General features: G+C 73.5%; 40 protein-coding genes. 29 read left to right on the top strand and 11 right to left on the bottom strand.

Going from position 1 to position 41,396, the window contains the following annotated elements:
- The 5 genes from ACFYV1_RS33430 to ACFYV1_RS33410 all read left to right on the top strand — a co-directional run.
- On the top strand, positions 1-186 hold a 186-nt coding region (locus ACFYV1_RS33430; protein ID WP_389399415.1), incomplete at its 5' end, for a carboxyl transferase domain-containing protein.
- A gap of 1,131 nt (positions 187-1,317) precedes the next feature.
- Positions 1,318-2,583 carry a beta-ketoacyl-[acyl-carrier-protein] synthase family protein gene (locus ACFYV1_RS33425; protein ID WP_389399414.1) on the top strand — a complete coding sequence of 422 codons (1,266 nt, stop codon included), beginning with the start codon at positions 1,318-1,320 and terminating at the stop codon, positions 2,581-2,583.
- A complete protein-coding gene (locus ACFYV1_RS33420; protein ID WP_389399413.1) occupies positions 2,580-3,965 on the top strand; it encodes a ketosynthase chain-length factor in 1,386 nt (461 codons plus the stop codon). Before ACFYV1_RS33425 ends, ACFYV1_RS33420 begins: the two co-directional genes overlap by 4 nt.
- 28 nt (positions 3,966-3,993) lie before the next feature.
- The gene (locus ACFYV1_RS33415) at positions 3,994-4,257 is read left to right on the top strand and encodes an acyl carrier protein (protein WP_389399412.1); all 264 of its coding nucleotides are present in this window, start codon (positions 3,994-3,996) and stop codon (positions 4,255-4,257) included.
- Positions 4,258-4,969: 712 nt separating this feature from the next.
- Entirely contained in the window at positions 4,970-6,643 is a 1,674-nt protein-coding gene (locus tag ACFYV1_RS33410) for an FAD-binding oxidoreductase (RefSeq protein ID WP_389399411.1), read from the top strand.
- Positions 6,644-6,806: 163 nt separating this feature from the next.
- Here ACFYV1_RS33410 and ACFYV1_RS33405 read toward each other — a convergent pair whose 3' ends face one another.
- Positions 6,807-7,247: a DUF6059 family protein gene (locus ACFYV1_RS33405; protein WP_389399410.1), complete on the bottom strand. Its 441-nt coding sequence runs from the start codon at positions 7,245-7,247 to the stop codon at positions 6,807-6,809.
- A gap of 202 nt (positions 7,248-7,449) precedes the next feature.
- On the opposite strand from ACFYV1_RS33405, the gene ACFYV1_RS33400 reads away from it, so the two are divergent.
- The gene (locus tag ACFYV1_RS33400; protein ID WP_389399409.1) at positions 7,450-8,397 is read left to right on the top strand and encodes an MBL fold metallo-hydrolase; all 948 of its coding nucleotides are present in this window, start codon (positions 7,450-7,452) and stop codon (positions 8,395-8,397) included.
- A 69-nt stretch (positions 8,398-8,466) separates the two neighbouring features.
- Here ACFYV1_RS33400 and ACFYV1_RS33395 read toward each other — a convergent pair whose 3' ends face one another.
- The 3 genes from ACFYV1_RS33395 to ACFYV1_RS33385 form a co-directional block, all read right to left on the bottom strand.
- Entirely contained in the window at positions 8,467-8,922 is a 456-nt protein-coding gene (locus ACFYV1_RS33395) for a nuclear transport factor 2 family protein (protein WP_389399408.1), read from the bottom strand.
- A gap of 216 nt (positions 8,923-9,138) precedes the next feature.
- Positions 9,139-9,921, bottom strand: a complete 783-nt coding sequence (locus tag ACFYV1_RS33390) for an SDR family NAD(P)-dependent oxidoreductase (protein ID WP_389399416.1) — start codon at positions 9,919-9,921, stop codon at positions 9,139-9,141.
- A gap of 271 nt (positions 9,922-10,192) precedes the next feature.
- Entirely contained in the window at positions 10,193-10,486 is a 294-nt protein-coding gene (locus ACFYV1_RS33385) for an antibiotic biosynthesis monooxygenase family protein (RefSeq protein ID WP_389399407.1), read from the bottom strand.
- Between the two features lie 248 nt (positions 10,487-10,734).
- On the opposite strand from ACFYV1_RS33385, the gene ACFYV1_RS33380 reads away from it, so the two are divergent.
- From ACFYV1_RS33380 to ACFYV1_RS33320, 13 genes are all read left to right on the top strand, one after another.
- Positions 10,735-11,757, top strand: coding sequence for an ATP-binding cassette domain-containing protein (locus ACFYV1_RS33380; RefSeq protein ID WP_389399406.1), 1,023 nt, complete (start codon positions 10,735-10,737; stop codon positions 11,755-11,757).
- Positions 11,754-12,608: an ABC transporter permease gene (locus tag ACFYV1_RS33375; RefSeq protein ID WP_389399405.1), complete on the top strand. Its 855-nt coding sequence runs from the start codon at positions 11,754-11,756 to the stop codon at positions 12,606-12,608. The genes ACFYV1_RS33380 and ACFYV1_RS33375 overlap by 4 nt, the downstream gene beginning before the upstream one ends.
- A 126-nt stretch (positions 12,609-12,734) precedes the next feature.
- Positions 12,735-15,623, top strand: coding sequence for a DEAD/DEAH box helicase (locus ACFYV1_RS33370; protein WP_389399404.1), 2,889 nt, complete (start codon positions 12,735-12,737; stop codon positions 15,621-15,623).
- Positions 15,623-16,939 (top strand): hypothetical protein, encoded by a 1,317-nt coding sequence (locus tag ACFYV1_RS33365; protein ID WP_389399403.1) that lies wholly within the window; start codon positions 15,623-15,625, stop codon positions 16,937-16,939. The genes ACFYV1_RS33370 and ACFYV1_RS33365 overlap by 1 nt, the downstream gene beginning before the upstream one ends.
- Before the next feature lie 561 nt (positions 16,940-17,500).
- On the top strand, positions 17,501-19,018 hold the full coding sequence (locus ACFYV1_RS33360) for an AMP-binding protein (RefSeq protein WP_389399402.1): 1,518 nt from the start codon (positions 17,501-17,503) through the stop codon (positions 19,016-19,018).
- A 1-nt stretch (position 19,019) separates the two neighbouring features.
- A complete protein-coding gene (locus ACFYV1_RS33355) occupies positions 19,020-19,307 on the top strand; it encodes an acyl carrier protein (RefSeq protein WP_389399401.1) in 288 nt (95 codons plus the stop codon).
- Between the two features lie 2 nt (positions 19,308-19,309).
- Positions 19,310-20,350 carry an anthranilate phosphoribosyltransferase gene (locus tag ACFYV1_RS33350; RefSeq protein ID WP_389399400.1) on the top strand — a complete coding sequence of 347 codons (1,041 nt, stop codon included), beginning with the start codon at positions 19,310-19,312 and terminating at the stop codon, positions 20,348-20,350.
- Positions 20,343-21,236 carry a tryptophan synthase subunit alpha gene (gene trpA / locus ACFYV1_RS33345; RefSeq protein WP_389399399.1) on the top strand — a complete coding sequence of 298 codons (894 nt, stop codon included), beginning with the start codon at positions 20,343-20,345 and terminating at the stop codon, positions 21,234-21,236. Before ACFYV1_RS33350 ends, trpA begins: the two co-directional genes overlap by 8 nt.
- A 218-nt stretch (positions 21,237-21,454) precedes the next feature.
- Positions 21,455-21,829: an ectoine synthase gene (locus ACFYV1_RS33340; protein ID WP_389399398.1), complete on the top strand. Its 375-nt coding sequence runs from the start codon at positions 21,455-21,457 to the stop codon at positions 21,827-21,829.
- Entirely contained in the window at positions 21,829-22,968 is a 1,140-nt protein-coding gene (locus ACFYV1_RS33335; protein WP_389399397.1) for an acyl-CoA dehydrogenase family protein, read from the top strand. Before ACFYV1_RS33340 ends, ACFYV1_RS33335 begins: the two co-directional genes overlap by 1 nt.
- Before the next feature lie 31 nt (positions 22,969-22,999).
- On the top strand, positions 23,000-23,689 hold the full coding sequence (locus ACFYV1_RS33330; protein WP_389399396.1) for a transglutaminase family protein: 690 nt from the start codon (positions 23,000-23,002) through the stop codon (positions 23,687-23,689).
- Positions 23,689-24,351 (top strand): N-(5'-phosphoribosyl)anthranilate isomerase, encoded by a 663-nt coding sequence (locus ACFYV1_RS33325; protein WP_389399395.1) that lies wholly within the window; start codon positions 23,689-23,691, stop codon positions 24,349-24,351. Before ACFYV1_RS33330 ends, ACFYV1_RS33325 begins: the two co-directional genes overlap by 1 nt.
- 355 nt (positions 24,352-24,706) lie before the next feature.
- The gene (locus tag ACFYV1_RS33320) at positions 24,707-25,471 is read left to right on the top strand and encodes a GNAT family N-acetyltransferase (RefSeq protein WP_389399394.1); all 765 of its coding nucleotides are present in this window, start codon (positions 24,707-24,709) and stop codon (positions 25,469-25,471) included.
- A 94-nt stretch (positions 25,472-25,565) separates the two neighbouring features.
- Here the strand turns inward: ACFYV1_RS33320 and ACFYV1_RS33315 are convergent, their stop codons facing one another.
- Together ACFYV1_RS33315 and ACFYV1_RS33310 are read right to left on the bottom strand one after the other, a co-directional pair.
- Positions 25,566-26,015, bottom strand: coding sequence for a hypothetical protein (locus ACFYV1_RS33315; RefSeq protein ID WP_389399393.1), 450 nt, complete (start codon positions 26,013-26,015; stop codon positions 25,566-25,568).
- Between the two features lie 228 nt (positions 26,016-26,243).
- The gene (locus tag ACFYV1_RS33310; protein WP_389399392.1) at positions 26,244-26,849 is read right to left on the bottom strand and encodes a DUF2269 domain-containing protein; all 606 of its coding nucleotides are present in this window, start codon (positions 26,847-26,849) and stop codon (positions 26,244-26,246) included.
- A 297-nt stretch (positions 26,850-27,146) separates the two neighbouring features.
- Between ACFYV1_RS33310 and ACFYV1_RS33305 the strand changes: the two genes are divergently transcribed.
- Genes ACFYV1_RS33305 through ACFYV1_RS33295 form a run of 3 tightly spaced genes read left to right on the top strand, consistent with a single transcriptional unit; the run spans position 27,147 to position 29,594 of the window.
- Positions 27,147-28,007 carry an NAD(P)H-binding protein gene (locus tag ACFYV1_RS33305; protein WP_389399391.1) on the top strand — a complete coding sequence of 287 codons (861 nt, stop codon included), beginning with the start codon at positions 27,147-27,149 and terminating at the stop codon, positions 28,005-28,007.
- Complete coding sequence (locus ACFYV1_RS33300) at positions 28,004-29,113, top strand: zinc-binding dehydrogenase (protein ID WP_389399390.1); 1,110 nt, start codon at positions 28,004-28,006, stop codon at positions 29,111-29,113. Before ACFYV1_RS33305 ends, ACFYV1_RS33300 begins: the two co-directional genes overlap by 4 nt.
- 22 nt (positions 29,114-29,135) lie before the next feature.
- Positions 29,136-29,594, top strand: a complete 459-nt coding sequence (locus ACFYV1_RS33295; protein WP_389399389.1) for an ester cyclase — start codon at positions 29,136-29,138, stop codon at positions 29,592-29,594.
- A 90-nt stretch (positions 29,595-29,684) separates the two neighbouring features.
- Here the strand turns inward: ACFYV1_RS33295 and ACFYV1_RS33290 are convergent, their stop codons facing one another.
- Genes ACFYV1_RS33290 through ACFYV1_RS33280 form a run of 3 tightly spaced genes read right to left on the bottom strand, consistent with a single transcriptional unit; the run spans position 29,685 to position 31,849 of the window.
- Positions 29,685-30,557: an NmrA/HSCARG family protein gene (locus ACFYV1_RS33290; protein ID WP_389399388.1), complete on the bottom strand. Its 873-nt coding sequence runs from the start codon at positions 30,555-30,557 to the stop codon at positions 29,685-29,687.
- Positions 30,554-31,411 carry an SDR family oxidoreductase gene (locus ACFYV1_RS33285; RefSeq protein WP_389399387.1) on the bottom strand — a complete coding sequence of 286 codons (858 nt, stop codon included), beginning with the start codon at positions 31,409-31,411 and terminating at the stop codon, positions 30,554-30,556. The genes ACFYV1_RS33290 and ACFYV1_RS33285 overlap by 4 nt, the downstream gene beginning before the upstream one ends.
- A 3-nt stretch (positions 31,412-31,414) precedes the next feature.
- A complete protein-coding gene (locus tag ACFYV1_RS33280; protein ID WP_389399386.1) occupies positions 31,415-31,849 on the bottom strand; it encodes a SnoaL/DnrD family polyketide biosynthesis methyl ester cyclase in 435 nt (144 codons plus the stop codon).
- Between the two features lie 190 nt (positions 31,850-32,039).
- Here ACFYV1_RS33280 and ACFYV1_RS33275 point away from each other — a divergent pair, with 190 nt between their 5' ends.
- Positions 32,040-32,906 (top strand): class I SAM-dependent methyltransferase, encoded by an 867-nt coding sequence (locus tag ACFYV1_RS33275; RefSeq protein ID WP_389399385.1) that lies wholly within the window; start codon positions 32,040-32,042, stop codon positions 32,904-32,906.
- An 88-nt stretch (positions 32,907-32,994) separates the two neighbouring features.
- On the opposite strand, the gene ACFYV1_RS33270 is transcribed toward ACFYV1_RS33275, so the two are convergent.
- Positions 32,995-33,750 carry an SDR family NAD(P)-dependent oxidoreductase gene (locus ACFYV1_RS33270; RefSeq protein WP_389399384.1) on the bottom strand — a complete coding sequence of 252 codons (756 nt, stop codon included), beginning with the start codon at positions 33,748-33,750 and terminating at the stop codon, positions 32,995-32,997.
- A gap of 7 nt (positions 33,751-33,757) precedes the next feature.
- Positions 33,758-34,834 carry a serine hydrolase domain-containing protein gene (locus ACFYV1_RS33265; protein WP_389399383.1) on the bottom strand — a complete coding sequence of 359 codons (1,077 nt, stop codon included), beginning with the start codon at positions 34,832-34,834 and terminating at the stop codon, positions 33,758-33,760.
- A 431-nt stretch (positions 34,835-35,265) separates the two neighbouring features.
- Here ACFYV1_RS33265 and ACFYV1_RS33260 point away from each other — a divergent pair, with 431 nt between their 5' ends.
- The 6 genes from ACFYV1_RS33260 to ACFYV1_RS33235 are packed head-to-tail and all read left to right on the top strand — an operon-like array spanning position 35,266 to position 41,069.
- Positions 35,266-36,882, top strand: a complete 1,617-nt coding sequence (locus ACFYV1_RS33260; protein ID WP_389399382.1) for a class I adenylate-forming enzyme family protein — start codon at positions 35,266-35,268, stop codon at positions 36,880-36,882.
- Between the two features lie 35 nt (positions 36,883-36,917).
- Positions 36,918-37,229, top strand: coding sequence for an antibiotic biosynthesis monooxygenase family protein (locus tag ACFYV1_RS33255; protein WP_389399381.1), 312 nt, complete (start codon positions 36,918-36,920; stop codon positions 37,227-37,229).
- A complete protein-coding gene (locus ACFYV1_RS33250) occupies positions 37,219-39,063 on the top strand; it encodes an FAD-dependent oxidoreductase (protein WP_389399380.1) in 1,845 nt (614 codons plus the stop codon). The genes ACFYV1_RS33255 and ACFYV1_RS33250 overlap by 11 nt, the downstream gene beginning before the upstream one ends.
- A complete protein-coding gene (gene fabG / locus ACFYV1_RS33245; protein WP_389399379.1) occupies positions 39,060-39,854 on the top strand; it encodes a 3-oxoacyl-ACP reductase FabG in 795 nt (264 codons plus the stop codon). Before ACFYV1_RS33250 ends, fabG begins: the two co-directional genes overlap by 4 nt.
- Before the next feature lie 13 nt (positions 39,855-39,867).
- The gene (locus ACFYV1_RS33240; protein ID WP_389399378.1) at positions 39,868-40,824 is read left to right on the top strand and encodes an aromatase/cyclase; all 957 of its coding nucleotides are present in this window, start codon (positions 39,868-39,870) and stop codon (positions 40,822-40,824) included.
- Between the two features lie 32 nt (positions 40,825-40,856).
- Positions 40,857-41,069, top strand: coding sequence for an acyl-CoA carboxylase subunit epsilon (locus ACFYV1_RS33235; protein WP_389399377.1), 213 nt, complete (start codon positions 40,857-40,859; stop codon positions 41,067-41,069).
- The last annotated feature ends 327 nt before the right edge of the window (positions 41,070-41,396 follow it).

Below are 41,396 nucleotides of genomic sequence, written 5' to 3'. Positions count from 1 at the left end.
CGCACCCGCATGGTCAAGGAGTACAAGGCCGAACTCATGCACCCCTACTACGCGGCCGAACGCGGACTCGTCGACGACGTCATCGACCCCGCACACACCCGCGAAGTCCTCATCACCTCCCTCGCCATGCTGCGCACCAAGCACGCCGACCTGCCCTCCCGCAAACACGGCAACCCCCCGCAGTGACCCCGCACCCGCACCGGAGCCCCACCACCACCACCGGCCACCGCCGGCGGTAAGCAGGAGAGCCGCACCGGCGGTCGGGAACACCGCCCCGGCGCGCGAGCAGGAACGCACCCCGCCCGCTCGCCCGCCCCCTGAACCACCGCCCCGGTGGAACAGAGCCCCGCTCACCACCACCGGCACCACCACCGGCACCGGCACGGGGGCCCGGGACCGATGTCCCGGATCCGCACGATCACACCGGCCCGAACAGCCCGGCAGGCACACTGCAGGCCAAGAAGCAGGCCCATCACACGACCGAGCCAGGCCCAACAGGGGCTGACGGGGCGTCAGCCGCAGCGGCGGGGGAACCCGCCTCGGCAGACACCGACACAGACACAGACACAGACACAGGCGCGGACGCAGACGCAGACGCAGGCACACGCGCGGACGCGGGACCCCAGGTGCTCGCCGACCGCACAGCCCGTGCAGGTCGTGCAGGTCGTGCAGGTCGTGCAGCTGGTGCGGGCCGGAGGCCCGCAGCGGTGGCAGTGGCGGCAGTGCCGGTGGGGGTGGTGGCGGGGGCGGCAGGGCAGGCCCTGGCGCGCGGAACGCCCCACCGAGGCGGGAAGACGGATGCCGGTGCCGGGCGACGCCCGCCGTGGCCCCGGGCGCGCCCGGCCGTCCCGGCGCGTGTGCCCCCGGCCCCGGCGGGTGCGCCCACCGGGGGTTCCGTGTGCGGCGTGAACGGACGCCACCCGTACGGGGTGCGCCCACCGGGGGTTCCGTGTGCGGCGTGAACGGGCTCTGCCCGTGCGGGGGTTGGCCGGTTCGAGCCGTTCTCCAGGCCTGTCGGCGAGGCTCGGTGCCCATGAACGGTTTTGTGCACACCACGGCCGGAGCGGTACCCGGCGCGGGCCGGGTACCGCTCCGGGCGCGGCCGGTGCCGGGCCGTTCACCGCGGCGGCCGCACCATCCGTGCCGCACGGCGCCCCCGCCCCCGGCCCTGACACCCGGACCGCACCGGAGGGCCCCGGCCCCGGCCCCGGCCTCGCGCACCCGCGGCCGGGCACGGGCCCGGCACGGCCCGCGGCCGGGCCCGTGCCGTGCGGTGTACCGAGCCCCTATCTGGAGGACAACTGTGAGGGACCACCGATGAGACGGGTCGTCATCACCGGCATAGGCGTTGTCGCCCCCGGCGGTGTGGGCACCCGGAATTTCTGGGACACGCTCACCGCGGGCCGTACCGCCACCGGGCGCATCACCCTGTTCGACGCCTCCGCCTACCGTTCCCGGATCGCGGCCCAGGCCGACTTCGATCCCGCCGCGCACGGTTTCACCCCCGAGCAGGCCGCCCGCCTCGACCGGGCCACCCAGTTCGCACTGGTCAGCGCCCGTGAAGCACTCGACGACAGCGGTCTCACGGGCATGCTGGACGCGGTGCGCACCGGCGTGACCCTGGGCAGCGCGGTGGGCTGCACGACCTCCCTCGACGAGCAGTACGCCGTCGTCAGCGAGCAGGGCTCCACCTGGGAGGTGGACCACACCCGGGCCGTGGCCCACCTGTTCGACTACTTCGTGCCCAGCTCGATGGCGGCCGAGGTGGCCCGTGCCGGCGGCGCGCAGGGACCGGTGTCGCTGGTGTCGACCGGCTGCACCTCCGGTCTGGACTCCATCGGCCACGCCGTCGACCTGATCCGTGAGGGCAGCGCCGACGTCATGTTCGCCGGCGCCACCGAGGCCCCCATCTCCCCGATCACCGTCGCCTGCTTCGACGCGATCAAGGCCACCAGCCCCCGCAACGACGACCCGGCGACCGCCTCACGGCCCTTCGACCGCACCCGCAACGGATTCGTACTGGGCGAGGGCGCCGCCGTGCTGATCCTGGAGGAGTTCGAACACGCCCGCCGCCGCGGCGCGCACCTCTACGCGGAGATCGCCGGGTTCGCCGGCCGCAGCAACGCCTACCACATGACCGGTCTGAGGACCGACGGCACGGAGATGGCCGAGGCGATCCGCGCCGCGCTGGACGAGGCACGGCTGGACCCCACCGCCGTCGACTACATCAACGCCCACGGCTCGGGCACCAAGCAGAACGACCGGCACGAGACCGCCGCGTTCAAACGCAGCCTCGGCCCGCACGCCGGCACCGTCGCCATCAGCTCCATCAAGTCGATGATCGGGCACTCCCTGGGCGCGATCGGCTCACTGGAGGTCGCCGCCAGCGCCCTGGCCATCGAACACAACACCGTCCCGCCGACAGCGAACCTGCACGAGGCGGACCCGGCCTGCGACCTCGACTACACCCCGCTCACCGCCCGCGAACAGCGCACCGACACCGTCCTGAGCGTCGGCAGCGGGTTCGGCGGCTTCCAGAGCGCCATCGTCCTGACCCGGCCGCGCCTTCAGGAGGCAGCATGACCACGGCACTGGCCCCCCGCCCCGCCACCCACCCCACCCCCACCCCCACTGCGACCGCGTGCCTCCCGGCAGGCGCCGCGGCGCCCCCGGCCCGCCGGCCCGCCGCCGCGACCGTCACCGGCATCGGGGTCATGGCACCCAACGGCCTGGACACCGAAGCCTGGTGGGCCGCCGTCCTCGCCGGCACCAGCGGCATCGGCCCCCTCACCCGCTTCGACGCCACCCGCTACCCCGTACGCATCGCCGGCGAGGTCGACGGCTTCGTCGACGCCGACCACCTGCCCAGCCGGCTCCTGCCCCAGACCGACCGGGTCACCCGCCTGTCCCTGGCCGCCGCCCGCCAGGCCCTCGACGACAGCGGCTGCGACCCGGCCACCGGCCCCGGCCACCGCGCCGGCGTCGTCACCGCCAGCTCCGCCGGCGGCTTCGAGTTCGGCCAGCGCGAACTGCAGGCCCTGTGGAGCAAAGGCGGCCAGCACGTCAGCGCCTACCAGTCCTTCGCCTGGTTCTACGCCGTCAACACCGGCCAGATCTCCATCCGGCACGGCCTGCGCGGCTCCAGCGGCGTCGTGGTCAGCGAACAGGCCGGCGGCCTCGACGCCCTCGCCCACGCCCGCCGGCAGATCCGCAAGGGCAGCCAGATCATGATCACCGGCGGGGTCGACTCCGCCCTGTGCCCGTGGGGATGGGCCGCCCACCTCGCCGGCGGCGACCTGAGCACCGCCAACGACCCGGCCCGCGCCTACCTGCCCTTCGACGCGGCCGCCCGCGGCCACGTCGTCGGCGAAGGAGGCGCCCTGTTCGTCCTCGAGGCCGCCCCCGACGCCCGCGCCCGCGGCGCCCGCTCCTACGGCACCTTCACCGGCTACGCCGCCACCTTCGACGCCGCCCCCGCAGCACCGGCCACCCCCCGCACGCCCGGCACACCCGGCACACCCGGCACGCCGGGCATGCCGGGCGCGACGGGGGAGTGCCGGCTGGCCGACGCCGCCCGACTGGCCCTGGCCGACGCGGGCCTGGAGACCGGCGACATCGACGTCGTCTTCGCCGACGCCGCCGGCACCCGCACCGCCGACGCGGCCGAAGCCGCCGCCCTGAGCGCCCTGTTCGGCCCCGGCGGCGTGCCGGTCACCGCCCCCAAGACGATGACCGGCCGCCTCCTCGCCGGCGGCGCCGCCCTCGACGTGGCCGCCGCCCTGCTCAGCCTGCGCGACCAGGTCGTCCCCCCGACCACAGGCACCCGCGACCTCGCCGACGACTGCCCGATCGACCTCGTCACCACCCCCCGCCCCGCCCGGCTGCGCCACGCGCTGGTCCTGGCCCGCGGCCGGGGCGGATTCAACTCCGCGGCCGTCCTCAGCCACGGCCCCGGACCGCACTGACCCCCCCCGCAGAAGAAGGAGACGCGTCATGGAACACCTGGAACTGAACGACCTGAAGACCCTGCTGCGCGAATGCGCCGGCATCGAGGAAGGCGTCGACCTCGACGGCGACGTCCTCGACGTCCCCTTCCTCGCCCTCGGCTACGACTCACTGGCCCTGCTGCAGATCACCGGCCGGATCGAACGCGACTGGAACATCACCCTCGACGAGGAAAGCCTCGACGAGGCGGAAACCCCCCGCGACTACCTCGCCCTGGTCAACCGCGCCCTGTCCGAACGGGCCGCGGTCTGACCCCTCCACCCGGCTGAGCAGGAACGAGCCTGCTCAGCCGCACGCCCCGAACAGCCCCCGGCACACCGGCTGCCGGCACAGGTGTTCCCCCGCGTACCCGAGTCCGGGACGACGGCACACCCCCACTGCGTGCCCGGGCCCGGGAGGCCACTTCCCCGCGCGAACCGGCGAGTCGGGTACGGCCGAAGGCGACGGGCAGGCCCTGAACCACCGCTCCGGTGAAGCAGAAATCCCGCCCCCTCCGGGACACCGCACCCGACGGCCCCGGAACACGCGATCACGAACAGCCGAACAGCCGAACAACCCGAACAGGTCGCAAGCCGGGAAACCGGCCACCACCCGATCGAGCCGAGCCGCCTCGTACGTCCTCCGCGGGAAGCAGCCCCCAACCCCCGCCCGACACCGGCACGCCCGCCCCCGGCCCGAGCTCCCGGCGCCGTCCACGGCGCGGGGCCGGGCCCCGAACAGACCGCCGCGGCCCGGCGGCCCGCCCCCAGACCGACCCCGGCGCACCCGGCGCACCCGGCACGGCGACGCCCACGAACAGACCGCCGCGGCCCGGCAGCCCGCCCCCGCAGCCCCCGCACCGAAACGCCCCTGCGCCCCGCACCACCCGCAGCCCCCGCACCACCCGCGTCACCCCCCGACTCACACCGGCACACCGATGTGTTCACCACCGTCTTCGACAACTCGAGAAAGGTGCACGGCCGACATGACCGCTCCCAGCCGCCGCCGTTTCGTCGCACGCACGCTCACCGCGGGCGCCGCCGCGTCCCTGACCACCGCCGGCCTCGCACCCGCCGCCCACCCCGCGCCCCGACCCGCCACCCCCGGCCCGGACACCGGCCACGGCACCGCCCCCGCCCCCGCGTCCGATCCGGTTCCCGCGCTGGTCACCCCCGACGACCCCCGCTACGCCGACCTGTCCCGGCGCGGCAGCAACAAACGCTTCACCGCCCACCCCGACGCCTTCTGCCTGCCCAACACCACCGCCGACGTCGTCCGCGCGGTCACCGACGCCGTGCACCGCCGCCGCCGTATCGCCGTCCGCAGCGGTGGCCACTGCTACGAGAACGTCGCCGGCGACCCGGCCGTCAAGCTCGTCATCGACCTCGCCGCCATGAACAACGTCACCTACGACCCCGCCCGCCGCGCCTTCATGGTCGAAGCCGGCGCCCAGCTCATCGACGTCTACAAACGCCTCTACTACGGCTGGGGCGTCACCCTGCCCGGCGGCGCCAGCGCCACCGTCGGCTTCGGCGGCCACATCACCGGCGGCGGATACGGCGCCCTCAGCCGCTCCTTCGGCCTCGCCAGCGACCACCTGTACGCGCTGGAGGTCGTCGTCGTCGACGCACACGGCCGCGCCCGCGCCGTCACCGCCACCCGCGAGGCCCGCGACCCGCACCGCGACCTGTGGTGGGCCCACACCGGAGGCGGCGGCGGCAACTTCGGCATCGTCACCCGCTACTGGTTCCGCTCACCGCACGCCCACGGCGACGACCCCGCCCACCTGCTGCCCCGCCCGCCCGCCAACATCCTCTCCAACGCCGTCATCTACCCCCGCGACGGCATGGACCAGGCATCCTTCGGCCGCCTGCTCCACAACCACGGCCGCTGGCACGAACACCACAGCCACCCCCGCTCCCCGTACACCGGCCTCTACAGCGGCCTGGTCCTGCCCGGCCGGCTCAAGGACAACGACCCCGGGCAGAGCGCCATCGTCTTCACCCACCTCGACGGCACCCTCCCCGCCGCCCGCGAACTCCTCGACCGCTACGTCACCGCACTGACCGACGGCGTCGCCACCACCCCCTACATCACCGACACCGCCGACGAACCCTGGCTGACCGCGACCGTCGCACTCGCCGAGTCCCAGGACACCGACCAGGGCCGCCACAAGATCAAGTCGGCGTATCTGCGGCGCGCCCTCACCCGCGCCCAGAGCGACGCCCTCTACACCCACCTCAACTCCACCGACCACCGCAACCAGAGCGCCTCGGTCTCCCTCCAGTCCTACGGCGGCCGCACCAACACCCCCGCCCCCGGCGCCACCGCCAGCGCCCACCGCGACTGCGTCCTCAACGCCATCTTCATGAACACCTGGCAGGACCCGGCCGCCGACGCCCAGAACATCGACTGGCTGCGCCGCACCTACCGCGACGTGTTCGCCACCACCGGCGGCGTGCCCGTCCCGGGCCGCGGCAGCGACGGCGCCTACATCAACTACCCCGACATCGACCTCGCCGACCCGGCCTGGAACACCTCCGGCGTCCCCTGGCACCACCTCTACTACAAGGACAACTACCCGCGCCTGCAGCGCATCAAGGCCACCTGGGACCCGCGCGACGTCTTCTCCCACACCCTGGCCATCCGCCCCGCCTGAACCCGCACCCAACGGCCCGCCCCCGCACCGAACGGCCCGCCCGCACCGAACGGCCCGCCCGCACCGACCGGCCCCGGCCCGGCGGCGCAGGCGGGCCGCCACGCCACCCACCGGCCCCACCGGCCCCCGCCCGGTGAACAGACCCGGCGCCCCCGGCGACCACTCACCCCACCCGCCCCCACCCCCACCCACGGCCCCGCCCACGGCCCTGGTCCAACTCCCGTTCCAGCGCCCGCTCCAGCGGGCTCAGCGGCACCTCGGCACACAGCCGCTCCGGATGACCCGCCACCGGCCCGCACAACCCCCCACCCACGCCCCCGCCCCCGTGCGCGTGTGCGTGTGTGCAGGGGGAGAGGGCTTCGCCGCCGGCGCCGGACGGGCCCCAACTCCCGTGCACGGCCGCGTGTTCGGCCCGGGCACGCTCACACGCCCCCGCCAGATACAGCGACCCGTAGGCGACCAGACCCCGCCACACCACCCGGCCCACCCGCCGCACCACCCGCCGGCACCCCCACGCCGCGCCGCGCACCACAGGGCGTGCCGCCGCACCGCCGCCGGCCGCGGCCCGCGCCGCACCCCGTTCCCGCGCCCGTCCGTCACTCATCGAATCAGGGCCCTTCACTCGCCTCGCCGAAAACCCCGGGACGGGACGCGCCCGGGAACGGCGGCCCCGGCCGGGGCCCCCGCCCGGCCCACGCTCGGACCCACCGGTCGCAGACGCCTCGACACCCCCTGGAGAGTCGACCGCCCCCCAAGGCGCCCCCGCCAGACTCGGCCCGTCCGCGCCACCTGCGTAAGGAGAGGCCGTGCCCTCCAGCACCACCGTCACCGACCAGGCCCCCGCCCCCACCGGCCGGGCGACGCGGCTCGCACCCGGCGTCCACGCCTACCTCCAGCCCCCCGGCGGCTGGTGCCTGAACAACGCCGGCATCCTCGTCTCCGACGGCCAGAGCGCCCTCGTCGACACCACCGCGACCCACACCCGCGCCCGGCACCTGCGCGCCACCGCCCTCGCCCTGAACCCGGCCGCGCCCCCGCGCACGGTCGTCAACACCCACTTCCACGGCGACCACGCCTTCGGCAACCACCTGTTCCCCGAAGCCCTCGTCATCGGCCACGAACACGCCCGCACCCAGATGATCGCCGCCGGACTGCACCTGACCGGCCTGTGGCCCGACGTCGACTGGGGACCCCTCGAACTCGCCCCGCCCCAGCTCACCTACACCGACCGCGTACGGCTGCACATCGGCGCCATCACCGCGGAACTGGAACACATCGGCCCCGCCCACACCGCGGGCGACAGTGTCGTGTGGCTGCCCGAACACAAAGTGCTGTTCACCGGCGACCTGGTCATGAACCAGGTGACCCCCTTTTGCCTGATGGGCTCCATCACCGGCTCCCTGACCGCCCTGGAACGGCTGCGGGCCTACCACGCGACCACGATCGTCCCCGGCCACGGCCCCCTGGCCGGCCCCGAGGTCCTCGACCAGACACAGGGCTACCTGCGCCTGGTCCAGCAACTGGCTAAAGACGGCCACCGAAGCGGCCTGACCCCCCTCGAGACCGCCCGCCGCGCCGACCTCGGCCCCTACACACACCTCATCGACAGCGAACGCCTGGTGCCCAACCTGCACCGCGCCTACGCCGAACTCGACGGCGCCACCGCCGACGACCCCCTGCCGCCCGACGCCCTGAACACGGCACTCACCGAGATGATCGCCTTCCACGGCCGGCTGCCCTGCTGCCTGGCCTGAGCACCGCCCCCCGCAACCACCGGCAGGCGGCCCGCCGATGGCGGACCGCCCGCACACACCCGGCACCGCTCAGACCAGATGATCCGGCACCACCCTGCGCAACCGGGTACGCAGCTCACCGTCCACCCGAACGAGTTCATCGGTGACGAAACAGCTCGGACCCACCACCGGCTCCCGCACACCGGGCCGGGTCTGCACCACCAGCGCGTAGTACTCGCAACGCAGCGTCCCCTCCTCCTGCGGGAAGACCTGCAGCATGTTGAACCAGTGCCGGCGCTGCACCGGATCGGCCGCGTGCGCGGTGCGCTGATAGGTCCGCACCGCCTCCGCGATCGCCTCTCGGCCCACCAGAGGATCGGCACCCGGACGGTTGTCGAAAACCCCGTCGGCGGTGAACGTGCCGGCGAACTCCTGGGCCCGCATACCGTCCAGATGCCGCACCTGACCGGCATAGAACTGCTGCACCTGCGCGTAGAGGTCACCGAGGCGAAGCTGCGGCACCACGGCCGCACTCGAGCTGGTCACAACATCCCCTCCAGGGGCGGCGTCCAACGGCTGCCGGGCACACGCCCGGACCGGCACCGGCCCCGCCCCCCAGCCTCACCCCGCCCCCTGGACCGCCCCTCGAACCGCACTTCACCGCCAGACCCGCCCGACACCCCCGACACCCCCGGCACCGGCTGGCAGGCGCCCCCGGGCCTGCCCGGCACCGGACCCGGCAGGCACCGCCGGGCCGGGCGGTCAGTAGTTGCCCAGCCCGCCGCAGACGTTCAGCGCCTGCGCGGTCACCGCCGCCGCGTCGTCGCCCACCAGGTACTCGACCATCGCCGCGACCTCCCGCACCTGCACGTAACGCCCGTTGGGCACCCGGGTGGTGATCCGCTCGTACGCCTCCTGCTCGGTGACCCCCCACACGCCCGCGTACCCGGCCCGCACCCGCTGCGCCATCGGTGTCTCCACGAAGCCGGGGCACACCGCGTTGACGGTGATACCGGTACGGGCCAGTTCCAGACCGAGCGCCTTGCTGAAGCCCACGACACCGTGCTTGGACGCCGAGTACGGGGCGGCGAGCACCACACCCTGCTTGCCGCCGGTGGAGGCGATGTTGATGATGCGCCCGCGGCCCGCCTCCTGCATGCCACCCGCCGTCAGCACCTCCTTGGTGACCCGGAAGACACTGGTCAGGTTGGTGGCGATGACATCGCTCCACAGCTCGTCGGTGATCTGCGCGGTCGGACCCCCGCCGCTGCGGCCCGCGTTGTTGACCAGGATCCGTACCGGCCCGTGCTCCGCGACGACCGTGCGCACCAGCGCACTGATCTGCTCGGGCTCGCGCACGTCGCACACCGAACCGGTGACCTCCAGACCCTCCTCCACCAGCTCCTTGACCGTGCCGGTGACGCTCTCCCGGGAACGGCCGCACAGATGCACCGGGATACCGGTCCCGGCGAGACGGCGCACGATCTCCAGCCCGATCCCGCTGGTGCCGCCCGTCACCAGGGCGATCCGCTGATCCTTGGTCATCGCGTTCATCGGTTGCTCCTTCGAGGTGGATGGCCCGCACCCGGGCCAGGCAGAAGACGGCACGCGCGGCACACATCCGGCCGGCCCCAGGAACGCCGGAGCACCAGCACCGCCCCGGGCAGGCCGGGCCGCCGGGCCGCCGGGGTGACTGTGCCACCGGAGCGGGCCGCCGGGCCCGATCGTGGACCTGCCCCCGACACGAGGTCAGCCGGTCCCCGACCCGGTTTCGAGCGCCCCGCCCAACACCAGCACCCCGCCGCCCCGGCACCTTTCAGCGGGCGACGCGCTGCAGCAGCGGCACATACAGGTTCGGGTCACTGCTGGACAGGGTCCGCAGCCGGGCACGGTGCGCGCCGAACTCCGGGCGGGCCAGAGCCGCCCGGAAGGACTCCTGGTCCTGCCAGTCGGCGATGTTCACATACAGATGCGGCTCCTCGACATGCTGCAGCAGCCGGTGGCCCACGAAACCGGGCTGGGCGGCGAAGAACGCCGACGTCTCGTCGAAGGCCTCCTCGAACGCGCCGGTCTCACCCGTGACATGGAACCGGTTGATGAAAGTGATCACAGTGGCTTCCTTTGCTGGGTCCGTCTCCTGCCCACCCACGCTCGCGCCCCCCGCTCGAGCAACCGTCGAACCACCCACCACCCCCGCACCCGCGGCGCCGCACCGCCCGCGCCGCACCGCCCCTGCCGCGCCCCCTTGAACCGTCGCCCCCCCGCCGCCCCGCCCCGCCGCGCGCCCCGAGCCGTTCTCGACCGGCTCTCGAGCGGCGCCCCGCCACCGCTCCGAGACGGTCTGCGACCCTCGCCCCGATGCCCGCTACCCGTAAGGAAGCCGACGTGGATCCGACCAGCCCGGCAGTCCTCGCCGAAAAACTGCGCAAGCGCTACGGCGACCGCGATGCGCTCGACGGATTCGACCTGTGCGTACCCGCCGGCACCGTCCACGGGCTGCTCGGCCCCAACGGCGCGGGCAAGACCACCTCGGTCGGCGTCCTGTCGACCCTGCTGAAGGCCGACAGCGGCCGCGCCGAGGTCGCCGGCTACGACGTCGCCCGCCAGGGCGCCGAAGTACGGGCCCGTATCGGCATGGTGGGCCAGTACGCCGCCGTCGACGAGGTCCTCAGCGGCCGGCAGAACCTCGTCATGTTCGGCCGCCTGCACCACCTGACGCCGGCCGCCGCCCGCCGCCGCGCCGACGAACTCCTGGAACACTTCCGCCTCACCGACACCGGCAGCAAACCGCTGAAGGCCTACTCGGGAGGCATGCGCCGGCGCCTCGACCTCGCCGCCGCCATGGTCCTCGCACCCCCGGTGCTCTTCCTCGACGAACCGACCACCGGCCTGGACCCCCGCAGCCGCACCGAGGTGTGGGAAGCGGTCCGCACCCTCGTCGAGACCGGCACCACCGTGCTGCTGACCACCCAGTACCTGGAAGAGGCCGACCAGCTCGCCCACGCCGTCTCCGTCATCGACTCCGGCAAGGTCATCGCCGAGGGCACACCCGACGAACTCAAGTCCGCGATCGGCGGCGACCGGATCGACGTCGTCGTACGCCACGCCGACCAGCTCGCCGCCGCCGCCACCGCACTCGAGCGCGTGTGCGCCGCCCCGCCCGACACCGACCCCCACAGCCGCCGCGTCAGCGCCCGCGTCAGCGACCGCACCACCGCCCTGGCCGAGATCGTCCGCGCCCTGGACGCCGCCCACGTGGCCGCCGAGGACATCGCCCTGCGCCGCCCCACCCTCGACGAGGTGTTCCTGCACCTCACCGGCACCAGCACCAACACCGGTGCGGACGGTGCGGAGCCGGCACGAGAGGCGGTGGCGGCATGACCCTCACCGCACCCCGCCCGCTCGGCCACACGACCACCCCCGCGCCGCCCGGCACCCCCCTCACCCGGCTGCACCGGGCAGCGGCCGACGGCTGGACCCTCACCCTGCGCGGCCTGACCCACTGGGTCCGCGAACCGGGCACCCTCATCGGCACGCTGGCGTTCCCCGTCATGATGGTGCTGATGTTCGGGTACTTCTTCGGCGGCGCCATGCAGGTACCCGGCGGCGGGAACTACCGCGAATTCCTCGTCCCCGGCATGTTCGTCATGACCATGGTCTTCGGCATGGGCGAGACGGTCACCGCGGTGGCCGCCGACAAGAACCGCGGCATCACCTCCCGCTTCCGCACCATGCCCATGGCCCCCTCCGCCGTGGTCGTCGGACGCGCCGTCACCGACATGCTCTCCTCCCTGCTGGCCCTGGCCGTCCTGTTCGCCACCGGCCTCGCCATCGGCTGGGACGCCCACGGCACCCTCGGCGAAACCACCCTCGCCGTGGGCCTGCTGCTCCTGCTGCGCTTCGCCCTGGTGTGGGCCGGCATCTACCTCGGACTGCTCATGAAGGGCCCCGAGGGCATCACCATGGTGCAAACCCTCGAATTCCCGATCGGCTTCTTGACCAGCGCGTTCGTCGCACCCTCCACCATGCCCGGCTGGCTGGGCACCATCGCCGAGTGGAACCCGCTGTCCTCCACGGTCCTCGCCGTACGCGAACTGTTCGGCAACCCCGGATTCGACGGCGACTCGTGGATCGCCCGGCACGCCCTGGAGATGGCCGTCATCTGGCCCGTCGTCCTGTGCGCCGTCTTCTTCCCGTTGTCCGTACGCCGCTTCCGCAACCTGACAAGCTGATCACCGACACCACGAACACAAAGCACAGCACGACAACGCAGCACGCAGCACGCAGCACGCGGCACGAGTACGAACACGAACCACGGCAACAGAGCAGCAACAGAACAGCAAGAGGGAGCGGGACGCATGGTGTGGTTGGCGCCTGAGCAGGCCGGACTGCTGGCGCAGTGCGCGGTCGTCTTCGAGGCGGGGGACCCGGCACGCACGGGCTCTCTCGCCTTCTTCCACCCCGACGGCTCCCCGGTACCGGACACCCCGGCGGGCCGGCCGGGCCAGGCGCAGCTCGTCGTCCCGCACGACGCGCCCGGCACCGGCGTGGCCCTGCGCACCGTGCCCGTCCTGCGCCTGACGGTCGCCGACGCGCTGCCCGTCCTGATCGAGGCCCGCCGCCGTCACGGCGAGCGCGGCAGCCGCGTCCATCCGGCCGCCGCGTACTGGGGCGCCGCGGCCGCTCTCGCACTGCACCTGGCCGCCCGGGAACGGCTGCTGCCCGGCGTGTCACCGGCCGGCTACGACACCTGGCGGGCCGGGCCGCTCGACCTCGAGGACGTCGAGCGGCTGCGGGAACTGGCGCAGGCCGCGCCCGGGGCGGCCCTCGCCGCCCCGGACAGCGATCCGGCCGCCCTGCTGCGGTCCTTCCTCGACGCCGTCGCCGACACCCTGCCGCGCACCGCCGCCGCCGAGGCCGCCACCGGACGGGCCGCGTTCTCGGCCACCGCACCCCAGCACGTACCGCAACTGCGGGCCTGGGCCGAGGAGATCTCCGCCGGACTCGACTCCGGTGTGCGGGTCTCCCTGCACGTCCACCTCACCCCCGCCCCCGACACCCCCGACACCCCCGACAGCCCCGGTGCGTCGGGCAGCTCCGGTGCGTCGGGCAGCCCCGGTGCCGCGCCCGTCCTGCGTCTGGTGCCGCGCGCCCACAGCCTCGCCGACCCCACCCTCGCCCTGGACGCCGACGAGTTGTTCGCCAGCGCCGAGCACCGGCTCGGGCCGCGCGCCCAGGCCGACACCATCGTGGCCGTGCGGCGCGCCGCGAGCGTGTGGGAACCCCTCGGGCGGCTGCTGCCCGTCCCCTCCGCCCTGACCCTGACCGACCGTGAGACCACCGACCTGCTGGGCAGCGGCGCGGCCCGTCTGCGCGCCCACGGCATCGACGTCCACTGGCCCGAGGGCACCGCCCGCACCCGGTCCCTGACCGCCCGCGCCGTCGTCGGCGCCGGCCGCGTCCCGCCCGCCGACCTGCGTTCCTTCCTCGGCGGCGGGCACACCGTCGACCTGCGCTGGCAACTCGCCCTGGACGGCGAGGTGCTCACCGACCAGGAGATGGCCCACGTCGCCGACGCCGGCCGGCCCCTCGTACGGCTGCGCGACCGCTGGGTCCTGGTCGGCGCCGACCTCGCCCGCAAGGCCCGCGAACGCGACCTCGCAGCGCTCACCGCCATCGAGGCCCTCGCCGTCGCCCTCACCGGCCACACCCGCATCGGCACCGAACAGGTCCCCGTCGCCCCCAGCGACTGGCTGCTGGCCCTGCGCGCCCGCCTCACCGACCCCGACGGCGGCACCGAACCCCTGCGCCGGCCCGACGCCCTGGACGCCACCCTGCGCGACTACCAACTACGCGGCCTGCGCTGGCTGGACCGCATGACCTCCCTCGGCCTCGGCGGCTGCCTCGCCGACGACATGGGCCTGGGCAAGACCATCCAGCTCATCGCCCTGCACCTGCTGCGCCAGGAACACGACGACACCCGCGGCCCGACCCTCGTCGTCTGCCCCGCCTCCCTGCTGGGCAACTGGCAGCGCGAAATCGGCAAGTTCGCCCCCCACACCCCCGTCCACCGCTACCACGGCACCGGACGCACCCTCGAGGGAGCCGACGACGGTTTCGTGCTGACCACCTACGGCACCATGCGCCTGGACGCCACCCAACTGGGCGCCCACCACTGGAGCATGGCCGTCGCCGACGAGGCCCAGCACGTCAAGAACCCGCTCTCCTCCACCGCCAAGGCCCTGCGCCTGATCCCCGCCGACGCCAAGATCGCCCTGACCGGCACCCCCGTCGAGAACAGCCTGTCCGAACTGTGGGCCGTCCTGGACTGGACCACCCCCGGACTGCTCGGCACCCACGGCCACTTCCGCCGCCGCTGGATCGCCCCCATCGACGCCGAACGCGCCGACGCCACCGGCGAACAGCCCACCGCCCGCCGACTGGCCCACCTCGTACGGCCGTTCCTGCTGCGCCGCCGCAAGTCCGACCCGGGCATCGCACCCGAACTGCCGCCCAAGACCGAGACCGACCGGCCCGTCACCCTCACCCCCGAACAGTCCGCCCTCTACCGCCGGCACGTCGAGGACGTCATGGGCCAGATCCGCGCCGGCCAGGGCATCGCCCGCAGCGGCCTGGTCCTCAAACTCCTCACCGGCCTCAAACAGATCTGCAACCACCCCGCCCAGTTCCTCAAAGAGGACGACACCACCGCCCTGGCCGGCCGCTCCGGGAAACTCGAACTCCTCGACGAACTCCTCGGCACCATCACCGCGGAGGACGGCGCCGCCCTGGTGTTCACCCAGTACGTCACCATGGCCAGAATCCTCGAAAGACACCTGCGCGCCCGCGGCATCCCCACCCAACTGCTGCACGGCGGCACCCCCGTACCGCGCCGCGAAGAACTCGTCCAGCGTTTCCAGGACGGGCAGGTCCCCGTCTTCCTGCTGTCGCTGAAAGCCGCCGGCACCGGACTCAACCTCACCCGCGCCGACCACGTCGTCCACTACGACCGCTGGTGGAACCCGGCCGTCGAGGCCCAGGCCACCGACCGCGCCTACCGCATCGGCCAGACCCGGCCCGTCCAGGTCCACAAGATGATCGCCGAAGGCACCGTCGAGGACCGCATCGCCGCCCTGCTGGAATCCAAGAAGGAACTCGCCGACGCCGTCCTCGGCTCCGGCGAGGCGGCCCTGACGGAACTGACCAACGACGAACTGGCCAACCTGGTCGAACTGAGGAGCACCTGATGCCCGATCACGAGGCGAGCGGCGCCCGCGGCTTTCCCGCCTTCGCGGCCCGCAAGGGCGGCCGCGCCCGCGGCCAGTCGCTGTGGGCCGCCCGCTGGACCGAGGCCGTCGAGGACACCTGGCCCGAGGAGGAGCCCCTGAAAAAGGGCCGCGCCTTCTCCCGCACCGGCCGCATCGGCCCCATCACCGTCAGCCCCGGCCGGATCGCCGCCGAGGTCTACACCGGCGACACCGCCCACACCACCACCCTCACCCTGGGCACCTGGGACGACGACGCATGGGACCTGCTGTGGGAGCACACCTGCGACCGGCCCGCCGAGACACAGGCCCTGCTCGCCGGCGACCTGCCCCCGGACCTCCTCGAAGCGGTGGAGGACGCCCGCCTGCGGCTGCTGCCCGGCTACGGCGACCTCGACGCCGACTGCGACTGCGACGCCCTCGACCACCCCTGCCCGCACGCCACCGCCCTCGCCTACCAGTTCTCCTGGCTGCTCGACCAGGACCCGTGGCTGCTGCTCCTGGCCCGCGGCCGCCACGCGGCCCAGGCACTGGAGGACCTCAAATCGGCCCTGCTGCTACGGGCGATGACCGCCACCGGCGACGACCAGGACCAGGACGACGACCAGGACCAGGACGACGAGCACGGGCACGGGGGCGGGGGCGAACCCGGCACACCGGACCGGCAGCCGCCCGACACCTACGCAAGCAACCGCGCCGCCTACGCCCGCCCCGCCACACCCCTGCCCGGCCTCCCGCCCCTGCCCGAACCCCCCGCCACCGGCGAACCGGTCACCGGCATCGAGGCCGACCCGCTCGAACGCCTGGTCGCCGACGCCGCCGTCCGCGCCCGTGAACTGCTCACCTACACCGCCGGGTTCGGCCACGCACCCCCGCCGCCGCTCGACACCTGGCAGGACACGGTCCGCCTCGCCGCCACCCACCCCGACCCCCGCGTCCCCGCCCGGCTGCGCGCGGCCTGCGACCGCCCCGACGACCTGGACCGCGCCACCGAGGCCTGGAACAACGGCGGACCGGCCGGCCTCGACGTCCTCGAACACTCCTGGACCCCCGCCGAACAGGACACCGCCCGCGCCCGCACCGCACTGGCCGCCGGCCTCGACGAGGACCTGCCGCCCCTGGACGTGGACGGCAACCACTGGACCCTGACCGGCCGCGGCCTGCAACTGCGCTGGGGCCGCGACACCCGCTGGTACCCCTACCGCGACCGCTCGGGCACCTGGTGGCCCGCCGGCCCCCCCGGCACCGACCCGGCCCTGACCCTCACCGAACTCCTCGACACACCCGCGCAGCCCTGACCGCCGCCCGCCCGCCCCCCTTTTCGAGGGCGCGGGCGGGCCCACCGGGCCCCTTCCGCCCCGCCGCAAGAGCCGCACCGCGCACCCGGCCGGCCGGGCCGGCCGGCCGAACAGCGGACCGGACCTGGCGATCTCGTGCCCCGGCACCTGCCCGTCCCCGACGCCCGCACCGGCCCACGACGACGCGCCCGCAACGCCCGCGATGCCCGCAACGCCCGCGACGCCCGCAACGCCCGCGACGCGATGCCCGCGACGCCTGCGACGCGACGCCCGCGACGCGATGCCCGCGACGCGATGCCTGCGACGCCTGCGACGCGACGCCCGCGACGACGCGCCGCGGCTGCGTGACCTTCCCTCCCCGGCCTGCCGACCCGGCCCCGTCGCGGCGTCCTGCGCGCGCACGAACCATGCCGGCGCCGCACCCGCGCCTCGCCCCACCCCCCCTCGCGAGCAGGCCGCACCGACGCGGCTCAGGCGATCCTCCAGCGCACGAAACCACCATCGAGGCCGACAGGTTTTCGCCGGTGGCACCGGGAACGGAAGACAGAGGGGGCGCGGCCCATGGGCGGCACGCTCGTCGAACAGATAGCGGCGCAGGCGCGCCGCGCGCCGGATGCGACGGCACTCGTATGGCACGGCGAGGAGATCAGCTACGGGGCCCTGTGGCGGCGCGCCGCCGCGGCGCGCGCCCGGCTCGACGGCGCGCCGGGCAGCGGGCCCGTCGGCGTCCCTGCCGTCAAGTCGCCCGACACGATCGCCCTCGTCCTGGCCTGCCTGCAGCAGCGCAGGCCGGTGCTGCTGCCGTCGGCGACGCTCGGCAAGGACGTGACCGAGGAACTGTACGAACAGGCCGGCGCCCTCCCACTGCCCGGCACGCCCGCCGGCCCGGCCCCCGCGACGGACGACATGCCCGCAGGCACGCCCGCAGGCACGCCCGCAGGCACGCCCGGCGGTCGGACGCCGGCCGTGCCTGCGGACCCGGCGCGGACCGCGCTGCTGCTGACCACCTCCGGCTCGACCGGGCTGCCCAAGATCGTGCCCGTCACCACCGGCGCGATCGACCGCTTCACCGCCTGGGCCGCCGACGCGTTCGGGATCGGACCGGGCACCGGCGTCCTCAACTACGCGCCGCTCAACTTCGACCTGTGCCTGCTCGACGTGTGGACCACCCTGGCCGCCGGCGGCCGGGTCGTCCTCGTCGACCCCGACCAGGCCCTGAACGGCCGTCACCTGCTGGACCTGCTGGCCGTTCACGACATCCACGTCGTCCAGGCCGTGCCCATGTTCCACCGCCTGGTCACCGACGCCGCCCGCGAACGCGACGGCAGCGCCCTGCCCGGCGTACGGCACGCCATGACGACCGGCGACGCACTGCCCGGACCGGTCCTGGCCGAACTGCCGCGCCTGTTCCCCAACGCGCGGCTGCACAACATCTACGGCTGCACCGAGACCAACGACAGCTTCGTGCACGAGGTGAGCGCCGCAGAGGCCGCCGCCGGGGCGCCGCTGCCGCTGGGCCGCCCGCTGCCCGGCGCCGACGCCCTCGTCGTCACCGGCGAGGGCCACCTCCTGCACGGCGCGGGCAGCGGCGAGTTGTGGGTCACCACACCGTTCCAGTGCGCCGGCTACCTCGGCGCCGCCGCCGGCCGGCCGGTGTTCGTGCCCCACCCCACCGGAGCCGACACCCGCCGCTGGTACCGCACCGGCGACCTGGTGCACCGCAGCGCACACGGCGTCCTCACACTGGCCGGCCGCACCGACTTCCAGGTCAAGGTCCGCGGCGTGCGCATCAACGTCCAGGAGGTCGAGCACGTCCTGCTCGCCCACCCCGACGTCACCGAGGCCGCCGTCCTGGCCCTGCCCGACGCGGTGGCCGGCCGGCTGCTGCACGCCGTGGCCCGCCGCACCCCGGGCAGCGGCCTCAACAGCCTGACCCTGCGCGGCCATCTGGCCCGCGCCCTGCCCAGAGCGGCGGTCCCCTCCGTCCTGCGCTTCACCGACGAGCCGCTGCCCAGGACCTCCACCGGCAAGGTCGACCGCGACCGCGTCGTGCAGGACCACTTCACCAAGGAGAACTGACATGCCCCACGCCCAGGCCCCCGCCCGCGTCCACGCCCAGGCCATCAAGGAGTTCCTCGTCGGGGAGTTCCTGCCCGACCTGTCCGCCGGGGACCTGGCCGACCACGACGACCTGCTGGAGGGCGGCGTCATCGACAGCCTCGGCCTGCTCAAGGTGATCGCCTGGCTGGAGGACCGGTACGGCATCAACACCGACGAGGTGGACCTGGACCCCGAGTCCTTCAAGTCCGTCGCGGACATCGAGGCGTTCGTCGAGAACGCCTGCCGCGACCGCGCGAAGGCCGCCTGATCATGCACGACGCCGTCGCCGCCCTGATCGCCCAGGACGGGCCCGTCGAACTGCCGCAGTGGCACGCGTTCTTCGACAGCCTGCACGACGGCACGCTGCGCCGCGGCGAGAGCGTGGCCCTGCTGGCGTCCCTGTCCACACAGATGCCCGAACGCGCCACCCTGACCGCGCTGCTCGACGCGCTCGCCGAACGCCGCCCGGTCCAGGGCGCCGCACCGGCCGGGTTCGCCGGTGCCGTCAACATCGTCGGCACCGGCGGCGGCCCGCGCACCCTCAACATCTCCACCGCGGCCGCCCTGACCGCCGCCGCGATGGGCACCCGCGTCGTCAAGACCGGCTCACGCGCCTACACCTCCGCGCTCGGCTCCCTCGACCTGCTCGAACGCCTGGGCATTGCCACCACCGCCTCCTACGAGCAGACCCACGAGATGCTCGAACGCTGCGGCATCGCGTTCGCCGGCCTGTTCGTCTACCCGGCCGAACTGGGCCTGCTCGCCCGCGCGGTGATGCCCCTCGAATTCCGCCGGCTGGGCCGCTTCGTCAACGCGCTCGGCCCGTTCCTCGCCGACATGCCCGTCGCCGCCCAGCTCACCGGCGTCTCCGACCCGCGGCTCGTGCCCGGCCTGCGCCACGCCGCAGAACACACCGCCCGCCGCACCGGCCGGGCGGTGTGGCTGGCCACCAACGACACCGGCGCCGACGAACTGATCGGCATCACCCCCAACCGCATACGCACCTACGAAGGCGGCGGCGAGGACGAGTTCACCCTCGACCCCGCCGCGCTCGGCCTGCGCCCGGGCACGATCGAGGACCTGCGCCCGGGCACCGACCCGGTCCGCGACGTCCTCGACCTGCTCGCCGGCCGCGGCCGCCCGGCGGCCGAGGACGCCGTCTGCCTCAACGCGGCCGCCCTCGCCGTCGCCGGCCGCCTCACCGGCGACTGGCACCAGGCCCTGCGCGGCGCCCGCGCCGTCCTGACCGACGGCTCCGCCCTCGCCCTGGTCGACCGCCTGCGACGCGCCACGGAGGTGGCCCATGCCTGACACCCGCCCCGCACCCACCGGCAACACCCCCGCGCCCGTACCCGCACCCACCGGCAACAGCCCCGCGCCCGTACCCGCCGGCGCCGCGCCTGCCGCCGGGGGCTTCTTCGCCGACGCCAGGCCCGGCCGGCCGGGCCTGGCCCTGTTCCTCAACGCGGGCGACCCGCCGCTGGACCGGCTGCCCGAGCTGGCCGCCGTCCTCGACGAGAGCGACATCGACTGCCTGGAACTGGCCGTCCCCTTCCCCGGCTCCGTCACCGACGGCCCCGTCATCCGCCGGTCCGCCGACCGCGCCCTCGCCAACGGCACCGGCCTGCCCGCCGTCCTCGACGCCGTCGCCCGGATCCGCCCCGGCCTCAAGAAACTGCGCATCGCGCTGCTCGCCGACTTCAGCCACACCGTCAAGGGCACCGCCCCCGGCGACTTCGCCGCCGCCGTGCGCGACGCCGGCTGCGACGGGCTGCTGCTGCACGGCGTGCCGCCGCGGCTGCGCGAGGCCCACTACGAGGCCGCGCACACCGCCGGCCTGCCGCTGGTCACCACCTGCTACGCCGTCTCCAAACCCCAGGCGCTCGCCGAGGCGGCCGCCGAGGCCACCGCCTACCTCTACCTGGTCGCCCACTACGGCCGCAGCGGCACCGCCGCCGCCCTCGACCACGACCGGCTCGCCCGCTGTGTCACCGACCTGCACACCGCCGCCCGTGTCCCCGTCGCCGTCGGCTTCGGCGTCCGGACCCGCGCCGACACCCTGCGCCTGCAAGGCCTCGGCGCCGACGCGGCCGTCGTCGGCAGCGTCGGCGTCGCCCGTGTCGAAGACGCCCTGACTCAGGGCCGCGACCCCGTCGAGGAGTTCGCCGCCTTCGTCACCGAACTGCGCGGCCACTGAACCAGGAACCGCCGCCCCCACCCCCCGGAACACACCCCGCCCCCGGAACACACCCCGCCCCCGGAACACACCCCCGGAACACACCCCCGGAACACACCCCCGGAACACACCCCCGGAACACACCCCCGGAACACCCCGCCCCGCCCCGTGCGGCCCCGCCCGTCCGGCGAGGCCGGGACGGACGGCGGCGGCCCCACCGTACGGAAGGAGAAACCGGCATGATCGTCCGCAAGCTCGACGAGGTCGCCTGCGTCGACTGGGGCAACGGCCTCAGCCGCAGGTTCCTCACCCAGGCCGACGGCGTCGGCTACACCGTCACCGACACCATCGTCCGCGCGGGCACCACCTCCCGCCTGGAGTACCGCAACCACCTCGAGAGCTGCTACTGCATCGCCGGCAGCGGGCAGGTCATCGACAGCGACGGCACAGCGCACCCCGTCACCCCCGGCACCCTGTACGCCCTGGACCGGCACGACGCCCACTGGCTGGTGGCCGCGGAGCACGAGGACCTGCGACTGGTGTGCATGTTCACCCCGGCGCTGCGCGGCGACGAGAGCCACGACCTCGACTCGCCCGAGTTCTCCCACTACTGATGTCCGACTTCACGAAGGAGCAGCAGGCCCTGCGCGAGGGCCTCGCGCCGCTGCTCGCACAGCTCAACGAGGGGCACATCGAGCGGGACGCGGCCGCCGAGTTCCCGCGCGAGGCGTGGCGGCTCCTGGCCGCCACCGGCATCCTGGGGCTGCCCTTCGACGAACAATACGGGGGCCTGGGCCAGTCCCTGACGACCACCATGTACGTCCTGGAGGGGTTGGGAGAGGGCTGCCGCGACGCCGGACTGAACTTCTGCGTCTGCACCCATCTGGTCGCCGCCGGCGTCCCGTTGCAGCGTTTCGGCTCCGCGGCGCTCAAGGAGCGCCACCTGCCCGGGATCTGCTCCGGCGAGCTGATCGGCGCCCATGCCATCAGCGAACCCGACAGCGGCTCCGACGCGCTCGCCATGCGCACCCGGGCCCGCCGCGAGGGCGACACCTACGTCCTGAACGGCAGCAAGGCGTTCGTCAGCAACGGGCCCGTCGCCGACGTGTTCACCGTCTACGCCCGCACCAGCGACCGGCCCGGGCCGCTGAGCATCACCGCCTTCCTCCTCGACCGCGACACCCCGGGCCTGAGCCTGGGCCGGCCACTGGCCAAGATGGGCCTGCGGACCTCCCCGCTGTGCGAGCTGTACCTCGACGACTGCCGGGTCCCCGCCGAGCGGGTGGTGGGCCGGCCCGGGGGAGGGTTCCTCGTGCTGGACCATGTGATGCGCTGGGAGATCCTGTGCTCCTTCATCATCAGCGCCGGCGAGATGCGCCACCGCACCGACGCCTGCGTCGACTACGCCCGCACCCGCCACCAGTTCGGGCAGCCCATCGGCTCCTACCAGGCCGTCTCCCACAAAATCGTCGACATGGCCACCGGCACGGAGACCTCCCGCCGCTGGCTGTACGAGACGGCGCGGAAGATGACCCGCGGCGAGAACGTCACCCAGGACATCGCCATGGCCAAACTCGTCACCAGCGAGGCGGGCGTCGCCTCCGCGCTGGCCGCCGTGCAGATCTTCGGCGGCAACGGCTACATGGCCGAGTACGGCATCGAGAGCCAGCTGCGCAACGCGGTCGCCGGAACGATCTACTCGGGCACCTCCGAGACCCAGCGCAACCGCATCGCCGCCCTGCTCGGCCTGTGAACCCACCTCCAACGAGACGGACCCGCCTGCCATGACGACCCCCCTGAGCACCGAAGCCCTCGCCGCCACCGAGTTCCTCGACCACACCGGCGAGGCGGTACGCGCCTTCGTCGCCGACGCCCTGCCCGCCGGCGCGACCACCCCCACCGAGCAGGCCGTCGCCCTGTACTACGCGGTCCGCGACAAGGTCCGCTACGAGGTCTACGGCGCCGATCTGACCCGCGAGGGCCTGCGCGCCTCCTCCGTCGCCGCCACCGGCTCTGGCATGTGCCTGCACAAGTCCGTCCTGTACGCGGCGGGCCTGCGTTCTCTGGGCATCCCCGCCCGCCTCGTCCTGACCGACGTGCGCAACCACCTCGCCTCCGCCAGACTGGTCGGCCTCCTGGGCGGCGACGTCTTCCACCAGCACTGCCTCACCTCGGTCCGCCTCGAGGGCCAGTGGGTGCGCGCCACACCGGTGTTCAACAAGACCCTGTGCCGCCTGTACCGGATGGCGCCCCTGGACTTCGACGGCACCACCGACAGCGTCCACCACCCCTTCGACCTGAAGGGCCGCCGCCAGATGGAGTTCCTGCGCTTCCACGGCGAGTTCGACGACCTGCCCTACGACGCCGTCCTGGCCGACCTGCGCGCCGCCCACCCCGGCCTGTTCCCCGACGACGCCGACCGCTTCGCCGCCGGCTCCCTGGTCCACGACGCGCACCGGCCGGCGGCCGCCTGATGCTGATCAAGCTCTGCGGCGCCACCACCGGCGCCGAGGTCGACGCGGTGGCCGCCTCCGGCGCCGACCTGATCGGCCTGTGGCACCGCGTACCGGGCGGCCACGCCGACCTGACGGCCGAACGGCTCACCGTACTGGCCGCCCGCTCCCGCACGGTGGGCCTGGCCCCGGTGCTGGTCACCTTCTCCTCCGACACCACCGGGCTGCTCGCCGCGATCACCGCCGCCCGCACCCCCTGGATCCAGCTGCACGGTTTCCAGACCCCGTCCGTCGTACGCACCCTGCGCGAGAAGGGCCCCGACGGCCTGAAGATCGCCAAGGTGCTCCACGTACGCGACGGGGCCTGCCTGGAGGGCCGGCTGACCGGCGCCTACGAGCGGGCCGGCGCCGACTGCTTCCTGTTCGATCCCGTCACCGACGACGGCCGCGTCGGCTCCACCGCCCAGTGCCTGAAGGACCGGGCGGTCACCACCCTGGCGGACGCCACCGGCCTGCCGTTCCTCCTCGCCGGCGGCCTCGGCCCCGGCAACCGGGGCGACTTCCCCGCCACCCGCGCCCATCCCCGCTTCCTCGGCATCGACGCCGACTCCGCCGCCCGCGCCCCCGGCGGCCTCCTCGACACGGACCACGCCACCGCCCTCACCCGCGCCTGGCGCGCCTGAAAGCCCCCGGCGGCCGAACCGGCCGCCGGATACCCGGCCCGCTCCTGCCGGACACTCACCTCGGTGTGCCGAGGACACCGCAAAGCCGAGGCCGGCGGCCGTACCCGGCCGCCGGCCTCGGCGGCTGCCGCACATGCTCCGGACCGCTGCCGCGGCGAACTTTGCCTGGAGCGCGCGAGGGCAGGCCGATCAGCTGCGGTACGCGTCGCGCAGGTACCGGATCGAGAGGATCTCGACCGCGTGTTTGCCGACGCCGATCCGGTACAGGGCCCGGTAGGTGCCGCGCCGGGCCGAGCAGAGGTCCTCGTGTGCCGTTCGCCGGACCGGCAGTTGCTGCGAGCGGCAGGATGGGGCCGTGCCGACACAGATGCTGCTTGCCCGGGCCCGGGGACTGTGGGAAGACCTGGCCCGGATGCCGGGGGCGTTCGGGCCCCAAGGCGCTGTGAACGTGGTCGTCTCCCCGCAGTCGGGGCTGTGCCCGCCCGGCTGGGTCGGCGCGGTGACTCTCGGCGGATCGGCGCTGGTGACCGTCGGGAGTGAAAGCACCGCCGTGATCGTGCGCGACGCGCTCACCACCCTGCCGGTGGGTCTCGTGGCGGACGCCGCAGCAGTGCGTTCTGTGCTGCCGGTGACCGCGACGCTCGGGCCCGCGACGCTGTCGTACGTGTCCCCGGCAGGATTCCGCCCGGCCGCCGCGCCGCCGGCAGTGGACCAACTGTCGAGCCGGCACGAGGGCGTACGCGCTCTGCAGGAGTGGGCGGGGCGCGACGATGCCGCAGAGGCCGCTCTGGAGGAGGTCACCTCACCCGTGTTCGCGATCCACGAGGACGGCAGGGTGGTGGCGGCCGCCGGATACCGGGCCTGGCCCCGTCGGACCGCTCACCTCAGCGTGCTGACGGCACCGGAAAGGCGAGGGTGCGGCCTGGCCCGGGCGACTGCCTCGGCGGCTGTCGCACATGCCCTGGCCGCCGGCCTGCTGCCGCAGTGGCGCGCGCGGACCGCAGCCTCTTGGCGCGTGGCGGCCGCGTCGGGTTTCGAGGAACTGGGCGCCCAGCTCTCCCTCGAGCTCGGCCGGGAGAAACCACCGGCGTCCCCTGCTCCCGGCGGGCCGGCCCGGTAGCCGGGGCCGGCCGCCTCCTGCCGTGCCCCCCAGCACGCCGGCACCCGTCGGTCCGGTGCTCGGACCACTGCCGCGGGCAGCCGCAGCGGACTGCTCACCGAAGTGCTCTCCTCAGCCGTTCACAGACCTGCTCGACGTCCGCCGCCTCCGGGAAGCACTCCGCTTCCCCCATGGCCACCTGCAGCGCGGGTCCGACAGCGTCGAACCGGGCCACGTCCTCCCTCCGGGCGGGCTGCACGACGAAGTGGAGGTGGCCGGGAACGCCACCGGCGTGCGACCACAGGCACACATACACCTGCTCCGGTGCCGTCACCTCGGTGACGGCGGCGCTCACCCTGCGCAGCAAAGGCCCCAGCTCGCCGGACTCCTGCGCCGTCAACCCGGCGACATGCACCACATGCCGGACCGGCTTGACCACGACGGTGCCCACGCCCAGCGGGCCGACGCAGTGCTCAACCACCCACGCGCCGGTCCGCAGCACGGTCCCGCCCGGCAGCGGAACCTTGCCGGCCATGAGGTCACACGCCATACAGCCTTCGCTCACCACCCACTCCTCGGACACGACACCCCGCCTTCCCCGGACAGGATTTTGACGACTGCTCAGCATCCGCCACAGGGACGGCCTCCGCCACCGGGTTCACGCGCAGGGCCGGCCCTGCCGGACAACGGGCGAGTGCCCGGACCGCGATCCCGTGCGAGGAACAGCGCCGATACACGCCGGCACGCGGCCCGCCCGGTCTGCCGGGGCCGGCAGACCGGGCGGGCCGATGAGTCAGGAACGTGCGCCGCGCGTCGTGGTGCGCCGGCCGCGGGCGGTGCGGCCCCACGGCTTGTAGACGGAGACCACCGCGGCGACGGTCAGCAGCACGAACAGCACCGACACGCTCCACAGCAGGAAGTCCGCCGGCCAGCCGGGCCGGGGCGGGGCGCCGCCGGCGGTCGCGGTGTTGTCGGCGGCCCGCATGACGATCGGGTGGATCACGAACCACGCGAAGACCGTCATGAACAGGGTGATCACCCACTTGGTGACGATCCACCAGTGCAGCAGCAGGCCCCACTTGGTGCCGCAGGACAGCAGGATGCCGGACAGGGCGGCGGTGATGCTGAACACCGTCACGCAGGTGTCGTCGAACACGTACATCGCGTAGTAGACGCCCTTGGCGACGGCCGCGTCGTCGGTGGTGAAACCCATGACGGCGAGCACGGCCATCGCCAGGGACAGCCCCACCCAGCCCACGGAGGTGACGACGTGGACGGCCAGGGTCAGCCGGCGTGCTCTGCGCGAGAGTTCGAACTTCTTCGCGGCCTTGCCCCGCGTCGTCGTGGTGGTGGTGGGGGACTGGCCTACAGCGGTGGCGGACAAGGCGCGACCTTTCATGGGGGGAGGGGAGACGGACACGGACAGACAGCGAAGACACGGGCGCACAAAGGGCCCATGGGGCCGGGGGAGTGGGGCGGGGCGCGCGGGAGCGTGCGGGCGGGGCCCTGCGCCCAGCATGCCCGCCGCCGCTCGAGGGCCGCTCGAGCGGACCCGCCCGGCCGCTGGGCCCGCCGGGCGCCGCCGGGTGGGCGCGTTCCAGCGAGTCTCAGGGAAGTCTCCAGCCGCCCTGGCCAGCCTTGCACCACCAAGGTTGGAGCAGTCCCACGCAGATGGGACCGACAGGGTGGAGCAGGCGTGAGTGTTCTGGTCACAGGAGCGACAGGATCGGTCGGCCGGCACGTGGTCGACCAGCTCGTGGCGGCGGGGCAGCAGGTGCGGGCCCTGACCCGCACCCCGGCCACGGCCGGGCTCCCCGAGGAGGCCGAGGTGTTCGAGGGCGACCTCGAGCAGCCGCAGACGCTGCGGGCGGCCCTGACGGGTGTGGAGCGCCTCTACCTCTTCCCGGTCCCCGAGACCGCGCGCGAGGTCGTCGCCCTGGCCAAGGAGGCCGGTGTGCGGCGCATCGTCGTCCTGTCCTCCTCGTCGGTCCTCGACACCTCCGGCGACAACCACAGCGCTGAGCACCACCGCACGGTGGAACGCGCCGTCGAGGAGTCCGGCATCGCGTGGACCTTCGTACGGCCCGACGAGTTCGCCACCAACCTGCTGTGGAAGTGGGGCCACTCCATCCGCACCGAGTCCCTCGTGCGCGCCCCCTACGGCGGTGCGCCGCGCGTCCTGATCCACGAGGCCGATGTCGCCGCCGTGGCCTGCGCCGCGCTCCTTCAGGACGGCCACGAGGGCCGCGCGTACGTGCTGACCGGCCCGCAGGCCATCACCCAGGCCGACCAGGTGAAGGCGATCGCGGCCGCCACCGGCGTTCCCGTCGCCTTCGAGGAGATCACCCCCGACCAGGCCCGTGAGCAGATGGGCCACTTCATGCCGCCGCCGGTGGTCGAGATGATCCTGGGCTACCTCGCCGACGCGATGGACCACCCGCCCGTCCCGAACACCACCGTCGAGCAGGTCACCGGCCGGCCGGCCCGCACCTTCGCCCGCTGGGCCGCCGACCACGCCGGCGACTTCACCCCCGCGCGTGAGACGGCCGCGGCGTGAGCGCCGACGCCCAGGCCCCCGCCGCCACCGCCCCGCACCCCGCCACCGTCCCGCACCCCGATGCGGGCACCGGTGTTCGCGCGGACGAGGACGTCAACGCGTATGTGCGGCTCACCGGCAGCGGCCGGCCGGAGGACCACGTCGTCGCCGGTCACGGCCCCCGGCCGGCCACCGCCCGCCGCGGCCGGGTCGTCGTCCGTGTCGAGGCCGCCGGAGTGTCCTTCGCCGAGGTGCAGATGCTGCAGCACCTGCATCCCTTCCCGCCCCGGTTCCCCTTCGTGCCCGGTTACGACCTCGTCGGCCGCATCGTGGCGACCGGCGAGGACGTCCACGACTGGCAGAGCGGCGACCGGGTCGCGGCGATGCCCCGCCACGGCGCCTGGCAGCAGTACGTCGAGGTGCCCGCCACGTCCCTGGCCGCGGTGCCCGAACACCTGGACGCGGCCGTCGCCGTCTGTCTGATCACCAACGGTGTCACCGCCTACCAGATGCTGCACCGGCACACCGACCTCGCGCCCGGCGCCACCGTGCTGGTGCACGGCGCCAGCGGCGGCGTGGGCACCGTCCTGACCCAGCTCGCCGTCCACGCCGGGCTGCGCGTCATCGGCACCGCCTCGCCCGCCAAACACGACGCGGTCCGCGCCCTGGGCGCCACCCCGCTCGACTACCGCGCCCCCGACGTGCCCGCCGCCGTCAGGGAGCTGGCCCCCGCCGGCGTGGACGCCGTCTTCGACCACATCGGCGGCCGCGGACTCGACGACGGCTGGGCGATGCTCGCCGACGGCGGCACCCTCATCTCCTTCGACTCCTCGGTCGCCGGCTACCGGCCCGGCCAGTGGTTCCGCCCCCATGTGCCCGCACTGCGCCGCACCGCCACCCGCTTCCTCGCCCGCCACCTGCGCCTGACCCGCGGCCGCCGCCAGAGCATGTACTACGTCAAGCCGGGCGACGCCTTCCGCGCCGACCTGGCCGCCCTGTTCCGGCTGGTCGACGCCGGCGTCCTCACCCCCGAGGTCGCCGGCCGCCACCGCCTCCACGCCGCCCCGGCCGCCCTGCGTGCCCTGCTGGACGGCACCACCGTCGGCAAGCACGTCCTGCTTCCCTGACCCCCGGTAAGGACCCAACGCCATGACCGCATCACTGGCCGAACTGCCCACCCTGAGCGTCCAGGAGCGCAACAAGCAGATCGCGCTCGACTGCGCCGCCGCCTGGAACCGCTGGGACCTGGACGGCATCTTCACCCACTGGTCGCCCGGCATCAGGCACTTCTCCGAGGACCGCCCCGTCGACTGCGAGATCATGAAGGCCGCGATGCGCGGCGGACTGGCCGCCTTCCCCGACCTGCACCTGGACGTCCGCAGCGCCGTCGCCCAGGGCGACCGCGTCATCCTGCGCATCACCGTCACCGCCACCCACCTGGGCGACTTCTTCGGCAAGGCCGCGACGGGCAGGAAGGTCACCTGGTTCATGCTCGAGGAACTGCGCTTCGACCAGGACGGAAAGATCATCGAGCACTACGACGTGTTCAACTACCTGCCCATGCTCAAGGAACTGGGCTTCGTCGACCCGGGCGTCCTCGCCGGCTGACCACCCGTGCGGGGAAAACGGAAGAAGGGGCCCGATCCGCAGCGCCGCGGACCCGGCCCCTTTCTCCCGTTCGACACCGTGCACCAGGCGTCAGACCTCGATGCCCTTGAGATACGCCGCGAACGACAGCAGCCCCGGGTGCTCGGCCCGCAGCGCGCCGATGTCCGCCCGGTAGCCGTGCTCCTGGAACCACTCGAACATCAAAGCGATCTCGGGTGCGTTGGGGATGTACGGGTTGCCCGCCACCGCGTCCAGCGCCAGCTCCTCGAACCGGGCCGGCAGCCCCGTACGGGCGGCGAACGCGCCGGCGACCTCCCGCGCGCTCAGCTCGTCACCCGCCAGCTCCACCGCCCGGCCCAGATACTGCCCGGGCTTGTCGAACGCCTCGGCGGCGAAGAAGCCGATGTCCTCGACGGCGATGAACTGCACCCTGGTGTCCGGCTTCAGCGCCAGCTGCACCACCAGCGTCCCGTCCACGTTGCGCGGGCCGTGCGCGGCGAAGTTGTCCATGAAGAACGACGGACGCAGCACCGTCACCGGCACCCCGAGCTCCTGCAGATACCGCTCGATGTGCCGCTTGGAGTCGAAGTGCGGCACACCGCTGTGCCGTTCCGCGCCACCGACCGAGCTGTACACCACGTGCGCCACCCCGGCGGCCTTCGCCGCCCGCGCCACCGCACGGCCCTGACGGACCTCACCGCCCAGCCCCTTGGGGGTCATGAACGTCTGCACGGAGAACACCCCGTGCACACCCTCCATCGCGGCGCGCAGCGACGCCTCGTCGTCCAGGTCGCCGCGCACCACACGCGCACCGTCCTGCGCCAGAGCCCGCGCCGCCGGCGCGTCGACGTCGCGCACCAGGGCCGCCACCGGCCGCCCGCGGCGCAGGAGTTCACGCGCACACGCCCCGCCCTGCAGACCCGTCGCACCGGTCACCAGGACCGTGCCGGCAGCCGTGCTCACACCGTCACCTCCTCGGCCGCGAACAGCGCCGCGTTGGCCTGCGCCCACCGGCGGTAGGGCCGCGGCTCACGGCCGGTCAGCTCCCGCACCGCGTCCGTGGGCCTCGCCCACGGCACTCGGGGACTGTGCAGCGCCGCCACATTGGTCACCGCCGCCGCACGGTCGCCGGTGATGCCCGTGAACACGTCCACGACCTCCTCCTGCGGCGCGACGGAGAAGTCCAGCTCACGGCCCAGCACCTCACCCAGGATCCGGGCCTGCTCCCGGGACGTCAGCACCTCGGGGCCGGTCAGCACATACGCCCGGCCGCGGTGCCGCTCGTCGCCGAGCGCGGCCACCGCACAGGAGGCGATGTCGTACTCGTCGATCGGCGCACCCGCATTGTTCCCGATCCAGCAGCGCACCGCCCCGCGCTCACGCACACTCCTGATCCACCACGAGGTGTTGGCGTGGAACGGCCCCGGACGCAGAAACGTCGTGGCCACGCCACTGCCCGTGACGGCCTCCTCCGCGGCCCGGTGCTCGTCCGCGATGCCGTGCGCATCAGGATGCAGCACACTGGCCGACGACAGGAACACCAGATGCTCCACGCCCGAACCGGCCGCGGCCTCGGCGACGTTCCGGGCCTCGCCCGCCACATCGCCGGACAGCACCACCAGCGCCGCCGTGACCCCCTCGAACGCGGCCGTCAGCGACGCCGCGTCGGCGGGGGAGCCCGCCACCACCTCCACCCCCTCGGGCAGTCGCGCCTGATCCGGCGTGCGGCTCAGGGCCCGCACCCGCCGGCCGGCCGCCGCGAGCTGCGCCGCGGCCTCCCGGCCCACCTTGCCGGTCGCTCCGGTGACAAGAATCATCGCTCAGTCCCTCCAGCCGTTCGGCTCCGGCCACGGCGACCCGAGCTGCCGGTAGGTGCCCTGGTAGTCCGGCCAGTCCCGGTGGTCACGGATCTTCCCGTCGACCATGCGGATCAGATGGATCTGCTCACCGGAGAACCGCCGCCCGGTCGGCGCCATGCCCACCAGGTCACCGACATGACGGCCGTACAGGACGAGGTTCGCGCGCACCCAGTCGCCGCGCTCCTCGATGAGGACCTCCTCCAGAAACGCCTCCTCGGAGAACGTCATCCTCAGCCACTTCACGGCCATCGCGAACGAGTCGGGACCACGCAGGTCCATGTGCTCCATCGTCGCCGGATTCAAATAATCCGGGTGGATGAATTCCGCGACGTCATCGGTCTTTCCCGTGTTGTACGCCTCCACCATGCGGCGCACCGCCGCTGTGTGACTGCTCATCGCATTCCCTTTCACCGAGGAACCGGCAGAAAATTCAGGACACTGGCGCACAGTGTGCGGTGGTGAAAAGGAGCCCGGCAAGCAGCGAATTGCCCCCGTCGACCGGCCCTCGAACGGTCCTCCACCACCACCCGGCCCAAACCCCGCAGCATCGACGCAAACACACCCGCCACCACCCCGGAGCCGCTGCGTGGACACCACCACGACCACCTACAAGACGAAAGTCACCGCCGCCTTCAACAAGGCCGCGGCGACCTACGACCGGCTCGGGGTCGAGTTCTTCACCCCCATGGGCCGCCGCCTCGTCGAGCACGCCGACCCCCGGCCCGGACAGCGCGTGCTCGACATCGGCTGCGGCCTGGGCGCCACCCTGCTGCCCGCCGCCCGGCAGGTCGGCCCCGACGGCCACGCCCTCGGCATCGACATCGCCGAGGCGATGATCGAACAGGCCGGCCGCGAAGCCGCACGCCAGAACATCACCAACGTCGACCTGCGCGTCATGGACGGCGAACACCCCGACCTGCCCGCCCGCTCCTTCGACCTCGTCCTCGGCAGCTACAGCGTCATCTTCCTGCCCGACGCCCGCGCCGCACTGGCCCGCTACGCCGGCCTGCTGCGCGACGGCGGCCGCCTCGCCTTCACCAGCCCCGTCTTCGACCGCTCCCAGTTCCCCTTCCTGCCCCCCCTGTTCAGCCGCTGGATCGACATGTCGCTGCTGCGGCACCTGCCGCCCGCCTGGCACCCCGCCCAGCTCCACCGCCAGCTGCACTCCTGGCTCGAGGACCCCGCCGACCTCGAAGCCGCCCTGCACCGCGCCGGCTTCACCGACGTCACCGTCACCGACGAGATCGTCGAGATGACCGCCGCCGACGGCGACGCCTGGGTCGAGTGGTCCCACACCCAGGGCATGCGCCTGCTGTGGCAGCACCTGCCCGCCGACGAGGCCGCCGCCCTGCGCACCCGCCTGACCACGGAACTCGACGCCCTGCGCGAGGACGACGGCCCCGTGCGCATCGACGTCCCCGTCCGCTACGTCACCGCCACCGTCGCCCGCTGAACCACCCGCACCCGCACACACGGGGGCGGGCCCCCGGGGAAGAACCACACCCCGGGGGCCCGCCCCCCTGCCACGGCCCCTCAGCGCCTCAGGTCACCGACAGCGCACCGTCCACCGCCACCACCGTGCCGTTGGCGTACGCGGCCTGCGGGCGCGTCAACTGCACGATCCACCAGGCGATGTCCTCCACCCGGCCCACCCGGCCCGCCGGGATCCGCTCGGCCATCTGCTCCAGGAACGCCTCGTACGCCTCCTCGGGCATCCCGGCCCGCACCCCCACACCGGTGTCCACGACACCGGGCGCGACGCCCACCGACCGGATCCCGCGCGGCGCGAGCTCCACCGCCCAGGTGCGGGTCAAGAAGTCCAGCGCGACCTTCGCCATCCCGTACACCGAGTTCTCCGGCCACGCCCGCCGGCCCAGCGAACCCGCCGAGCTGACGTTCACCACGACACCACGCGTGGCCTCCAGCGCGTCCAGGGCCTGCTGCGTCAGAAAAAGCGGACCCAGCAGATTCGTGCCCAACTGCGCACGCACCGCGTCCCTTTCCAGGCCCTCGAGCCCGCAGAAGGACGTGACGGCCGCATTGTTCACCAGCACATCGAGACGACCGAATTCCTTCAGCGCCGTCCCCACAATCAGAGCGGGCGCATCACGGTCGTGAATATCGGCGGCCAGCACACGAATACGGTCGGATCCGTCCGCTGTTTCCTTCAGTGTCGATTCACTGCGCCCGACAATGAGCACATGCGCGCCGTCGTCGGCGAAAGCACGGGCCGTGGCGGCACCGATACCGGTGCCGCCGCCGGTGACGACGACCGCCTTCTCCACCGGATTCGTCATCGCCGCCTCACGCGCACAGCGCGGTGTTCACACCACGGATGACGGCCTGCTCGGCCTCCGGCCCGAAGTCCTTGTCACCGATCGTGAACGACAGCTGCACCCGCGCCTGCCGGTCACGGGTGGTCGCCGCGAACGTGGCGTAGCCGGGGATGCCGGCGCCGTGACCCCACAGGTCCAGATCGGCGTCGTTCTCCAGCTTCATGATGCCCAGCCCGTAGCCGATGCCCATCGGCAGGTTCTCGATCATCTCGGGCGGCAGCGCGGTCGTCATCTGCGTGAACTCCGCCTCGTTCAGCAGCTTCCCGTCGAACAGCGCGTCGAAGAACCGGTCCAGGTCCGCGGTGGTGGAGATGATCTCACCCGCGCACCCGGCCTCGGAGGGGTTCATCAGCGTCACGTCCACCGGCTCGCCGCCGATCTGCATGTAGCCGCGGGCGTGCGGCCCCGGAATGTTCGGGTCGTCACCCGGCAGCGTCGTCTCCGCCAGCCCCAGCGGCTCGAGCACCCGCCCGGTGATCTCCTCACGGTAGGAGCGGCCGGTGACCTTCTCGATGAGCAGACCCACGATGAAGTAGTTCGTGTTGCAGTACGCGAACCTGCTCCCCGGCTCGAACTCCAGCGGCTTGGCCGCCGCGATCGCGATCAGGTCCCGCGGCTCGTAGTGCTTGTAGCGGTCCCGCAGGAACCGGTCACCCGGCTTCTGGAACGAGTCCATGTAGTTGTACAGACCGCTGGTGTGCTGCATCAGATTGCGCACCGTGATCTTCTCGCCGTACGGCAGCAGACCCGGCAGATAGCTCTCCACGCTCCGGTCCAGCTCCAGCCGGCCCTCGGCGACCAGCTGCAGCACCACCACCGCCACGAACGGCTTGGTGATGCACGAGATACGGAAACGGCCGTCCTCGGGCACCGGCCGGTCCGAGCCCAGCTCCGCGATCCCGGAGGTGACGACGAAGGAATGCTCTCCCCGGGTGACCCGGAACTGCACACCCGCCGCACCCGCGGCCACCAGCCGGTCCGCCGCGCCCTGCACAGCCTCCTGAAGAGCCGAGACACCCGGCCGGTCGATCGTCGTCTGCGTCATGTGGTGAAACCCCCATCGGGTGGCGATTCGGTCCGTGCGCGAGGCGGAGCACCCACCAGGAGCTCCCGGCCCCGCGCAGGCAGTGCCGTACGCGGCCCAACGTGACCGCACACGATGGAGGCCCGCCCGCACGCCACTGGAGCCCCGCTCGCGCCCCTCGCCCACCCGCCCGACCCCGCCCACCCCCACGCCCCGAGCACACCCGCACCCCGCACCCCCGAGCCCCGTCCTGCGAGCCCCCGAGCTCCGTCCTGCGAGCCCGCGCGTCCCGCTCTGCGAGCCCGCGCGTCCCGTCCTGCGAGCCCGCGCGTCCCGTCCTGCGAGAAACCGTCGAGCACGCTTCGACGGTTTCTCGAGCACCACCGCACAACGTTGCTCCGACACCCGACCGGTGCCAGCCGGCTGGGCACGACGCGGAGGAGGCCCACACCGTGCCGCGATTCACCCACCCGGAACTGCCCCTGGACGGACTGCTGCGCCAGGCCGCCGTCAACGACCCCGACGGCATCGCCCTCACCCACGGCCCGCACACCTGCACCTTCGCCGAACTCGACACCCGCGCCGACCGGATCGCCCACTACCTCCACCGCACCGCCGGCCGGCCCACCACCGTCGGCGTCGCCAACACCCTCGACGCCGCCTTCGCCGCCGCCTACTACGGCACCAGCCGCAGCGGCGCCACCATCGCCCTGATCAACCCGCTCGTCGGCGAGAGCGCGCTGCGCCACATGTTCACCGCCGCCGCCGTCGAGATCGCCTTCGTCCCCCGCGCCACCGCCGAACTGCTCGTCAAGATGCGCGAGCACCTGCCCCGCCTGACCACCCTCGTCGTCACCGACGCCGACGACGGCGTGGTCCCCGCCGACGCGCTGCCCCTGCACCTGGCCCTGCACGACACCGCCGGCGAACCCGCGGCACCCGGACCGGACAGGACAGCGGCCGACCTGTCGGCGACCGTGTGCCTGCAGTTCACCACCGGCACCACCGGCCGCCCCAAAGCCGTGCGCCTGACCCACCGCAACCTGGTCGCCAACGCCCACCAGATCGCCCTCGCCCACGGCCTGGACGCCGGCTCCGTCACCCTCAACCACCTGCCGCTGTTCCACGTGATGCACCTCAACTCGGCGATCTGCGCCGGCGCCCGGCAGGTGCTGTGCACCGACGGTGACCCCTTCGCCTCCCTCGACCTGGCCGCCCGCACCGGCGCCACCCACTACTACGGCCTCCCCGCCCGCCTGCACCGCCTCGCCGCCGACCCGCGGCTCACCTCCCCGGCCGGCGGCCCGCCCGCCCTGCCGCAGCTCACCGCCGTCATGTCCGGCGGCACCGCCCTGGCCCCCGCCGCCGCCCGGCGCCTGAGCCAGGCGCTCGGCGTCCCCGTCGTCCAGGGCTACGGCATGACCGAACTCTCCCCCCTCAGCCACAACCAGCACCTCACCGACCACCCCCGCCCCGGAGCCGTCGGCCACCCCCTGCCCGGCACCGAGAGCCGCATCGTCGGCCTCGACTCCCGCACACCCGCCCAGCCCTGGGCGACCGGCGAGGTACAGGTCCGCGGACCCCAGCTGATGGCCGGCTACCTCGACGACGACGAACCCTCCCGCGTCGACGCCGACGGCTGGTTCTCCACCGGCGACATCGGCTACCAGGACACCGACGGCGCCCTGTTCCTCGTCGACCGGCTCGGCGACGTCTTCAAGTACGACAACGAACTCGTCTCACCCACCGCCGTCGAACGGATCATCACCGACGACCCCCGCGTCGCCGAATGCGTCGTCGTCGGCTGGCCCGACCCCGTCCACGGCGCCGTCGTCTGGGCCGGCATCGTCCTGCACGAGACACCCGGCCCCCCGCACCACGCCCCCCACGCCGTCCTCGACGTCCTCGACGCGATCACCGAGAAGGCCAACTCCCGCCTCGCCCACTTCGAACGCATCCGCCGCGTCGAAGCCCTCGAGGCCGTCCCGCGCACCCCCACCGGCAAACCCCGCCGCACCGAACTGCGCCGACGGCTGCGCGCCCGCGCCGCCGCCGAAGCAGCCGCCTGAACCCCACCACCTCGCACCCGCCCAGGAGGCAGACCATGGTGACCTTCGTCAACAAGCTGACCGTGCACGGCGACCACGACACCTTCCTCACCGCCCGCGCCCGCCTCACCGCCTACATGCGCGCCCAGCCCGGCTGCATCAGCCACCAGAACCTGCGCGCCGTCGGCCAGGACCACGTCCACCTCGAGATCGCCGTCTGGGACAGCCCCCAGGCCCACCGCGCCGCCGTCACCAGCCCCGGCTTCGCCGCCGTCGTCGCCGACCTCAAACCCCTGGTGACCGCCGAACCCGCCCTCTACACCGACGAGAGCGCCGACACCCCGCTGGAGGCGGCCGGTGTCCGGTGACCTGAAACCCCACGACGTCCTGATCGCCGGCGCCGGCCCCGTCGGCCTCAGCGCCGCCCACGAACTCGCCCGCCGCGGCCTGCGCGTGCGCCTCGTCGACGCCGCCACCGGACCCGCCCGCACCAGCCGCGCCGTCGCCGTCCACCCGCGCACCCTGGAAACCTTCGACCAGATGGGCACCCTCGCCCCCGTCGTCGAAGCCGGCCGCGCCAACCGCGCCTTCACCATGTACGCCTCGGGCCGCCGCCTGGTGCGCCTGGAGGCCGACTACCGCACCATGCCCACCCGCCACCCGTACACCGTCCTCATCGAACAGACCCGCACCGAAGCCGTCCTGCGCGACGCCGTCACCGCCCTGGGCGTCACCGTCGAATGGGGCGTGCGCCTGACCGGCTTCGAACAGGACACCACCTCCGTACGCACCACCCTGCGCCACGCCGACGGCACCGAGGAGACCTGCCACGTCCCCTGGCTCATCGGCTGCGACGGCGGCCACAGCACCGTACGCAAACACCTCGGCCTGCCCCTGATCGGCGAGAGCCGCGACACCTGGATCCTCGCCGACGCACCCCTGCGCACCGACCTCGAACCCGACAGCATCTACTGGGTCCACACCGGCGGAGCGGCCCTGATGATGGTGCCCTACGCCCGCTCCGGCCACTGGCGGCTCCTGGACACCGCACCCGACTCCGCCGACGCCACCGGCGCCGCCGACCGCTTCGCCGCCCGCCTCACCCAAGGCCTCGGCCGCCCCGTCCACGTCGGCGACCCCGAATGGACCTCCGTCTTCACCTTCCAGCAGCGCATGGTGCCCCGCATGCACACCGGCCGCGTCTTCGTCGCCGGCGACGCCGCCCACGTGCACAGCCCCGCCTCCGGACAGGGCATGAACACCGGCATCCAGGAAGCCTTCAACCTCGCCTGGAAACTCGCCATGGTCCACCACGGCCACGCCCGCCCCGAACTGCTCGACACCTACAGCACCGAACGCGTCCCCATCGGCAAGGCCCTCCTCGGCTCCACCCGCACCGCCACCTACCTCGTCGCCCTCAAGAACGCCCTCGCCACCCTCGCCCTGCCCATCGTCTTCACCGCCGTACGCAACCTGCCGCCACTGCGCCGCGCCATCCAGCGCAAGGTCCTCGGCGGCATGTCCGGACTGCGCATCGACTACACCACCAGCCCCCTGACCACCGGCGCCCGCCGCGAACACGTCCCCGTCGCCGACCCGATCGCCGTGCCCGTCCCGCTGCCCCGGCGCCGCCACGTCCCCGGCCCCGGCGAACGCGCCGCCACCGCCACCGCCCGCCGGCCCGACTCACCCGGCCCCCGCGCCCTCGCCGACGAACTGCGCGACGTGCGCTTCCACCTGATCCTGACCCCCGCCGCCCACACCACCACCCCCCAGCGCACCGCCGCCGACGCCGCCGCCCGCCACAGCGCCTGGCTGTCCGTCCGCACCCTCACCACCACCACCACCGACACCACCACCGGCACCGGCGTTGACCGCGGCGACGCGGCCCCCCGCCCGCTGCCCGACCCCGACGGCGCCCTGCGCCACGCCCTGGGCCTGCCCCCCGGCGCCTGGGCACTGATCCGACCCGACGGCTACCTCGCCGCCCGCGGCGGCCTGCTCACCCCGCGCGCCCTCGACGACGCCCTGCGCCCGCTGTCCCTCACCCCGCAGCACCCGCACCCGCACGCCGAGCGCCCCGCCCGCGGCGCGGGCACCGTCCTCCAGCAGCCCTCCTGCGGCCGTCGAGCGGACTTGGACACCGTCGAGAGCACCGTCGGCACCACTGCCGGCGCACCGCACAAGGAGGCAAGGCGATGACGCACCCGTCACCGGCGACCCCGCCGGTCGCCCTGGTCACCGGCGCCACCAGCGGCATCGGCCTCGCCGTGGCCCGCGACCTCGGCCGCCGCGGCCTGCGCGTCTTCATCTGCGCCCGCACCGCACAAGAGGTCAAACAGACCGTCGAGGACCTGCGCGACGAAGGCCTGGAAGCCGAGGGCATCGCCGCCGACGTCCGCTCCCGCGAGTCCGTCGCCACCCTGGTGCGCACCGTCGTGGACACCTACGGACCCGTCTGCGTCCTCGTCAACAACGTCGGACGCAGCGGCGGCGGCCCCACCGCCGACATCGCCGACGAACTCTGGTACGACGTCATCGACACCAACCTCAACAGCGTCTTCCTGCTGACCCGTGAGGTCCTCAAACACGGCGGCCTCACCGACGCCCCCCGCGGCCGCATCATCAACATCGCCTCCACCGCCGGGAAACAGGGCGTCCTGCTCGGCGCCCCCTACTCCGCCTCCAAACACGGCGTCGTCGGCTTCACCAAGGCCCTCGGCAAGGAACTCGCCCCGGCCGGCATCACCGTCAACGCCGTGTGCCCCGGCTACGTCGAGACCCCGCTGGCCGAACGCGTCCGCCAGGGCTACGCCGCCGCCTGGGACACCACGGAGGAATACGTACAGGAGCAGTTCGAGGCGAAGATCCCCCTCGGCCGCTACACCACCCCCGAAGAGGTCGCCGCCCTGGTCGGCTACCTCACCACCGAACACGCCGCCTCCATCACCGCCCAGGCCATCAACGTCTGCGGCGGACTGGGCAACTTCTGAAAGAGGATGAGAGATGTCCGCTGAGCGAGTGCACGCAACGACGCACGAGGTGACCGTGGCCGCGCCCGCCGGCGTCGTCTACGGCCTGATCTCCGACGCCGTCCAGTGGCCGCTGTTCTTCCCGCCCAACGTCCATGTGGAGCGCCTCGAGTTCGACGGCGCCGGCGAACGCCTGCGCATGTGGGCCACCGCCAACGGGCAGGTCAAGTCCTGGACCTCACGGCGGGTGCTGGACCCCGAGCGGCGCCGTGTCGAGTTCCGCCAGGAACTGCCCGCCCAGCCCGTCAAGTCCATGGGCGGCACCTGGATCGTCGACGCGCTGGGCGCCGACCGCTGCAAACTGACCCTCCTGCACGACTTCACCGTCGCCGACGACGCCCCCGACGACGTCGCCTGGGTCGAACGCGCCACCGACACCAACAGCCGCGCCGAGCTGGCCAACCTCCGCCATCTCGCCGAGAGCTGGAACCGGCTCGACGAACTCGTCCTGTCCTTCGAGGACTCCGTGCGCGTCGACGGCCCCGCCGAACTCGTCTACGACTTCCTCTACCGGGTGGGCGACTGGCCCGAGCTCGTCCCCCACGTCTCCCGCCTGGACCTGACGGAGGAGACACCCGGCGTCCAGGTCATGGCCATGGACACCGTCACCGCCGACGGCTCCACCCACACCACCGAATCCGTCCGCGTCTGCTTCCCCCACGCCCAGCGCATCGTCTACAAGCAGACCGCCACCCCGCTGCTGATGTCCGCCCACACCGGCGAATGGTCCGTCGTCCCCGACGAGCGGGGCGTCACCGTCACCTCGCAGCACTCCGTCGTCCTGCGCCCGGAGAACATCGAACCCGTCCTCGGCCCGGACGCCGACGTCGCGGCCGCCCGCCGCTACGTCCGCGACGCCCTGGGCCGCAACAGCACCGCCACGCTCAACCTCGCCAAGAAGCACGCCGAGAGCGCGGTCCGAGTCCTTTGAAGGGGCCCCGACCGCACCCGCAGGAGGACACCGTGAGCACGCCGGAGGCCGCGGACGCCACATGGCGCGTGGAGCGGGGACAGCCCACCGAGGAGGAACTGGCCGCGCTCGCCCTCACCCTGATGTCACGGCTGGCCGCACCGGCACCACAGGCCCGCCCGGCCCCCGGACCGCGGTCCCTCGCCCGCTGGCGGCGGACCGACCGCACCACGGACTACCGCTCCCCGCAGAGCTGGAGAGACTGAAATAAACCGCCAACGCGGTATGTAAATCCATCGGTTCGAGAGTGACGCGCCGTAGAGTGGGCCACCGGGCCCGGATGGACGCACCCCCGGAATCCCCTTGCCCTGCAAGGGGAGTGAACGTTCCACAGGTATAGATGACGTCAAGGAAAACAGGGCGGACGGTCCTATATTGACAAACCGTCCGCCCTGTTTTTTACTCGTTGCACTGAGGAGTGCTCGCATACATGCGCGAACAGGGGAGACGGCGTGGACATCGAGGTGCTGGGGGCGCTTGGGGTGCGGGTGAACGGGGTGTCGGTGACGCCGACGGCGCCCAAGCCGCGGCAG

It is taken from the genome of Streptomyces sp. NPDC003023 (assembly GCF_042888225.1).
GTDB lineage: Bacteria > Actinomycetota > Actinomycetes > Streptomycetales > Streptomycetaceae > Streptomyces.
Note: the sequence above shows the minus strand (reverse complement) of the source record. Positions and strands in the feature narration are given on the sequence as shown.

What these genes read in the sequence shown, in the direction of transcription:
- ACFYV1_RS33285 (WP_389399387.1), bottom strand. Translation starts at nt 31,411, where the DNA reads ATGATTCTTGTCACCGGAGCGACCGGCAAGGTGGGCCGGGAGGCCGCG.
- ACFYV1_RS33295 (WP_389399389.1), top strand. Translation starts at nt 29,136, where the DNA reads ATGACCGCATCACTGGCCGAACTGCCCACCCTGAGCGTCCAGGAGCGC.
- ACFYV1_RS33270 (WP_389399384.1), bottom strand. Translation starts at nt 33,750, where the DNA reads ATGACGAATCCGGTGGAGAAGGCGGTCGTCGTCACCGGCGGCGGCACC.
- ACFYV1_RS33370 (WP_389399404.1), top strand. Translation starts at nt 12,735, where the DNA reads ATGGTGTGGTTGGCGCCTGAGCAGGCCGGACTGCTGGCGCAGTGCGCG.
- ACFYV1_RS33265 (WP_389399383.1), bottom strand. Translation starts at nt 34,834, where the DNA reads ATGACGCAGACGACGATCGACCGGCCGGGTGTCTCGGCTCTTCAGGAG.
- ACFYV1_RS33280 (WP_389399386.1), bottom strand. Translation starts at nt 31,849, where the DNA reads ATGAGCAGTCACACAGCGGCGGTGCGCCGCATGGTGGAGGCGTACAAC.
- trpA (WP_389399399.1), top strand. Translation starts at nt 20,343, where the DNA reads ATGCCTGACACCCGCCCCGCACCCACCGGCAACACCCCCGCGCCCGTA.
- ACFYV1_RS33335 (WP_389399397.1), top strand. Translation starts at nt 21,829, where the DNA reads ATGTCCGACTTCACGAAGGAGCAGCAGGCCCTGCGCGAGGGCCTCGCG.
- ACFYV1_RS33255 (WP_389399381.1), top strand. Translation starts at nt 36,918, where the DNA reads ATGGTGACCTTCGTCAACAAGCTGACCGTGCACGGCGACCACGACACC.
- ACFYV1_RS33375 (WP_389399405.1), top strand. Translation starts at nt 11,754, where the DNA reads ATGACCCTCACCGCACCCCGCCCGCTCGGCCACACGACCACCCCCGCG.
- fabG (WP_389399379.1), top strand. Translation starts at nt 39,060, where the DNA reads ATGACGCACCCGTCACCGGCGACCCCGCCGGTCGCCCTGGTCACCGGC.
- ACFYV1_RS33365 (WP_389399403.1), top strand. Translation starts at nt 15,623, where the DNA reads ATGCCCGATCACGAGGCGAGCGGCGCCCGCGGCTTTCCCGCCTTCGCG.
- ACFYV1_RS33425 (WP_389399414.1), top strand. Translation starts at nt 1,318, where the DNA reads ATGAGACGGGTCGTCATCACCGGCATAGGCGTTGTCGCCCCCGGCGGT.
- ACFYV1_RS33240 (WP_389399378.1), top strand. Translation starts at nt 39,868, where the DNA reads ATGTCCGCTGAGCGAGTGCACGCAACGACGCACGAGGTGACCGTGGCC.
- ACFYV1_RS33390 (WP_389399416.1), bottom strand. Translation starts at nt 9,921, where the DNA reads ATGACCAAGGATCAGCGGATCGCCCTGGTGACGGGCGGCACCAGCGGG.
- ACFYV1_RS33350 (WP_389399400.1), top strand. Translation starts at nt 19,310, where the DNA reads ATGCACGACGCCGTCGCCGCCCTGATCGCCCAGGACGGGCCCGTCGAA.
- ACFYV1_RS33420 (WP_389399413.1), top strand. Translation starts at nt 2,580, where the DNA reads ATGACCACGGCACTGGCCCCCCGCCCCGCCACCCACCCCACCCCCACC.
- ACFYV1_RS33405 (WP_389399410.1), bottom strand. Translation starts at nt 7,247, where the DNA reads ATGAGTGACGGACGGGCGCGGGAACGGGGTGCGGCGCGGGCCGCGGCC.
- ACFYV1_RS33325 (WP_389399395.1), top strand. Translation starts at nt 23,689, where the DNA reads ATGCTGATCAAGCTCTGCGGCGCCACCACCGGCGCCGAGGTCGACGCG.
- ACFYV1_RS33410 (WP_389399411.1), top strand. Translation starts at nt 4,970, where the DNA reads ATGACCGCTCCCAGCCGCCGCCGTTTCGTCGCACGCACGCTCACCGCG.
- ACFYV1_RS33355 (WP_389399401.1), top strand. Translation starts at nt 19,020, where the DNA reads ATGCCCCACGCCCAGGCCCCCGCCCGCGTCCACGCCCAGGCCATCAAG.
- ACFYV1_RS33330 (WP_389399396.1), top strand. Translation starts at nt 23,000, where the DNA reads ATGACGACCCCCCTGAGCACCGAAGCCCTCGCCGCCACCGAGTTCCTC.
- ACFYV1_RS33380 (WP_389399406.1), top strand. Translation starts at nt 10,735, where the DNA reads ATGCCCGCTACCCGTAAGGAAGCCGACGTGGATCCGACCAGCCCGGCA.
- ACFYV1_RS33340 (WP_389399398.1), top strand. Translation starts at nt 21,455, where the DNA reads ATGATCGTCCGCAAGCTCGACGAGGTCGCCTGCGTCGACTGGGGCAAC.
- ACFYV1_RS33360 (WP_389399402.1), top strand. Translation starts at nt 17,501, where the DNA reads ATGGGCGGCACGCTCGTCGAACAGATAGCGGCGCAGGCGCGCCGCGCG.
- ACFYV1_RS33415 (WP_389399412.1), top strand. Translation starts at nt 3,994, where the DNA reads ATGGAACACCTGGAACTGAACGACCTGAAGACCCTGCTGCGCGAATGC.
- ACFYV1_RS33310 (WP_389399392.1), bottom strand. Translation starts at nt 26,849, where the DNA reads ATGAAAGGTCGCGCCTTGTCCGCCACCGCTGTAGGCCAGTCCCCCACC.